Below are 57,671 nucleotides of genomic sequence, written 5' to 3' on the forward strand. Positions count from 1 at the left end.
GAAAGGTTATTTTTGGAATGGGAGTAACAGGGAAGCTCGCTTGAGATGATTAAATCGTGGTTTGGTGTGACCAATAGTAAATCTGCTGGTTTGGTGCGCAATCCCGTTCTTCGATTTCATTAGCATCTCCGACTGCGCCCCAGGTACTTTTTCAAGGCCGAAAAAGTACCCCAAAAGGCCTAGGTTTAAGTTCAGCGCACGTAATCAGGGTCGCTTTTATTCGCTCCTGCCCACGAAAAGCTTAAAATTCGTTCCTGAATTTTACCCTGAGAACATCGATCAATTTGGCTTTTTAAAAAGATTTCACTCTATTCAAATTAACCACCCAACCAAGAAAACCATTCAAGGAAGAATGATTAAGCTTTTCCGGGCAGGACGCCCGTAAAAGCCGGTTCTGGACAACGAACGAACAAGCTAATAAAAAAGAGCTTCTGGTTAATCTTGCATCTTGGCAAGAGTAACTGGCGCACTGGGCACGAATGCCACTGAAACCGCAGAAAGGAATTGTGCGTCATATTTCGGGGCCGGAGGTTGGAATCCAACAACAATGGCTGCTCTCAAGCCCCGAAACATCGACCATGACGAGCAGCGCTACTTCTCCGTCGATATCTTGTTCGTAATCCACTGGTATGTTTCATCTGCACTTAACTGTGTCTCTAAGTTTTTCAGCGTTGCCCGATGGTTGTCATCAAAGGCTGGCAACTGATGATTCATGAAATCAAGCGCTGATTCTCCCGCTGCGGGTTGTTGGCCTGCGCCTTTTAAGATGCTCAGCGCAGCGTTCTGGAGTAAATTTTGCGTGATCCCCATGGTTTTAGATAGCTCAGCCGTGGCAAGGGGCGTGGTGTTTGGCACTGAAGCGAAGGTTGCGATTGATGAGACAATGTTTTGTTTGACCCACTCCAAGGCTTCTTCTGGCTTGTCTGTTTGAGACAAATCCCATGTAACAAAGGGAGAATCCGTACAAATGCCAACACCAATTTTTTCGAACAAGCTGTTTTCTTCTACGACAGAAGGGTTTTGACTATCTGCATCGACAATGCCAAGGTAGCTGGCTCGTAATGTCGGGGGAAAATCGAATGTCATCTCGCCGATATCTTCAGTGAGTTTCAGTTTAAACATCACTTTCAGTGCTTTCACATCGGGAGAGTCGCCTAGAAGCCGTTCCAAATTTTCTATGACGACACGCAATAAATCTTGGTTGAGTGTCTTTCTCCTCAATAAGGTATGGGCAGCAAACAGCCCAACGATAGGATTAGCAAATTTACCACTGAGCGCGATGCGCATCGATTGACCTGACAACCCTTGCGTCCCGGCGATCAACGAAGTTGTCATGATTTCCGTTGAGGCGAGGGTCTGGTCTTGAGGATCGAAACCTAAAGACCTGTCAGCCATCAGCAGCCGGAGACTGTCATAAGCGATCTGCCCCTTTGTGTATAAACTGAATATCTGTGTTTGAAAACGGTCGGTTAACCATATCGGTATCGCCCGCTGTTGTGCCGGTTGTTCTCCAATCTGTTGTTCAATCAACTCTACAATATAGCCGCCTTGACGTAGTGCCAGAGAAAAGCCGAGCCAGCCCTGACTCTCATTTTGAATCGTGGCATGTATCCTTGAATCAAATACTACGTTGTTATCTTCCCCTGAAATTCGAAAGTAGGCGCGGATAGGCTGTGCCTGCGCCTGATTGATCGTTCGAATCATGAATACGAGATTGGGTTGGTTTGTATGATCAGTCGATGTTTCTTTACTTGACGTTTCTTGACTTAATGCCGCTGCCGCTTGCTCATAGTAATGATGCGATGTGATTGTATTTGATAGCGGAACAGCACTATAGACCTCTGGTTGAGGCGCTAGCGTTGAAATATCTTTATTTAACCTGACGGCCATCGATTGGGTTTGCCCGCCTAACTTACCTTCCACCTGATAAATGCCTTTTGGGAGTGTCAGTGTCACGGAATTGCTATAGGAGTCGATGACCTGTATCGATCTGTTTTGGGTCCGTTCCAATTTCGGGTCATCCGCCATCATGGCGACGACCTCACCAAAACCGTCGTAAAGTGTTATTTGTAACTCCGGATGGTTCAGGGTAATGGTTAAATTGTGGTTAGAATTTGACATGTTCGTCTCCTTCTCTTATCGCAATGTTGGAACCATCGACACCGTCACATAACAGATGTATGCCAGCCCCCAGAGGTAAGCTCACCGGTTGCTCTGTCGCGACAATTGTTTTCAAAACACTATCTTCAGGCCCAATGACATCGATGTTTCTGCCAACTTTGGCTGTGCTAAACGCAATGACGACTTTTCTTGAGGGCAGCGCGTCACCAAAAATAGGTTCATTTTCACTGATAAAACTGATATCCACTTCTGGTATCTGAGTCTTCCCGTCGTTTTCTGCCAAAGCTCTGGTTCGATTCTCAACATATTGCTTCAGACGTTTTGCCGGTACACCGCCTTGAGTTTGGGCGGCATTGCCATTGAGTGCTTCCAGAAGGGCTTGGGTGAAGTATCCCCTGACGTCTGAGCTATCGATATCATTTTCCGCTTCATAAGCGGCATTTTGGTACTCTGTGGAATAAGCGATCATGCGTCTTTCATGACCAGAGAGTTGATCGGGTTTGGGACGGCCTAAAGAGGATGCTGCGCCTTTGCTATTACTGAGTCTGACCCGGCAACAGTCAAAAAAGCAGACAATCTCTTCAAAGCGCCCGGTGCCAGCCAAAAGTTCATAGTAAGCCTCCGAATCCAGCGCGGCATTGCGTCTGATATGCGACCAAACAGATAAACACAAGTCTGCGCCCATACTGCTGCTAGCCAGACCGTGTCCGCTGAAATATAAGTAAAAGCGGCGCACTTGATTACTCCCAATACGGTCAAATAACTCGACAAGTGCAACATCAATATCTTCTTGAATCGGCTTATTGGCGTCGGCAGAAGACACAATGAGTCGTCTGTTTTCTTGAGGAAGACCGCCACCATTGTTGGTATCGGTCAGCCAGTTATCGAACTTTTTCGCATCGTTGATAGCGCCACTTAAATTCTTGAATCCAGGATAGTGGTTAATACCAACGACTAAACCATAGTCATCTGGGTACGTTGCCATTGAATCTAGTCCTCTTGCAGTAGTTTATTGATACTACTGATGGTTGCTTCGTCATCGTCAAAGTCTCCGTGTGTTTCTGATGTCGTGATAAGTGGTGCCACTGCCCCCGGGTTTAACTCGCTACTATTGGAAAGAATTAAGCGGTTATCCTCACTCATGAAAGCTCTGACTTTGGCGAAAGCATTTTCTTTGTATTGTTCTGGCTGGCTGATATATCGCGCCATGCCAATGATGGGCATATCATCTTTTCCTTCAAGGACACCGGAGATGAAGTAGAGTAGCGAGCGGGTATAAACGTAGGGAACCAGTATGTCATTACATTCATATTGGTCACTCATGGTGTACATTTTGAAGGATTGGTAGAAGTTCGGTTGGGGGAGAATGTGTTGTATAAATAAATCGTATCTGGCTGCCGGAGCCAGAAAAATTAAGTTGCGGATATCGAGTGATTGTTGGCGTTGTTTCATCGCTTTGAACAGGTGGCAGATGGCTATGGCCCCGGCACTATGGCCAACGATGTCAATTTTAATATGATGCTGTTGTTGTAAGGTGATGAGTTTTTCGAGGAGATATGTGCCTGCATGTTGTTCGACGCCGGTGAGATTGGTATTCTCTTGCCACATTTCTTGGGCTGATAATTTCATGCCTCCCCAGACCCATTCACCGACATCGGCTAGGTAATATTGTTGCAGGATTTCTTCAACGATGGTGGGGTATAAACCGTGATGTGTCCCATTTGTGAAACGTCTGATAACTTGCACAGTCAGCTTGGCTAAGTCTTTAATCAGTTTAACGGAGATCCCTCTCGCTTGCCCTCTTGAGGTTTGCGGTCCGGTTATTTTCTGTGCATTGTAACCGGTGAGCATCCCGCTGATTTGAGGGTCAGTCATATCGATTTCTGTTTCAAGCTCTGCTTCGACTTCATCGATAAGATTATCTAGCTCCATTTCTGTCAGGGAAAAATCAGCGCCTCTCGAGCCTTGAGGAAGTGTCTGCGTTAAATTCTCAAAGGGTCTTTCTTTACTGAGCTCATCGAGTATTTCAGCATCTGTAAGCTCTTTGGACCCCCTTGCTCCTATTTGAAAGTCTTCAGGAAGGTATTTACTTGCTTTTTTGACGACCCAGAACACGAGCTTTTTAAAGAGCTTCGTTTTGTAGACATCGGTTATACGATCTTGGACTGTTTCTAACAGACCTGTTTCCCAGACAATGGTTAATGGGTGCGCACCTTTATAGCTATTGGAAAGCTTTTCGGCGATTTGCATGCCGACGGCTTCTTTATTTAATCCACCATGAAAATGAATCACTAGCTTATCTTGGGTTTTTAAGTGCTCAATGAGAGCATCTACATCTTCTGGGGTTGAATAGTGCTTGCCAGTTTTACGAAATGTGCCGGCATCTCCGACGTTCAAGTAATTCAGTTTAGAAAACATGTGATTATCCTCTGTATTAAACAAAGGCATAACGACGTTTTACGGATAAAACATATGCGATGTTGTGTTATGAAACTTGCATATTCGTTAAATTTAGTTTAGTCCATTCTCAGTTGAGCATCCGTTTTTCTGTGTCGTTTTGAATGGGTGAATTCCCAGAGCTCTATACACTTTTGGTTGAAAATTAAAAAAGAAGCCGATGAAGTTGATTGAGGAACTCTCTAAAGAGCGCTTGGACTATCTTGAAGATGAATTAGGTGATGTTCTGTGGGATATTTAAATGCGGTTTTGTCTCTGCAATTGAAAATGGCATGTCATGGGATGACATCAAACAAAAGCAGAAATTGGCCTAAAAACGAGCAGTCATCGGCATGTACAACAAACGAGTATGGTGTATCTCTGACTCAATCCGCGCCAAATAACCCAGTTGCAGACGGCAGGTTAAGCGGAGTTTTCAAAGGCATTGTCGGGACTGGCTCCGGCATTATGGTTCATGGTGCAAAAACGGTTTAATTTTTCGAAAGTGAGCATGATTGTAAATATTGTGGGCGGTCTTTATCTGCTGTATTTATCGGGTGCATCCGCTCTGGATTTCAGCCATGAACTAAGTGTTTCGGTGTGATGGTCAACGCATGCCATTTTCGTTTCACTCAAGTTTGGTACTTGCTCGTCGCATCTTAACGCTGTTCTATTTTTGGATTTACGTCAGTTGATAAAGGAAATTATGAAAAAAATCATATTATGTTTTTTGTGTTGTTTCAGTCCGGCAAGTTTTGCCGCGATAGGGATCGCTGAAGAGAGTTACCACGATCTTGCAAGGCAGAGGACCATTGCGGTTAAGTTCTTCTATCCGACAGCAATGACGGCACCGGAGAACGTTTTTGCTGAAAATGCGGCTTTCTATGGATTTAAGGCTGCAAAGGACGCAGCCCCAAAGGGTAAGCGTTTACCGCTATACATCCTTGTTCACGGCACGTCAGGGAATTGGAAGAATCTATCATGGCTGGGAAGCCATCTGGCGGAGCAAGGTGCTTTCGTTGTGTCAGCAAATCATCCCGGTTATACCACAGGACAAGCGACCCCTGAGCGCGTGCTGAGAATGTGGGAGCAACCGCGAGATATCTCTTTTCTGATCGAGCAGATACTCTCAGGTGATTACGCTAAATACATAGACAAAGATAATATATCGGTTATCGGCTACTCTCTTGGCGGCTATACAGCACTGGCATTAGCCGGGGCAAGATTCGATATTTCGGGGTATCAGGCATACTGTCATCAACACCATGATGACTCATGCAACTACTACAAAAACACGTTTGATGGTCTTTCTCAACAAGAACACCGCCTAATCTCCGGAGATTACCGAGATAAACGAATCACACACGCAATTGCCGTCGCGCCCGGCTATGTGCCTGCGATATTGCCGCAATCATTAGAGACCTTGTCAGCTCAAACCGTGATCGTCGGTGGTGAACTCGATGAGACGATTCCGCCAAAGTTACAAATTCTCCCTTATATAACGACTCACCAGAACCGACTGACTTACAAAGAAATCAAAGGCGCATCGCACTTTAGTTTTATGCAAAATTGCAAACCTCAAGCCCTTAAAATCTTGGCTGAGGAGGGGGCTGCTTTTGTTTGCCAAGAAGCAGGTAGCGTTGATCGAACATCAATTCATCAAGCGTTACTTGAAGTCATCAATCAATAGAAAACAACATGATAGCGTTCTGATTTAGGTGAGATTTACACTGAGAATGGCCCCCGGCAAAAGAGCGGGCGAGGCCCGCTCAACAGACTCAAACTGAGGTGTCGGATTTTACCTGCCATGCGATCGTTTCACCTGCCCGGATTGGCACCACGGTTTCGCTGCCGAATGGCATCACTTCAGGGACTTGCCAAGGGGTTTTGACCAGCGTGATGGTGTCGGTATTCCGTGGTAAGCCGTAGAAATCCGGCCCATGGTGGCTGGCAAACCCTTCGAGATAGTCCAGTTTACCGGCTTGTTCAAAGACTTCTGCATACAGTTCAATCGCGGCGTGAGCCGTATAAGAGCCCGCACAGCCACACGCATTTTCTTTATTTGCTTTGGTGTGGGGGGCGGAATCGGTGCCGAGGAAGAACTTCGGATTGCCGGATGTGGCCGCTTGAATCAACGCTTGTTGATGCGTATTGCGTTTGAGAATCGGCAAACAGTAATAGTGAGGCTTGATACCACCGACCAACATATGATTGCGGTTATACAACAGATGATGCGCGGTGATTGTCGCAGCCACATTGGGGCCGGTCTGCTCGACAAATCTGACCGCATCCGCGGTGGTAATGTGTTCAACGACGATCTTCAATTCAGGGAAATCGCGCACAATCGGTGCCAGTACATCGCTCAGAAACGTCGCTTCCCGATCAAAAATATCAACCTCATGGCGGGTGACTTCACCGTGGATCAACAGCAACATACCCACGTCTTGCATGGTTTTGAGTACGGGATAAATGGTGTTGACGGCGGTGACGCCCGAATCGGAATTGGTGGTCGCACCGGCCGGATACAGTTTAGCGGCAACGACGCCGGATGATTTGGCCTGCTGAATGATTTCAGGCGTGGTGTTATCGGTTAAATACAGTGACATCAGGGGGGTGAATCCGGGGCGGGGCTGAGCGTCCATAATCCGTTGCCGGTAAGCCTGAGCCATTGCGGGTGTGGTGGTCGGTGGAACCGTGTTGGGCATAATCAGGGCGCGGCCGTTATAGCGACTGATATCTCTGACTGTGTCTGGCAAAACGTCTCCGTCCCGGAGGTGTACGTGCCAGTCATCGGGGCGGGTCAGCGTGAGTATTGTCATGAAAGATTTCCACCTTTATCTCTGATACTGAAATGTCAGCTCACCAGCGTTGATTCGGGGTGGTGAACTGAGTGAATGCGTGTGAATCATAGAAGAAAAAGTAATCCTTTTCATCTATTAAATCCGGGGGCTTTAATAAAATCCGGCGGTTGCGCTTGGATGCTCGATTTATCATGATATGCTTATCCGCTATTACTTCAAAACCAAGGAAAGCAACAGCATGTCAGCAAAAGTCGATCAAATTCATGTTTATCCGGTGAAATCCGTGGGTGGGATTTCGCTATCACAAAGCTGGGCGGATAAAGAAGGACTGGCCTTTGACCGACGTTTTATGCTGGCGTTAGCGGACGGAAACATGGTGACCGCCAGAAAGTTTCCCCGCTTGGTGACTGTGCGCTCGGCACTGATGCCTGACGGAGTCATATTCCGGGCCGAGGGGCAACCGCCGCTGCGCATTCGCTATGCTGATTTTAAAATGCAGGAAATCTCCACCACGGTCTGGCGTGATACTTTCACTGCTTATACTACCACTGATGAAGCCAATGATTGGTTTAGTCGGGTTATTGACCGCCAGGTTGAACTGGTGTTTACCGGCGAGCATTCGCAGCGCTATCGTGAATCGGTCGGTAATGCGGTTGGATTTGCCGATGGCTATCCCTTATTGATTATCAGTCAAGGCTCGTTGGATGAACTGAATCGTCGCAGTCCTGAACAGCATGTCATGCAGCAGTTCAGACCCAATATTGTCGTGGCCGGGACCGAACCATTTGCCGAAGATAGTTGGAAGCGTATTCGGATCGGGACGGCTGAATTTGAACTGGTCAAACCCTGTGAACGTTGTATTTTAACTACCGTTGAGCCGGAACTCGGTCAGTTGAGGGCGTCACAAGAGCCGTTGAAAACATTAATGCAATTCCGGCGTGGCACATCAGGCGGCGTATTCTTTGGTCAGAATATGGTGGTTCGGACTGCGGGAATGGTGCAGGTCGATGATGTGGTTGAAGTGCTGGAATATAAAGACAAAGAACAGTATCCCAATGAGCAGCCGAAGTGGCAAACCATGACTTGTGTCGAGAAAGAAGAGATCGCCCGGGATTTTGTTACATTCTGGCTGGAGCCGCAGCAGGGGCAAACCCTGACTTATCTACCGGGGCAGCATTTACCGATTGCGTTAACTATTAATGGCGAAACGATCCATCGTCACTATACGATTTCTTCCAGCCCGTCCCGGCCGGGACGGTTGGCAATTTCAGTCAAGCGGATGGACGGCGGGCGGGTATCGAACTGGTTGCTCGATCATTTTCAAATCGGAGATGTCCTTCAGGCGCAAGACCCGAATGGTGAGTTCTATTTACAATCGGATTCATCGCATTCGCCGTTGCTGCTTCTGTCTGCCGGCAGTGGAGTGACACCAATGCTGTCTATGCTGCGTTATCTGGCGGATCATCAACAAATCCGGGATGTGGTGTTCTATCATCAATGCAGTTCGGTGGATGATATTCCGTGCCGTGAAGAGTTAGAGCAACTGAACAATCAGCATTCTGGTTTGAAGGTGATCATTTCTCTCACACAGCCGCCACAGGACTGGTTCGGCTTGAAAGGACGGTTTTCTTTATCGCACTTGCGGCAGGTGCAAGATGTAGAGCGGCGTCAGGTGTTTGTCTGCGGGCCGGACGGGTTCATGAAAAAAGCGAAAAACCTGCTGATGAAAGCTGGCTTACCAGCGAACTATTATCATCAGGAAGCATTCGGCGCTCAGAAAATTGCTGAACGTCCACATTTGAACGTGACCCTGACGATTAACGGTCAGCAAGTGGCGGGGAATAATCAACAGACATTGCTCGAACAAGCAGAAGATCAAGGGATCGCGATCAGCAATAGCTGCCGGGCCGGGTTGTGCGGTGCTTGTCGGGTGAAGGTGACCCAAGGGCGGGTGTCTCAGCCGGATGTCCCTGCACTGGAAGATAAAGATCGTCAGGCCGGTATGGTCTTAGCGTGTTGCTGTGTTCCGGATACTGATCTGGAGATCAGTTATTAAGATGTCATTCTATCGAACAGGCGTATCCGTTGAACGATGCGCCTGATTCGTTGCATGACGCTATGATTTGATGTCGCTGTTTAATCCCAGCAAATTCTCGCGTAACTGATGTAGCTGTGCCAGTTGTCCGTCAAACAGTTGATCCGCGACCTGTGCGGCTGCCACACCAGACAGCATCTTTTTCTGTGCTTCGCGTAATAACAGTATGAGATGGACTTCCGGTGATATGTCTTCAACGGGTTGAGGATACTGAGCTTGCCATTGCTTGAGTAAATGAGTGAATTTGTTTTCATGCAGCTCAGGTTGAAAATGTAACACTTCATCAGTGAGCACCCCGAGCAGATGTGAATAAACTGTCATTTGAGGCGTTGTCTCGGAGAGACGTGCCAATACCGCACGACACAAGGTGCCGGGTGCCACAAATCCAGCCTGTAGTGGGAAATTGTGGCGCAGGCGGGCTGAAAATTCGATGCGTGTCAGGCGAGTCTGCGGAAAAATCGTCAATGCATGCAGACACTGACAAGGAATCCACAGTGCTTGTTTTGCGCGTGCCGCATATTCATGCTTGCCGAGTTTCAATAGCACCATGCCTTGCTCGACGAGCAACAGAACGTGTTTCAGCGATTTTTTCCGGGCGGTGAGCTGTAGATAATCGGTCGTGGCTGAATCCACTTGAATGGCGTAGTGCATGGTTAGTCTCTCTTTTTCAAACGCACATGTTTTCAAACGCGCCTAGGTTAACTTGTCCGTCAGCAAAAGCCAAATAAACTAGGCTATACTCAACGAGTTGCTTTTTCTTGAACGCGCCAGTGATAACAAAAGGTTGTTACAGAAGGTGATCAAGTGAAGACCGGAGATCACAGGAAAGGATGTGATCGGCTTCATCACTAAGTCAGCCAAGGATGTTATACTGGTCATACCAGTAGGTTTGTTTTCTAACAATAGCTGCGAACAAGAGGAAGTGTGCGTAGAATGGGCCAGTTTTTTCGAAGAATATAGTATTATAATGACATCAACTACCGATCCTTATGCAGAGATTCGTCCTTATGAAGACGATGAAATTCCTGCAGCTATCAATCGTCTCATTCAAGACGATGAATTTATTCATGCAATTGTTAAGCACCGATTCAAGCACCATGCCGGTTGGATCCAAACCCTGATCAGTCCTTGGGTCAAAGTGTATCTGAAGTTCAAGTGGCGGAAACTGACTTCCGTTGAGGCAATTCAGCTTGAAGTGAAAAAATACCTTGATCAAACATTAGAGACGACCACTGGTGGCGTGACGTATTCCGGTCTGGACAAGCTGGATAAAAATCAGGCTTATCTGTTTGTTTCGAACCATCGTGATATAGCGATGGATCCCGCACTGGTGAACTATGGCCTGCACATTTCCGGGCATCAGACGGTGAGAATTGCGATTGGCGACAATCTGTTACGTAAGCCGTGTGCTACTGAGCTGATGAAATTAAATAAAAGTTTTATTGTGAAGCGTTCTGCCAAAGGGCCACGTGAAATGATGAAAGCGTTGGCAACGCTATCCGGCTATATCAAAAATTCGTTGGAGACGGGGCATTCTATTTGGATTGCCCAGCGTGAAGGGCGGGCAAAGGATGGTAATGACTTTACGGATCCGGCCATTCTGAAGATGTTTCATGTGGAAGGGCGCAGTAAAAAAGTTGATTTTGCAGCTTATGTTAAATCGTTGAAAATTGTGCCGGTTGCGATTGCCTATGAAAATGATCCCTGTGATCTGGCCAAAGCCAAGGAGCTTTATGAAAAAGCGACGCTGGGCGCTTATGAAAAAAGAGAATTTGAAGATATTGAGAGTATCATTCAGGGGATTGTGGGGGAAAAAGGGCGCATTCATGTGGCATTTGGCGATGTGATTGACCGGGATTTTGCCACTCCGGACGCACTGGCAGAGGAGATTGACCGACAGATTCATCAACATTATCAGTTGTTTCCCATCAACCTATTGGCTGCGGGATGCGAAAGCGATGAAGTGACCCAAGCGACACGGGATGTGCTGAACCAAAAGCTGGCATGTCTGCCGAAAGGGGCGCATGAATATCTGCTCGCCAGTTATGCCAACCCGGTGAAAAACAAGCCACAAGCTGAGTGATAGATTAAATTTAGATCATCAACTCAAAGTTCAGGCCGAGTGAACGAGCAACCATAGATTGATGATTTACCGTAGCAAGGTTATCTTGCTACGGATCCGCCCAGCGTGAGATTTTTCGGCCATTTTTGGATACGGTTCCCGCCCAGATAGATGTTGCCTTTCACGGTCATCGTTTCCGGAAATGCGCGGATGCCCGAACCACCGATATATAAATTCCCTTCGACAATCAGGCCGTCAGGCAGCTCGGTCAATGGTGTGCGGATGACACTCAAATCACCTTTGACTCTGAGTCTGGCTGGCAATTTTTCTAAAGGCGTATCGGTAAAATTTAAATAACCACCGACTCGGACACCACGTTGCCAGCGTTTGATTTTGGAGCCGATGAGATTGGCATAACCTTTAATTTTGGTTCCGGAATACACGGTTTCTAACTGACAATTGGTAGCAACCAGTCCGCCCTGAATATCGATGTCTCTGGGCAGTGCACGGATCGGTGTCCGGGAAATATTCAAATCTCGTTTAATCACCATACCTGATGGTAATTCAGTGAATGGTTTGCCACTGAGATCTAAATTGCCGTAATTATCCAGATAATTGAGGATCTGGTAATGATTCAGCCCTTGAGCCGTGGCGAGCTGGGGCAGGCAGAGACTCATTAATCCGATCAATAAAGTCAGGAGTGAACGCACTCCATACCTAAATATAGAAAAGCTGAACATAAAAATGCAAAACCTAAAAACGGTGATAGAAGCAGTATGGCGGATCGATGAATGGCTTGCAATGCTGAAAGAGGCCTTAAAAATTACGAGAAAAGTTGCTTGCCGAGAGACACATTGGGTGAGGAAAATTTAAAAAATTGACCACAGACACAAGGTATTGATGTCTGTGGTGAAAACGCACAGAACCTGATTGATGGTTCTGTGTTTGATATTCATCGGTGTGAGATGATATTGATGACTTATCCGCGGGCAAGAGAGCGGGATTTGAGTTCAAAAATCAGTTTTTCGGCACTGACTTCAAACTGAAAACGGGCATGGAGCTCTTGTGCATCTTCAGTGATTGGTGTGGTTTCATATTTCACATCCGCGCAGACCTGTTTCGCGAGGGCAATGTATTTGTCTAGTTCAGCCTGAAGTGCTGCTGCGCCATTTGCCAGTACGGTAACTTCAGCCACATCGTCACCTTCTTTAATGATGTAGCCGATTTCACCGAATGTTCCGCAGGCTTCGCAGATTTCATTTTCTATATTGTCATTTGTATTCATAAAATTACCCCATTGGTCAGGAACTGAGACTCGAGTGTTCTGCTTGTGTGATTGACACACCATTGCCCGAGTATATACCTGAATCACTGCAAACAAGTTGATTTATCACAATGGATAAGGTCCTGTGCACGACACGATATGATTGGTGAAGCATCGGGCTTTGAATTGCGTTTGCAATAATATTGGTATCGTTGCCTATTTTAGCGCAGACCCGCGCTCAGTCACCAGCAGACGATCATACAGAGGTTCGATGAAATGCAGATTGTTCAGTAACACGTTGATTTTGTGTAACGATGGGGATTTATGGTACTTCAGAAATATTTATATGTGATTAAACTCTCATAATCATCAGGATTCATGCCAAGGGGGTAACAGAATTCAGGCGATATCATTGTTCCACTCAATGAATCTGAGATGATGGACCTTATATTCAGGCGCTGGCATATCTAAGCGCTTGAGTGAACACCATTCTATTCTAATTCGGTGACCTGATCGGAGAGAGTCAGGTGACGATATCAGTGCATAAACTGTAAGTCATATTTTGACTTTGCAGGGTAGGCCAGAATGTAATTTGAGGGCAACTTATGGTGTTCATTCACTTTTGATTGAACGTTGGGAACTCGGACATTGCTGAGATAACAGAGAGAGGCAATTTGACTTCCCGTATTTTTTGAATGGATCATCAGGTGAAGTGCCTCTTACCTTGGCATAACGTGTTTACGGAAAGGTGGGGCTCACCTAATTTTAAGAGAGTCACAGTATGCCTAAACGTAGCAGAGAAGAAACAGAAGTCACGATTCAGACAATTTTAGATGCGGTCGTCTATCAGGTGCTGAACCTTGGTTATGACCGTATGTCATATACGACACTCAGTCAGCAGACAGGAATTTCACGGACGGGGATCAGCCATCACTTTCCTAAAAAAACGGATTTTGCCACGGCATTGAATAGCCAAATTTTCCTACTTTTCACCTCTTATCTGGAGTTGGAAAACGGAATTGCTGCATTCCGTCGGAGCTGGATGCAGGCATTGGAACACAGTCAGTTTGTCGCGATTTTAAGATTTCTTTTCCACCACATCATTTCTGCTGAACGTTCTGTTGATGTTTCTCGTCAAGGGTTAGAACGGATGTACCATCTGATTGAAGAGAAACTGGGTACCGATGCCGATAAAGAGCTGGAATGGCTGTTGGGTAAATCACTTGTGGCGATGAGCAATCATGAAATTCTTGAACCGGAAGCGGTTTAGCCGGAGTCATCCGGTGGATGAATGAAAAGAAGAAAAGGGCTGCCAAGGCAGCCTTTTTAGTTTGCTGGTTTTGAGCCATTTCATCAGGGTAACACAATGCTGTGCATGAGAGATGGTGATTATTTTGGTGTTAATGGAAAAAACCGACCTGATTTTTCAGGTGTTCTGCCAGAGATTGCAATGCTGAGGCACTCTCGGCTGTTTTGGCATTGGTTTGTTGGCCTTGCTGGTTCAACTGACTGATTTCTGAAGCACTCTGGGCGACATCAGCGGAAACTTGCGCCTGTTGCTCGGCCGTTGTTGCAATTGTTTGGGCTTGAGAAGCAATTGAATGAATCTGTTCCGCGATGGTTTCGAGTGATGTTCCGGCATCTTGAGACTTATTCAGCATATTATCCGCATGATGTTGACTATGTTGCATCAACTGAACGGCATTCTTGGTTGAATGTCTGAGCTTGTCGATAATGGTGACCACACTCTGAACCGACGTCTGTGTCCTTTGGGCTAACGTTCTGACTTCATCGGCTACCACAGCAAAACCACGACCCTGATCACCGGCTCGTGCTGCTTCGATTGCCGCATTGAGTGCCAGTAGGTTGGTTTGTTCAGCAATTGCATCGATCATTTCCGTCACGGTTTGAATACTTTCACTATCGGTTCTGAGCTGATCGATTGCCTGAGAAGATTGTGCCAACTGGTCATTCAATTGGGCCACATCGATACAAACATCTTCAACTAAATTCAGACCAGATTGCGTATTCTCGTTAGCTTGCCGGACATTATCAGCAATCGCTTCGACCTGCATTGCCACATCTTTGGCTGAGGTCGCCATTTCTTCAATGGCAGTGACGACTTGTTCAACCTGTTCATGTTGACGTTCAGACTGGGTTAATCCGACATTGGCATCACTGAGAACACTCGCTGACTGACCCTGAACCTGATCACTGGTAGAACGGATATTACCGACTAAGTGATTGAGTTGAGTCATCATGGTTGCCGCACTATTGTATAGCCGAAGGATTTCATTCTTGGTTTCTTTAGCACCCGTTTTGATGCTCAGACTGATTTCCCCTTGTCCTAACCGTTCCATAATATGACTTAAATTGATCAACGGTTTGATGGTATGGCTGAGGAATAACGCAATGATGACGAATGTCGCACCGCCGACCAGCGATGAAATCAGGACGATCAACTTCAGGAGTTCCTGACTGCCCTCGGTGATCTCATCAATATAGGTGCCACCGAGTAGTTTCCATTCCCAGCCGGGGACATCGGTATAGACAAGATAGTGTTCCTGAATATCACCATGAGTGGATTGACGGTAGCGAATTAAACCTTCATCATTTTTGAAAATATCGTGAAAGATGGTATTCCCGTCTGCATCTTTTTCGGCAAGAATTGATTCCGCTTGTGTATTGTCACTGCTGAGCAGATATTTTCCTTGCGAATTTTCACGCGCATCCACAACCATGGTGCTACCGGTTCTACCCCACTTGACATGGTTGAGGTTACGCAAGAGCTTGGTTGTCGCTTCTTCTACGGGAACCCCGATAAATGAAATGGCGATAATTTGCTGCTGATGGTTTTTGACCGGATTGTAGTAAGTGAGATAGTGAGTCCCGAACAGATTCACCTGTGCATAGTAGGGCTCACCACGGCTGAGTTTTTCATACCCCGGATGAGATTGCCCCAACAGCGTTCCGACGGCTCTCGCGCCTTGTTTATTTTTCAATGAGGTAGAAACACGCACCCAGTCCTGACCCGTAGGCAGAAATAAAGTAGCAATGGCATCGGTGTCTCGTGTGAATTGGTCCACAATATCTGTTGTGCCAATGACGCTTTTCCCGTTGAGAGTCACATCCGTAACCGGATATCCGCGAAAATCGACCACCTGATCCTGCCATGTTAATCCTTTCAGATAGCTGTTCTGAAATGTCGATTCTAGCGTTTTGGTTGTATCGAGATAAGTAAAAAATTGCTGCGATATGGCTTGGGGGATCCCCTCGACTTTGGATTGGTGATCGGTGAGAGTTGAGTTCAAGAGAATACTCGCAGCACTGCGGTATACGAGTAATGCAATGGTTGAAAAAGAGATGATTAAGCAAAAGAGCATGATTACTCGTAATTGAGTGTTAATACTCTTGTTTTCGTAGTAACGAATCATAGGCGTCCTATAGTAAAAATGAATGGGCTAACGTCTATAGAGTTTCATTTTTGAGTCAATTAACTTACTAAAGGGTCAATATTGCGTGATTCGATTAAGTAGCACATTGATTTGGATTAACAATTAAGATTGTTTGTATGAAAATAAATATGGTTGACATGATCGCGTCATATCGATGCTTTTTTGTACACGATGGTTCTTGTTTTATGCTGGTTTTTTGAACAAATATCACGTTGTTGAGACGGATTCAGCGCTGAACGCTGAATCCGTTATAAAGGGAATGGATTTTCAATCCGACTTTTTCGTTGTTAGTTATGGCCGGATTTGTCCGTTATTACTTGTTTAAGACTTCAGATGTTGACTGAGTTCAGTAATATGCGCCGCCCCGATGCCACAGCAGCCACCAATCAGTGAGGCACCCTGACGGCACCATTTTTCTGCCCATGCGACATAAGCCGGTGGCGTCATATCCGCTCTGATTTCATCAATCTCTTCATTGGCTGCTGCATCTTTTTTCTGCGGGGCAAATGCATTGGCATAGGCACCAAGCTGAATGTCACTCTTGCCGAGCTCTGCGAGGGTATTACGGGCCACATCGATGGCATCACCAATGGTTTCCGGTTGACAACAGTTGAACAGAATCGCCTGAACATGCTGCTCTGCCATTGCTTGTACAGCTTGTACTACAGTTTCGCCGGAACGGAGAGTTGGCTGCTCGACTGGCTCTGAATCTTCCAGCGTAAATGAGACCCAAACCGGTTTTGACTGGCTGCTAAAGCGGTCAATCGATGCTTTGATCGCAGTTGCTTCAGCGATCAGGCTTTGTGTTTCGATCAGCCAGAAATCAACAAAATCATCGAGCCCTTGAATCAACGGTGCAGCAATTTCATCCACCCGATCCGCTTGATATAAATCCGGACGATAAGAGCCGAATAACGGTGGCAGTGAGCCGGCAACTCGAGCGTGAGTCTGAGTGTCTTCAACAGCCTGACGAGCCATTTGTCCCGCTTTTTGTGCCAGCGTCAGCGCTTCATGTTTAAAACGGGTGTCACCGATATGGAAAGGAACTAAGGCGTAGCTGTTGGTGGTAATCACCTCTGAGCCACTGCGAATAAAGACTTCATGTGCCTGTCGGACAATTTCCGGTGTTTCAATCAAAGCAAGGGCAGACCATTCGGGTTGGCGAAAGGGCGCTCCGAGACGTTCCAGTTCTCGGCTCATTCCGCCGTCGAGGATGGTGACTTGATGTTCTGACATGAGATACCTCTGTATTGATTGATGTCCAAGAAAAATTTAAATGCACGTCTAGCAGTGTAGATGTCCGCGAGCAGTTTATCGTAATCGAATAGGGATGCAATAGATTCTGTGATTTTCCGACTGCGGAGTAAAGAGAATGAATTATAGAAAGTTGATATGTATCAAGGTATAAACTTTGCCATATTTTAGCCATAGCATATAGTTTCTTAAGGGATCGTTCATTATCTAAGGAGAGGTATGGCTACAGCAGAACAGCAAGTGTCATTTGACCAGAGTGAACTGATTATTACCAAAACAGATTTGCAAGGGAAAATCACCTATGCAAACCGGACATTTATGCGTGTGGCAAACTATGCAGAAGCTGATCTGCTTGGTCAGGATCATAATCTGATCCGTCATCCTTCCATGCCGCGAGGTGTCTTCTATGGTCTATGGCACGCCTTAAAATCGGGAGAAGAGTTTTTTGGTTTTGTGAAAAACTATACCTCAGATAAGAATTACTATTGGGTTTTTGCCAATATAACGCCCGATCGAATTGGCGGTGATGTCATTGGATTTTACTCAGTGCGTCGGGTTGCCCCCAAAGGTGCGGTACAAACGATCGAGAGAATTTATCAGAAAATGCGCGAATTGGAGCTGACAACCGAAAGAAAACAAGCTCCGGAAGTCTCGTGGAAGTGGATGGTTGATTTAGTCCGTCAGCAACATCAGATGGCATATGAAGAATACATTATCGACCTTTACCAGAAACATCGTTCAGATTAAAAGGAGTGAATGATGCGTAGTACGAGTCAGGTCAGTAGCAATATTTTATTTCAGCGCCAGAAGTTTTTGATTATCTGTTCAGTGTTCACCATCGTCATTATTGGGTTATCGATTGCCAATATTTATGATCACGGCTTCAACTATTTCAATGTCCTCTTACCATTATTTACCATTGCTTTTTCGGCTTATGCCTATTGGGATCAACTGCAACCATTAATGGTGCTGAAACGGATCTGTGATGCTTTGAATGAGGCCAGAAGAGGCAATGTTCATGTTCGTATCACCGATACCAAAGGGCTGGGAGAAGTCGGCCATGTGGCATGGGCATTGAATGATTTTCTGGATATTGTTGAGACAAATTTTAAAGAATTGTCAAACATTTTTCAGCGCACAAGTAAAGGCGTGTTCTACCGTCGTGGATTGGTGGACGGACTGCCCGGTGAGTTTTTCGAAACGATGCAGAGTATTAATGAGGCAATCGAATCCATGCATCAAGCATATATTTTCTCCCGGAAAAATCGCTTGAAAAGTGAATTGCATCATCTCAATACAACCAACTTGATCGTCAACTTAAAGAATAATCAGGAAGAGTTGGTGACGTTGTCGAATCAGATGGATGATGTGCTGACCATTGCGACAGAAAGCCGGGATGGCGCGGCACAAAGTCGTGAAGTCGTGGGAGAAATCCGCCATGCGCTTGATGATGTGAATGTCCGGATGGTGAGCATGGAACAAACCGCACAGACGTTGGGCAAGGAGAGTATCCGGATTGCCGATACGATCAAGGTGATTACCGGTATTGCCGAACAGACCAATTTGCTGGCTTTGAATGCTGCCATTGAAGCGGCTCGTGCGGGGGACGTCGGACGCGGCTTTGCCGTGGTTGCCGATGAGGTGAGATCGCTGGCTGATCGCACCAGAAGCTCAACCGCGGATATTAGTGAGATTATTAATTCACTGATCGGCCCGATTGAAGAAATGGTATCTCAGACACTGGCCGTCGGACAACAGATGAAAAGTGTCGGGGATGAAGTGATCAATTTTCATAGCAACTTTGACAAAGTTGCCAATGCATCACAGCAAACCATCTCGTTAATGAATCAGGCCAAAGACTGCTCTTTTGCATCGTTGATTAAATTGGATCATGTCATTTATAAACAAAATGGTTATATTGCTCTGGAGTCAAACGGAGAAGGTGCCGAAGCGAGAGCCGTTCAGGTTGATCATTTCAATTGCCGGATGGGTAAATGGTATTACGAAGGTGAAGGTTATGAGGCCTTCAGTCAGACAACTGCCTACCGCCGTTTAGAAGAGCATCATCAAGCTGTGCATCAAAATATGCAAGAAGCGCTGAAATTGGTGCGTGAAGATTGGCTGGCGAATGATGACGTATTGAACCGTTTGGTTACCGTGGTTGATAAAGCCGAACATGCCAGTAATCGGGTGATCGACTATGTTTCTGAAATGGTCAGGGAAAAGCATCATCACCAATAAGGAGTGCAGAGCAAGGGAACCGTGTCGGTGTTGCACAGCGATATATGACACCATTGATATCGTTGTTGTCTGATAAACAAAAAAGACCCGATTGGGCCTTTTTTGTGGCATGTCCCTGTATGTTTATCCCACTCTGGCTATTGCGTGTAAGCAGAAACTGCCAATATGGCATGAGAACATCATCAATGGACTTTATTTAAATCAACCAGTGGTTTTTTCACCTGTTTAACGGGGTGTTTGCCCTGAATGTCTGCCACGGTAGCTAAAGCCTGTTTTACTTCTCCGGTGTTGCGTAATACCGTGTATGTCACATCAAAATGCTTGGATGCACCGGCCTCAATTTTAGGAACTAACCCGAGTGGACGTTGATACTTGGTGTTATAAGCATAGCTAGTGCCCGGTTCGATTCCGGTGACATAGCCTTGTTGCAATGTATCGGTATTCTTCCAGATGGTCAGGACTGGCAACTGTTTGATGTTATAACCAACTGAGACTCCCAGATTTCCGGCCTGATTATGCAGCACGGCCAGTGTGTTACCCTGTTTATCTCCGATTGGTTTCAAATTATAAACCATTTCATCATAGCCTTTGGTTGGGCCAAGGTAGGTTTGCCAGTCTTTCAGGCCTTTCTTCGCGTAATCGTTAAAAGGTGAAATCTCACTGGCAGCCGCGGTAATTTTGGCACCTTTTTCGAGGATCGGACGACCGAAGTTAGAGTGGTAGATGATCTGATATTCATCTTGATAATCGGCTTTATTGGTCAGAGTGTCATGAACGGCAAACTGATTGCTGCCGGGAGTGACCGAGAATGAAGTAAGCGTCACGAGCTCTGCTTTTTTGAACGTTCTTTCAGAGACTTCCCCTTCGACCGTGATAGTATAAGGCGGCTGTTCGTCAATGGTAACTTTGACCGTTGAAGCCGGGGTATTTTGGATGCGGCCATGCAAGCTAAGTAACTGGCCGTTATCATCGACGCCCGGGTGACCGGTCCATTCGTAACCACAGCGCACCATCATCTCATTGAATCCATCTAACCAGCCCAGACCGTTGCGGCTTTCCAGATCAATAAATGCAGGATTGACGATCTCTTTGACCGGTGAGTCCCAGCCGAGAATGCGTTTGCCATCTTTCTTGACGTTGAATATTCCCATGCCACGGGTTGGCACTAAGGTGATTTCCAGTTCTCCGTTGTTAATCACTAAGGTCTCGACTCCCATCTGTTTACCGCCATGTAACTGGCGTTTTTCGATGGAGAAGGGTTGTTGAATGCCTAAGTCTTTATTGGTGACTTTCCAGGCACCGACATCAATGTTCGTGGTGGCATCGGTTAAGACAAACTCCGCAGCATTAACAAGACCGGGAGCAGCGATGAGTAGGGCAGCGACGAGTGGTTTGATCTTCATGACGTTTGATTCCTTGATAGTGAGTTTGATTTGTTGTTCTACTGAATCGATTCAGCTAATAACATACAAACTCACCATTCAGGATCAAATGCAAATCGGTGAAGGTGTGAGCTAATTCTTATGTTTGACAGTGCACGAACTGATTTCTGATTGATGAATCACGTTCAGCAATTGGGGGATTATTGAGCAACTTTTCATGTTCATCATAAGATGAGTGAGAATGAATGATAGATGCGATGACCTCTTGTTATACCGCTTGCTTGAGACTAGAATGACCAATATAAAGACCATTTAAGAGACCTGTTTATGACCTCTAAAATTTTGGCTGATGTTGCTGCCAGTATTACTGAGTTAAAAGCCAACCCGATGAAAGTTGCAACAAGTGCTTACGGTGAACCGGTCGCTGTACTAAACCGAAATGAGCCTGTATTTTATTGCGTACCCGCTGAAGCGTACGAAATGATGATGGATAAACTCGAAGATCTTGAGCTACTTGCTATTGCGAAAGAGCGTGAATCTGAAGAGAGCATTTCGGTTCATATTGATGACCTATAAACTTGAATTCAAAAAGAGTGCACTCAAAGAGTGGGAAAAGCTTGGTTCAACGCTGCAACAGCAATTTAAGAAAAAGCTGATTGAGCGATTAGAGAACCCGCATGTGCCAGCCTCAAAACTTTCTGGCGCTGACAATATGTACAAAATAAAATTGCGCCAATCGGGTTACCGCTTAGTCTACAAAGTCGAAGACGATATCATTATTGTCACCGTCTTAGCCGTCGGCAAGCGCGAGCGTAGTGATGTTTACCGTAAGGCGATGAAACGGCGCTAGTGTTCAAAATAGTAACTGGCGCACAGGCATCAATTCCCCCTGAAATCGAAAAATACAATAGTGCGTCAAGTTTTGGGGACCTAAGGCTGGGAATTACGAAAGTTAAACAATGGTGGTTTCGTGTCCTCAAGCCCCGTTAATCCGCGCTAAACAAACCCGTTCTGCCAGTGTTCTTAATTGTTGCACTCTCCCTTCGAGATAAGCCAGCTCTTCTGCGGTGATTTCATAATGTTCTGAATAACGGGCTTCGATATAGGCGCGTTGCAGGCGACGGAAGCTGCGACGGTGGAATTTATTGTCGAGCGGGAAAATCGTCTTAAACTCTGGCTCGATTTGCGCACACAGTTTACTCAGCTTCTCGATATTGTGGGATTTGGGTAAATAGTTGGTGCATGTGAGTAATACACAGGCCAAAAAACGTTCCGTCGATTGATGTAATTCAAAAGCAGCGATAGATAACTCTTTTTGATTTAAATAGTGATGATAACCGGAGATAAAGGCATTCGCGCTTTTAAACCACTGTGCATAATGTTTACGGGCAATTTCCCGTTTCTCGGCCTCGGTTAAATCACCCGGCTCCATCAGTGGTTTCGGTGTCGCGGCAAACAGTTCAATCCCTTCTTCACGGATATCCCGAAAAAAGTAGTGCCCCTGCTGCAATCGTTCATTCACTTCCTGTAAATCGTGAACAATCAAACCAAGCGGTGCGGATTTTACTTTGCGATCAATTTGCTCTTCGGCACGCTGCCAGACGACATAATCTTCCACCAAGGCAGCTTTGTTGACCATCACTAGAATATCGTAATCGCTGATGTAACCATTGATCGGGTCGCTGACCCAATTGCCTTTGGCGTGGCTGCCGAACAGGATGATTTTCAGGATACGAAACTCACTTTTACTCCCGGTTTTGCCTTCAAGATAGTTTTCCAGCGTATCGCGCAGAATGGTCGAGATCGTGGCAAGCTCTTGCTGTTTGAATTCAGGCAGATGATCGAGGGAGGTTTTCATAAAGCAACATTTGGTCAGTGATGAATGGCTTTAGCATAAAAGAAGGTGTAGGCAAAGAATACCATCACACCCTGATTTATGCGTATTACTGAGAAAAATGCGATTCAATTCAAAGCTATAGTGTTTGTTATGCGTTTACTCAAAGATCTCATAGTGACGTTCTACGTTGACGGTCACTTTACCCCAATGAGATGCTTTGACTCTTTTCTGATGTTGTTCAAAAGACGCTTTATCCGTAAACTCTTCGTAAACGTCGAAACGCAGAGGGTTTTCCGAATTTTGGATGACGCTAAACGTGATGCAACCCGCCTCTTCGAGGGTAAGACGTTTATGGTTTACCAGCTCATTTTTTACTAATTCAAGCTCCGACTCAGGAACTAAAATAAAGCCTTTCAATGTTACTTTTGACATAAATTTCCTTGTGATGCATAACGCTCCGCTAAACGGTGAGCGTTAGCAAGTCCGGTGTAGACCACGCTTTTTGTGACCGGAACGCCCAAAGCAGCGTCGCGCGTTAGCGCGTCCAGCCCGCAGGGCGAGGCTGCCTTTGTTTGTTATGTGTTGCTTATTACTCTTCATCACGAAGCCTATCTCTGCATGCAGCAATAAAGTCCATATATTTAAGATCAGAATCTTGATGTAGAGCCTTTTCAAAGACACAGCATAAATTCCAACAGAACCCACGCGTCATCCTCAGTGAGTGTAATTTGCACTTCTTTGCTCATGGTCTCTCTTTACTCATAACTCCGCCAACACAGGCAGCCGAAGCGTAGGCTGTCCAGTGTAATGCGCTTTTTTTTTTGCATTGCACGATTGTACTTGGCCTTGTTAGCGCTAATTTTAGAACGGAATATCATCATCAAAAGACTCGGGGACTGGTGTACTCCCCCTTTCATTGGCTTTATGTAGAAGTTCTTCATTTTCCAACAAGTAATCGATTCCATCGGCCGTTATGGAAAAGGCGTAATACTCACTGTTATTGTACTCGTGATCTATTGCGATGTTCTTATCTAGAAAGCCGACTCGCTCCAGCTTAATTGCTGCGAGGCTAAGTATTCCTTGCTCTACACCTTTAAGATCGTTGAATGTACTCCACACAGATACGCCATCAGGAGAGCTTGCATAGCTTTCTAGGACTTTAGCCAATAATCGATGCTCAACATCACCAAGCTTGTAGTTGTATCCGACTTTCCTGCGGGCTGATACCTGCATCTAACGCTTTATATACGAGGTCATAGGCAGTATTTTCAGGCACTACGCCAAATTCAGACCAGTTGCGTTCTGGTGCACCAAGAAAATTCCCTTTTTCTCCAAAAGTCATGGCTCCAAAACATAATTCCGATACGGATAGTCCTGTTGAGCCTAGGTAACGATATTTCATATTTACTCTCTTAGCTTTTTTAAAATTTACAGTTTTATACAAGCAATCACTAATCCAATGAACGTTAATAACGCACCAGCGAACGGAATATGAGAAAGAGAAACTCCGTATGTGATTAGCAGCCCGCCGAACCAGGCACCTACAGCATTACCAAGGTTGAATGCTGCTATGTTGCAGGACGAAACCATGCTCTTTGATATTTCGCTGCTATCCAGTGCCTGTACTTGTAATGGCGGAATTGTTGAGAACATAGCCATCCCCAGTAAGAAAATAGCAATACAGGCTGTCGATTCAGTTAAGACTGCAACTGGGAATAAGCTCAAAACGATGATTAGAAATAATAGAGTTATGATAAGAGCTCTACGAGTCCCTTTATCCGTTAATTTCCCACCAATATGATTACCTGCCACCATACCAATGCCAAATAGAACCAAAACAGGCGGTATAAGATTTTCATTCATACCTGTAACGTTTTTAAGTATTGGCGAAATATAAGTAAAGGCAGAAAAAACACCTGAAAATCCGAATGCCGTAATTAGTAAACTTCTAAGAACAGTTGGGTTGATTATTACTTTTAAATCATCTTTTATTTTGACAATGTTTTTATTTTCATTTTTCTTATGATGCACCGCGATTATTATCGCGAGAGCAGATAAAACACCGATGACTGTTACCATGAAAAAAGTATAACGCCAGCCAACGAGTTGACCCACCCATGCACCAAGAGGAACCCCCATAATATTTGCTAAAGTAGCACCAAGGAAAACAGCAGAGACAGCCGATGCTCGTCTGTCCGGTGGTGCTAATTCAGAAGCATAAACAGAGCTGATTCCGAAAAATGAAGCATGAGAAAATGCGGTTATTATTCTGGCTATAATTAAACTCGTAATACTTCCGGAGAGACCACACCATAGGTTGCCAATGGTAAATACAATCATGAGAAAAATAAGTACTGGCTTTTTATTATATTTACTAAGTAATGGAGTGAGTAACGGTGCGCCAAGTACAACACCAAATGCATACGCTGTAATAGAATATGCAGCTAAAGTTATGGATATATCAAAATCACGAGATATGTTAAGTAATAAGCCCATAATTACAAACTCTGTCGTTCCTATACCAAAAGAACCGACAGATAAAGCATATACGGCAGTGGGCATACCCGACGTACGAGATACAGCGATGTTGTTCATAAAAGCCTTATCTCCCGCCAGAACGACGGGATATTTACTGGAAGAAATTTATTATTACTACAACGACAGGGTTTTTATTTATCGATTAACTCAAAGTCACCTTCATTGTACCTTAATCCATGAACGTTATTTGGCGTGAAAATATTATCGATATCATTTATATCATTGTCGGAAATGTTTAATGCTACAGCACCAGTATTATCTATTAAATGTTCTATTTTCCTCGCGCCAGGAATAGGTACAATATTATTTCCTTTACTTAATACCCAACCAAGTGCTAGTTGGGCGAGTGTACAACTATATTTGGATGCAATATCTTGCAATTGTTCGAGTAGTTTCTGGTTTTTTAACATTGCTTCTTTTTGGAAACGAGGAAGATTTCGACGAAAATCATCATCCGCAAAACCGGATTGATCGGTGATCTTTCCTGTCAAAAATCCACGTCCTAAAGGGCTATATGGAACAAATCCCACTCCTAGTTCACGACAAGCTTTGAGAATTCCTTCTTCCGGTTCACGCGTCCACAGTGAATATTCTGTCTGAACAGCAGTGATAGAATGAACCTTGGATGCTCTACGTAAAGTATCACCGGATACTTCTGACAAACCAATATGGCGAACTTTTCCTTCCTTGATAAGATCGGCCATCGTACCGACTACATCTTCAATAGGAACATTAGGATCGACGCGATGTTGATAGAGAATATCAATCGTATCGATGTTCAGCCTTTTGAGTGAGCCCTCAACAGCTTCGCGAATGTGTTGTGGCCGGCTATCAACCCCTGCCATTCGTTCGAGCCCCTGACCTGTAGGAAGGATTCGAAAGCCAAATTTAGTTGCAATCTGAACTTTATCTCGAATACCTTTTATGGCTTTTCCAACTAATTCTTCATTCTCAAAAGGGCCGTAAACTTCAGCCGTATCAATAAAGGTAACTCCCATATCAACAGCGGTATGAATTGTATTAATAGCTTGAGATTCTTCTGCACCTCCGTACGCAAAACTCATTCCCATACAACCAAGTCCCAGTGCTGAAACTTCGAATTTTTCTTTTCCGAGAAAACGTGTCTTCACTTATTTATCCTCACCTTCTTAATGTTTTTATAGATATACTTTTATTTTAAACTCAAAACAATTAATATATAGCTAATACACTGTTAGAAAATTATTAATAATGAAAAATATTCCAGATTTACAGCATATAGAAATATTTATTCTTATCGTTAGACACGGAAGTTTTCGTAAGGCCGCAAAAGAATTGAATCTTTCTCCTCCGTCATTAACTAGCGCCATAAATAATCTTGAAGATAAGTTAGGTGTCAGGCTTTTGAATCGATCAACTAGAAGTCTTTCTCTAACCGAGGTTGGTGAAGAATTTCTAAATAATGTCATACCTATTTTAAATGATTATAGACGTATTATTGATAACCTGAATCATCATAAAAAGAAACCTGAAGGTATTGTAAGAATTAATTTACCAAGAATAGTTCTGGACCTTTTCTTTCAAAAATATTTTTTAAAGTTCAAACATGAGTTTCCCGATATTGTCTTAGAACTGTTTACAACTGACAGAATGATAAATATAATCGACTCTGGATTTGATGCGGGAATACGCTATAGATCAGATGTTCCTAAAGATATGATTGCAATTCCAATAGGCGAAAAACCAGCTTTAATACCTGTAGCAAGTCCGGCGTTTATTGATGAGTTTGGCGTTCCTTCATCACCAATGGATCTGGTTAATTTTAGATGTATTAATCGTTGTTTTCCTAGTGGACAAATATATCGGTGGGAGTTTATTGATTTGCATGGAAAACTAGTTGAAGTATCCATTGATGGGGATCTGGTACTTGACTCGGATACATCAATGATCCAGGCGGCTGAATCGAGCTTAGGGATTGCTTTTGTTTACGAAAATTTAGTGTTGAATAATATTTCAGAAGGTAGTTTAATCAGATTATTACCTAATTATAAATATCCTGTCGATAATTTTTGCATTTATTACCCGAGCAGAAAATATATTCCTGTACCTTTAAGAACGTTAATTACGTGGATATCATCTCAGAATAGTATTTCATGATGATTATTATGTATGCGTTAAATTAAATTTATTACACTAGATATAAATATTTAATATACAAATCCATATAATAGCTATGAGTGTTAGTGTGGCTAAAGGTCATAAAAGGAATAGATGAAATAACGGTATATATTTCAGTATGCTGTTAACCGAACATAGATAGTGTTTTGATGTCGTGATAAAAAAGAGACTCAAAGTAGGGAATATTAAACCGAATGATTGTGTGGGTCATCATCTCAAGCGAATGCCAGCTTAACTGCAATGACAGGGGACGAGTGTCCCCTGATTGTATCCCCTGATTGAAGAAGGAGTTGATTAGGCGTAGCGTCGGATTGCCAGTAGCCCGAATAAAGATACCAAAAGCACGCCGTTGACTGAGCCGCCCATTTTCAGCTCCAGCACCGCAGGATCATGGTCTGATGCGCGGTATTGGTCGCGGTATTTAGGCAGGTCGCCCTTATATTTGTTACTGTAGTCAAACAGAGAAGACTCAGCCGCATTGATATGCCAGTCGGTGGCATCAATGACATGCATTTTCAGACTCGGGCTAATCAGAATGTGGTCTAAAGAACCCACTTCATCATTGTATGAGTAACTCCAGTTGTCAGGATGAATCATACTTACCGCACTGATGTAACCATAACCCTGCGTGATGTCAGCACCTTGATCGCCAAACTGCGGTTTGCCGTTGATGAAGGTATTTCTGGCGGCATGAATGGTTTTGCCATATTTCGCCGGGGTGTAATCGGTCAGAACCAGTAATGGATCTTCCTTACCGTACGCGTTGAGGTCTCCGAGAATCACCTGATGACCCGGGATCTTTTTCAGTGCTTCGCCAAGAGCTACGGCTGCGGCAACGCGGAAGTTCTCACATGAGCCTTGGAAATCCGGATCTTGCCGGCCTTGTCCGCCATTCTCAACCGATGCGGCATCTTCCCAACAGGTTGAGCCTTTGGATTTAAAGTGGTTCACGGCGATGGTCAGTGCTTGCTCGCCACCTTGATTGCTACGAACTGTAAAGGTCGGTGCGAGAGAATCACGCTGGTAGTTCTTACCATCTTCGATCAGATTGCCGTCTTTATCATACACAGCCGGTGCTTGTTGCGAAGGCATGTGGATAATCCGTGGGGTGGTCAGTGTGACACGCTGGTTACGATAGATGAGACCGGTGGTAATCGCATCGGTGCCGATGGAATCCTGTGAATCGATGATGCCGTCCTGATTGGTATCGATGGCCACATATTGATAGCGATTTTCCGGTTTGCTGATCTGTTGATTGAGCTGCTCGACCAACTGATGAATCGCGCCACCATCGCCGAAGCCATTATTTTCGATTTCCATCAGACCGACGATATCCGCATCGAGCTGCAAGATAGCGTGGACGATCTTCTCTTGCTGGATTTCAAATTCAGCGGCAGTTTTTGCCCCGCGGTTGCTACCATGGGTGTTTGCATCGCCACCAAACGGAGAGTTGAAATAATTCAGCACATTGAAAGTCGCAATCCGTAAATCACCGCCTTCTTTTAGTTGTGGAGCTGACCGGCGCGGAGAATTGTGAACGAAGTTACCTTGCGTCAGGGTATTGGCCATGATCAGGCGATATTCACCGTAACTGTAAGTGATCACACCTTGAGCACCGCTGAGGGTGTCATTGACACGGATATAGTCTTCGGTAGATCCGTCCTGATCAATATCGCTGCGACCAAATTGAGGGTAGTAAGGGATTTGCCCATTATCAGCAACCTGATCCGATTCAACAAACAGACGGTGCTGTGCATTCTCTCTGCTTTGCTGTTTGGCTTGCTCTGAGCCGGCTGCAAAGTTTTGGTTAGGCTGAACATTCAACCGTCCCTGAGCGAGTACCATATTGTTGCGTCTGGCATCATAGTCGTAACTGAATGTGCGAGTCACACGCATGTCGAGTTTGGCTGGAAGATTGACTAACATGCCTTCATAGCGTTCCAGCGTCTGGGCAAAATTATCATCGCCCTCGGTCAGGGTAATATCGGTCGCTTGTGGTGGTTGCTGTTCTCCCAGTTTGATCCATTGACGGTTGTCCGCTGAGAGTTCAGTCAGATCATAATATTCTTTGACTTTCCCTTTGGCACAAACCACATCACCGGGTTTGAGCGCTGATGCTGACTGACCGGTGTAAATAAACAGCCCTTCAGAGGTATTGCTATTGTAGTCATCTTGCAGTGCTTGCAGATAGAACCCTTTGGTGAGCCCAGTGGTAACGGCACTGACGACGCCTTTCACGGTATATTCCTGATCGGTGGTGTTATCTGAGCCACTAAGCAGCGGTGAGCGGGCGCCTTCTCCCTGAATTTCTTGAATCGATATAAAGGATTCACCCTCACAGGTAAAGGTTGAGGCCGGGCTGTCTATGGCCCCGAGCCCGTCGATATTGTCTTTTGCGGCAGAAGTCCATTGCGATTCAACATAGGATGACGAAGGGGTTAACGCATTGGATTGACGTACCAATGTGGTGTCTTTGGCAAAATAGCTGCCCCCCATGGTGCCGATCATATCGTGCACTGAACCGTTGCGCAGTAGGGCAATCGGATCATTGCCGTTAAAATTCAGGACCGTTGTATTGGTCTCTTGACTGACCGCCAGAATGTCACTGTTGGCCTGACTATTGGCAATGACGAGTACGCCATGGGCCGGAATTGTCCGCCCGTCGAGAGGGAGTTTAGTTCCCCATTCACCATTACCGTTGGTTGACTTCGCCAGCGTATAGCCGTCCAGAGAGAGGGATTCATCTCCGGTGTTGGCAATTTCGATAGCTTTGTTTAATCCGGATCCTTCCACATACTGTGAAAGGAGAATATCAGCGTGAGCCGATAGAGAAAGAATGCTTCCGATTGCGATCGAAAGGCATGATAGTGAGGTTTTGACTTTCATTTCTGATCCACTTGACGTTGTTTTCCATGATTATGTGAGATTTAGTTCGTGAATAATCAACTCATCAAAATTGATGACTCACTACTAAAATTACTAACTATTTCACGGTTTAGTTTTGCTTTTTAATATGAAACTAAAAATACATTTCAATGAACTTGAGATATGAGTCGCATAAATAGCATCAATAAATCGAGATGAATCACATTTTCATATGCAACAAAATTTGTGTCAGCGGATGGAAGCAGCCACCGCGGGGCACGGTGGCGAGGTCAGGGGGCTAAAAACAATGGTATGGCAATACTTGGGCTCAGAAGCCGCGCATTTGAATCCGGCGCAGGAACTCAGTCATAATCCGGTCATAGAGCAGATCCCCTAAGAAAGCATCTTCCACATGATGATCGATACTCGGATTATCATTGACTTCAATGACATAGACCTGACCGTTAATCTCTTTCAAATCAACGCCATATAAACCATTGCCGATTAAGTTGGCGGCTTTTAATGCGGTGTCGATGACATTTTTGGGCACTTGCTTGAGATCCAGTGTTTCAAAACTACCGGAGGTGGTCCTGCCATTGTTATGGTGATGGTAAATCTGCCAGTGGCCGCGGCTCATCATGTATTTACACGAGAAGATTGCCTGTCGGTTGAGAATGCCGATCCGCCAGTCAAAGTCTGTCGGCATAAATGCCTGAGCCAGAATCAGTGCACTTTTCTCAAACAATAACGCTGCTTCTTGATTGAGTGAGTCAATATCAGTCACTTTAATCACCCCGCGCGAAAAGGCACCATCAGGAATTTTGAGCACCATCGGGAATGACAGCTCAGAGAGTAGTTTATCCTGCCAGTCTGGGTCAAAGCTTTGCACAATCACGCTTTTAGGGGCGGGAATATGATTACGTTGCAGTAACTCGGTCAGAAAGACTTTATTGGTACATTTCATAATGGATTCGGAATCATCCATCACCACCAGCCCCATTTTCTCGGCCATTTTCGCAAAGCGGTAGGTTTCGTTACTGATATTGGTGGTGGCACGGATAAAGAGTCCGTCAAACTCGCCCAAACGGGAGAGATGCTCAGCCGTAATGGTTTCCATATTCATACCTAAGCGTTGCGCTGCTTTCTGGAAGCGCTTGAGGGCTGCTTTATCTGACGGGGGCATTTTTTCATCCGGATCGACCAACATCGCAAGATCATAGCGGGATGCTTTATTCTGCTTCGGGTTTTTCCAGACTTTCTGGGAAAACTTTTCCAGCGATTCAATAAAAAAGTCCTGTTCAGGGTCGGTTAGATCCTGAAACGGGAATGGCCGAATTGATTTGATATGCCACTGTTGGTTATGTCTTGACAGCTCAAGATGAATGACCGGAATCATGAATTGTTCAAATAGATGACGTGCCAGCTTCTCCAATCCTTTTTGCGGGGTGCGGCCAAAGTAAATTTTGCACTGCAGTTCATGTTCAGACGGGTAGAGTTTATTCAGCTTGAGTAGATTCGAAGAGTGCAGAAACGGCTGATGAATATCATTAATCGCCATGACTCGGGGAATCACGCGATGTCCTCTTGCTTCTGCCATCAGTGAGCAATAGTAACCACTACTCATGTAGTCGTAACTGCGGCATAAATTGACGATTTGAATCGACTTATGAGTCGGTTTCCAGTTAGTGTTCAGGTAGTTTTGAACGCTGATGACTTGATCGGAAGGGAAATATTGGTGCCAGTCATCGGTATGATCGGTCACAATGAAAAGATTTGCCATGTCTTATAATTCCGGTTGCATGATACGCAGTCTTTGTGGAGATAAGTCTCTTGTGGAGATTGACGTATCGACATAATATTGCATCGCAATCTTCTAACCTTTTGAGGCATCGTATGGACATTCGTCATGCGAACCACACTGATCTTTCTGCGCTAAATGCACTAGAGCAACAGCTTTTCACCGAAGACAAAATCTCACCACGTCAGATGCGGCGGTTTCTGAAATCGGCACATGCGGCCATTTTTGTTGCCGAATCCGGCACTCAACTGGCTGGCTATGCTTTACTTCTGTTTCACCAAGGTACACAGCTATCAAGGTTGTATTCGATTGCCGTAAACCCTGACTTCAGAGGACGAGGTATTGCCCAACAACTGATGGAGCAATGTGAGCGTGCCGCTCTTGATCAAGGTGCTTGTACATTACGGCTAGAAGTTAGGGATGACAATAGGGCAGCGTTAAAATTATATGAAAAAATGGGCTATAAACGGCTCAGAATATTGATGCACTATTACGATGATCAATGTGACGGGATTCGGATGCAAAAACGCCTCGATCCGCATGAACCTCGTTTGGAAGTACCCGTGCCACTTTATGTCCAAACCACCCCGTTTACCTGCGGGGCTGCGTGTCTGTTGATGAGTTTTGCACGCTTTGAACCGCAAACCGAGCTGACCCGTACCCATGAGCTGCAACTATGGCGGGAAGCCACCACGATCTACATGACGTCGGGACATGGCGGCTGTAGCGGACACGGTCTGGCGCTGGCCGCGGCACGGCGCGGATTTGATGTTGAGTTGTGGAGCCGTTCTTCAACGGTGCCATTTATTGATGGGGTGCGGGATCCGAATAAAAAGTCAGTGATTGAATTAGTCCATCAGGATTTTTGTCAGCAGCTGGCAATGTATGAGAATGTCACGGTGACGGATATGCCGCCCACGCAGGCTCAGTTTGAGCACTGGCTGGAACAGGGTGTGAGTGTGTTATTGCTGATCAGCACTTATCGATTTACGGGTAACAAAGAACCGCACTGGATTTTGCTCAGTGGCATGAGTGAACACTTTTTCTTTATTCATGATCCACATGTTGATGATCAGTCTGATGTGGTTGCCGCTGCTTATATTCCGGTCGGGAAAGCGGTTCTGACGCAAATTATTGGCTATGGCAAACAGAAGCAGACATCTTGTGTGGTGATACGCAAGGGGAAATCGCTCGAACTCTCGAACTAATTCATTGAATAGATTCACTGAACTGAATAACGCCTAACACGAGCATCCGTAACGTGTTAGGTCAGTGAGAATGTGTCTGATACATGTGGAGGAATATGTACTCAGGCGCATTTTTTATAGTCAGTCATGGCGGATTCTTGCATACCAAGTTCCTGAGCCTGACGCACCAGTTCTTCTCTTTCTGTTGCTGTGGTTTCTGCTTTTTCTGGTGAGCGAAACGTTTCGATTTCGAGTTCCGCAGGTACAAAGACATAATGTTTGCTAAACATTTTTCCACTCTCTATGGTTATGATCTATGGTTACGATGGGTAAAAAAGATGCTGCTTAATATTAAGCAGCATCGAAAGAAAGGTCAAATTATAATCACAAATCTGTTAATAATCGAACGATTTGTTTGTTAATTTGTGAGCCTTAAACATCGTAGGTTGTTGACGCTGTATCGCCGCCTGTGCCTGTCCAGTTGGTGTGGAAGAACTCACCACGCGGACGGTCAACACGCTCATAGGTATGCGCACCAAAGTAATCGCGCTGGGCCTGAAGCAGGTTTGCAGGGAGACGAGCTGTTGTATAGCCGTCAAGGAATGTCAGAGCCGATGTGGTACAAGGCATTGGGATACCGGCTTCCAGAGATTTGGCGGCAACTTTACGCCATGCAGCAAGACACTGATCCAGAATGCCTTTAAAGTAAGGATCTGACCCTAAGAAAGCAAGTTCAGAGTTGGCATCATACGCATCGCGGATATTACCAAGGAACGCTGAACGGATGATACAGCCACCGCGCCACATCAGTGCCACGTTACCGTAGTTCAGTTCCCAGCCATTCTCATCGGATGCTTCACGCATCAGCATAAAGCCTTGTGCGTAAGAGATGATTTTTGAAGCCAGCAGTGCCTGACGCAGTGCATCCAGCCATTCTTGCTTATCACCGCTTACTTTCTCGATAGCCTTGCCAAATTGTGCTTCAGCCGCAACGCGTTGCTCTTTGAGTGCTGACAGGCAACGTGCAAATACAGATTCACTGATTAAAGTCAGTGGGATGCCAAGATCCAAAGCATTGATACCAGTCCATTTACCGGTGCCTTTCTGACCTGCCGTATCGAGAATCTTTTCAACCAATGGGCTACCGTCTTCATCTTTATAACCAAGAATATCGGCGGTGATTTCGATGAGGTAACTATTCAGCTCGGTTTTATTCCAGTCGCTGAAGGTTTGTTGCATCTCTTCATGGCTCAGACCAAGGCCATCTTTCATGAATTGGTAAGCTTCAGTGATTAGCTGCATGTCACCATATTCAATGCCGTTGTGTACCATCTTAACGAAATGACCGGCACCGTCGTTACCGACCCAGTCACAGCAAGGCTCGCCCGTATCGGTTTTGGCTGAAATGGCCTGAAAGATGGGTTTGACTGCCGGCCATGCTTGTGGTGAACCGCCCGGCATAATCGATGGTCCGAAGCGTGCACCTTCTTCACCACCGGATACACCTGTTCCGATGAAGTGAATGCCTTTTTCTTTCAGAGCAGCAACGCGACGGTTGGTATCCGGATAGTTGGTATTACCACCGTCGATGATAATATCACCCTCGTCGAGTAGTGGTGCTAACTGATCGATAAACGCATCAACGACTGAACCGGCGCGGACCATCAGCATGACTTTGCGTGGTTTCTCTAATTTTTCAACCAACTCTTCCAAAGAATAAGCACCGATAATATTGGTGTCTTTGGCGGGGCCGGCTAAGAATTCATCGACTTTGGATGTGGTCCGGTTGTGTGCAACGACTGTGAAGCCATGGTCGTTCATGTTAAGAATTAGGTTTTGTCCCATCACCGCAAGACCAATAACACCTATATCGCCTTTCATTGAATTTATCTCCTCACGCAATCTTTGCTGCTGCATCTTTATCTAAATACCACTCAGTCTCTCCTTGAGACGACTGAACTTTAGCCGCAGGATAAGGTAATGCTTCTGCAGCGGTGGTGTGAATTTCATGAATAATGTCTGCTTTCCCGGCGCCCAGAACCAAATAGCTAATTCGTTTGGCGGCCTGAAGGACTCTGGCACTTTTGGAAACACGTAACTGGCCTGACTCAGGGTGAGAAGCCACGAGTGCCAGTGCAGAATCTTGATAATTGGTTGCTCCGGGGAAGAGTGAAGCCGTATGGCCATCAGCACCGACACCCAACAGAATCCAGTCAAAGACTGGCGTTCCATCCTGAGTCGGGACTTGATCCAACATTTCTTGGGCGAAGCGTTCAACTTCCGGTGCCGGATCGTTTTCCCCTAAAATCCGGTGGATATTCTCTGCCGGAATCTGAATCTGACTAAACAACAGTGCGTTTGCTTCACCGTAGTTGCTTTCCGCATCGTCTGGGGCGACACAGCGCTCATCACCCCACCAAAAATGAAGGTTGTGCCATTGGATTGACGTCGCATAGGGGGCAGAGGCCAGCAGCTTGAACAACATTTTGGGCGTGCTACCACCGGATAACGAGACGTGAACAGGGTGTCCCTGTTCACTATACGCTTTTAAGTCGTCAGCAAGTGAATGTACGACTTCGTCGGCAGTTTGAAAAATTTTGTGGTTGATCATAATTCGCAATAATCCGTATTGGTTAAATTTTTACAGGGGAATCGCCACTCTCTGCCATCTCGTTGCAGCAGTTCGTTCGATTCTTTAGGGCCCCATGTCCCACAGGCGTATCCATATAAAGAGGTCGGGTCTTGTTTGTAGTCCAGAATAGGCTGAACAAATTTCCAACAAGCCTCAACCGCATCTGTGCGGGCAAATAGTGTCGCGTCGCCGTTTAAGGCATCGAGCAATAAACGCTCATAAGCAGTGAGCATTTTGGTTTCTTCCAGAGAGGTATAATGAAAGTCCATTGATGCTTCTTTGGCGCGGAAACCGGCTCCCGGCTCTTTCAGACCGAAACACATCAAAATGCCTTCGTCTGGCTGGATTCGGATCACAAGTTTATTTTCCGGCGCATTCTGCGCAAATACCGGGTGCGGGGTGCGTTTGAAATGAATCACGACTTCGGTCACGCGGGTCGGTAGTCTTTTACCACTGCGGACATAGAACGGCACCCCATTCCAACGCCAGTTGTTGATAAACATTTTCAGCGCGACATAGGTTTCGGTGCGTGAATCTTCAGCGACCCCATGCTCATCCCGATAGCCCGGCAGGAATTTACCCCGAACTTCAGACTCAGTGTATTGCCCGAGCACCAGATTCTGGTGGATGTCTTGTTCACTGAGCGGTTGTAGACTTTGCAGGACTTTGTTGACTTCATTGCGGATTGAGTCGGCATTAATCGCGGCCGGTGGCTCCATCGTGACCATTGCCAGTACTTGCAGCAAGTGATTCTGGAACATATCTCGCACTGCACCGGAGTTGTCGTAATACCCGCCACGTTCTTCTACACCCAGAAACTCAGCACCGGTGATTTCGACATAATCGATGAAGTTGCGGTTCCAAAGTGGTTCAAACATACCGTTTGCAAACCGGAAAACCAGTAGGTTTTGCACGGTTTCTTTACCTAAATAATGGTCAATGCGGTAAATTTGATGCTCTTTGAAGTGACGGTGGATTTCGATATCCAGTTCTTGCGCTGATTTGAGATCATAGCCAAATGGCTTTTCAATAATCAGACGTTTCCAGCCTTGGTTCTCATCGTTTAGCCCATGCGCGGCAAGGCAGCCGGGGATCACGCCATACAGGCTAGGCGGTGTTGCCAGATAGAATAAGGTGTTGCGTTGTTCAAAGTGATATTGCTCGGCCAGCGTATCCAGCCGTTCAGACAATTTTTGATAGTCATCGACATTTGCGGTATCAATCGCTTGATAATGGAGGTGCTGACAAAAAGCTTCCAGCGTTTCAGGAACTGTTTTTTCCAGTTCTTGCAGGGTTGTCTTCAATCTTTCCCGGTAGGAATCATCACTATATTCCGTTCGACTTACACCTAAAATTGCAAATGATTTGGGCAGTTGATTGTTTGCATATAGATGATATAAGGCAGGAATAAGTTTGCGGTAAGTGAGATCGCCGGAAGCACCAAAAATTACAATGCTGCTGTTTTCAGGTATTACCATCATCTTTCCCTTAAAAACGAGGTATTTAGCGTGTGCCAACGGTAACAGCACAATACCAAAATAGAAAATTGGCTCTTTCTATAACAATAATAGGTGCTATCAATATCCATGACACCCGTCATAAAAGAGCAAAAAACCGGGCCCTATTCTCTCTGACAAATTGATTTACATCAACCAAAAGTGTCGATTTGATCAACTTATTTCATGTAAGGGTGCCCGGCTGATTTCGCTTTCCGATTTGGTGATCATATCTGATGAGTCATTGTCTTCAGGTATTGTTTAACGCGTTTGATGTAGATGTTCGGGTCAATCTGCGTCATCGTTTCTTCTTCCATAAAAGTATCGGCATAACGCTGATACAGCTTGTTTTCCAAAAACAGTAAATAGAGACGGGGATCCAAGTGGCCGTTGACGGCCATGTCAGTCATCCGTTCAATGACTTCTGGCAGCATGTTGACTTTTTGATCCGGTCGCTCACGGAAAGTGAGTGATTCAAAGACGTCAGCCACAGCGATCATTCTGGCTTGAAGCGACAGTTCTTCGCCTTTTAATCCTCTGGGGAATCCATGGCCGTCCATGCGTTCATGGTGACACGCTGCAATTTTCGGAATATTTTTCAAATGTTCCGGATAGGGCAACCGTTCCAGTAGCATCAGAGTCTGCACGGTATGCGAATTGAGGATAAATTGTTCTTCTTCAGTTAACGTGCCATGACGAACGGATAAATTATGCAGTTCTCCCCGATTGTATAGCAGCTCTCCCGGTTTGAGTGAGAAGCGATCCTGCCATGTTTCTTGCGGCGTCTCTTGCGGATAGTTACCTGACTCCCATGTCACACAGTGGCTTGGCTTATCATCGAGTAATTTTTCCATGACGGGCAGAGACCTCGATTTGCCGGCGCGTTGTTGCTCAATCGAGGAGACGCCTAACTGATCATTCAATGTACGCTTCCAGTTACGTTGGGCAATTCGATGTAATTTCTCGATTTTTTCATTGGTCATCGGTTCATCGCTGACATTACATTCGGCAACGAAGACAAACTCTTCATCCAGGGTCCGGTGGGTCGCTTCAAGATCAGCGAGCAAGATTGTTTGGTCTTTCCCTTCCGCCAGTCCCTTCCAGTAATCCGCTTCAGCCTGAAGTTTGAGTAGTTCAAAACGCATCCGGACTTCATGAATCCGGTTATAAATGGTTTCAAGCTTGGTGGCTTTATTGAAGATATATTCCGGTGTGGTGATTTTTCCGCAGTCATGCAGCCAAGACGCAACATTTAACTCTTCCCACTGTGAAGCATCCATTTTGAAATAAGGATAATAATGTGTATCGGTGACGGTTGCTTCCGCCAACCACTGCACCAATGCCGGAACGCGTTGGGAATGTCCGCGTGTCTGGGGTGACTTGGTATCAACTGCGGAAGCGATCATCTCGATAAATGCGTAGAACACCTCTTTTTGTTGTTGCAGTGTGTCAATATTATCTTTGGCGATTTGAGCAAAGCTCATCAGCTCGCGTAGGAAGGCATGTTTATCGGATTGTTCCTGAGTCAGCGGGCGTTCATAGCCGAGATTGAGAATACCGATCAGCTGATGACGCCGGTTCAGTAGAGGGAACAGATAAATATCCGTATTGAATAACTGATCGCGGTATTTTTTGATGACGTTATCTTGTTTACTGAGGTGAACTATTTCACCTTTTTGTAGTTGTGATTTGAGCCAAGGCGTTTCATTCAGTAAGTCATTGATGTCTATTTTGAATGGGATGATGGCATGATTTGTTAGTGTGGTGAATGACTCTGTTTCACTGGAGAATATGTACAGAATAATCGTTTCTGCCCGGGTGATCTGATAGCTTTGTTGGGTGAGTGTCTTTGCCAGCGTATTGAAATCATGATTACTGGCCGTATTGCGGAGTAACTTGAGTAAATCATGCAGGGTGTGTTCCATTAACTGCAACGACTGAGATAAGTTAGCGACTTCTTTAATGATCGATTTGGGATAACGAGTTTTCTTAAATTCAAACCGAGTAATATTGTCGGAAAGCTGAACAAGATTTTTTAACGGTCTTGCCAGCCTCGATGCAATCATCGCAACAGTCAAAAAGCAGATGACAAGTAGAATAATGACCACCTTTAGCTGTTGATTCCGCATCGATAATAAATTGGATAATAGGGCATCATGGGGGGTTGCTTCTGCTAACATTAAAGTGACATAAGGATTCAATATCACTGGTGTCAACGTTAAAGACCAATCTTTGTCTCCGTCATTGACTGTTTCATAGATGACTTGACTACTCATCCGATGGAGAATAGGCGTAAATAATGACTTTTCCAGCTTGTTGCGATTCTCTGCCGGGGGGTTGGTTACCGATACCCCGGCATCATGTTGGGCTAAGACATTATACTTTTGATCAAACAGAATGAGCTTTGTATTTTCAGTGAAACCGATGGCATCGATTTGTTTGGACAAAGAATCCAGTGTGAAGTCGGCACCGACAACTTTGTGGCCGTCGGGTGATCTTCGTGACAGCGTTACCCCGTGGGTTTTCAGAAAATAGAAGAAATAGGGCTCCGTCAGTCGAATTTTTCCGTCGCGCTGAGCGGACAGAAACCAAGGACGTTCACGGGGGTCAAACTGATTATCAAAGGTCTGGCGATGGCTAATTTGCTGAAATTGTTCATCAAGAAAGAAGATATCATTCTGCCCGTCGGCTTGTGTTTGTTGTGCATACAATGCAGCATTTTTAGGGGCAGCGAAGCGTCTTATATCCTGCTCATCCAAGAGTGGCCGCATGATGGTGAAATCACCATTGTCGTCGGCAAAGTAGATAGCAACCAAATTGGGATTTTTTTGGAACACCAGTGCCATCGATGCCAGCCAGCGCTTATCGTCAATGGGTGAGTGCTCCTTTTCGACAAACGTGCTGAACGCAAGGAAATCCAGTGTGGTGAGGATCGGGCCAATACTCTGTTTATATTCGGTTTCGATTTTACGGCTGTTTTCATAGCTGAGCTGTTTTGCGGTTTCGCTGAGTAATGCTTGGGCATGGTTGTAGCTGATCAGGATTAAAACGCCACCAACGATTGAAGTTAAAATCAGGAATAAACTGCCAATATGAAGACTAAGAGAATAGCGACGTAATTTCATAAATTTGTCCGTAAATCGAGCCCCTAGGGTATAAGTATTGTCGAATGTGGTCAGGTTGCAAAAAAACCGGTGAAATTGGGGATAGCCAGTCACAAAGTGCATTGATATAGTTTTGTGTGGGAGAGAAAAGGGAGGCTTTATGGATATTGTTGTTGATACACATACGCATACTTATGCAAGTGGTCATGCTTATAGTACATTGCTTGAAAATGTCAGTGTTGCGAAAGCGAATGGACTAAAAATTTTATGTACTACCGATCATGCTGAACGGATGCCGGGAGCCCCTCATCCTTGGTTTTTTGCCAATCAGAGAGTGATTCCAAGATTTTTAAATGAGATCGCAATTATGCGTGGCGTGGAAGCCAATATCTTAAATACCCAAGGCGAAATTGATCTACAGCCGCCAGTGCTGGAACAACTTGACTGGGTGATCGGCAGTTTTCATGAGCCGGTGTTTGCACCTGCTAATAAAAAGACACATACCCAAGCGTTGCTGAGTGTAATCGAACGTGGTGAAGTGGACGCTTTGGGGCATTTGGGCAACCCCAGATATGATTTTGACTTTGATACCGTAATTCAGTGTGCAGCAGAGCACCATGTTGCGATTGAGATTAATAACAGTACCTTGCTGGGCCATAGCCGCGTCGGTAGTGTTGAACGATGCTACGAGATAGGGCGTCTTGCTAAGCTGTACGGTGCACCGATTACCACCGGAAGTGATGCTCATTTTTGTCACGCGGTCGGTGAGTTGAGCCTCGTCCGAGAACTGATTACAAAACTTGAGATCCCCACAGAGCAGGTCATTACACACAGTGCCCGCCAGTTTTTGCAGTTTCTGGCATTGCGCGGGCGTGAGGCGATTACTGATTTCTATGCAATACAATAAAAAGTGATGGAATAAAAAGCATTCGTGAGTATACCTCAAACCGTCGTCAGATATGCTTTGTTAAAAAGTGAGTTTATCTTAAGATAGCAAAGAAATATCAGTAAATCAGAAACATACGTAAGGAAGTAATGCAATGTTAAAAAAAATAACAATATTATTATTGGTGATGTGTTTTTCTCCAGCTTGGGCTCATGATGACGTTCAGTCATCCATGAGACAGATTAAAAAAGCCTTTGTAGATGCAGCTCACTCCTCTAGTGTAGAAGAAATGAAAGGGGCAATGGGGCGACTTGATGAAATAGTAAGTCACCTCAAACAAGAGGAATATCAGGGTGACAGAGGCAAAACAATGAAGGAAGGTTTTCAAAAACTTGCTGTTGCAATTGATCAGGTTAAATCTGAACTTAATCAGGGCAACTTACAAAGTGCAAAAGATAAGCTAAAAGCAATTGATGAATTGAGATCAGAATATCATCGCAAGGTGAGATAATACTCTCTGATCACACATGAGTTTCGTTGTGAAAAGCCGTTCTGATTTAGCAGCGAAACTCATGCTTCACGCCAGAGCCTTGTTGTAATCAGATCTTGTTGTAAAGCAGATAAAGCAGATAAGGCAGGCAAGCCCTCACTCGACTACAGATAAATTCTCCGACAGCTCCCAAAAGCTCAGCCTGACAGGTAAAAATATTAACGCTTATCATTTGGTTCTTGTATTTGATAGAGTGTCTTTTCTTGATTCTCACAAACATCTTTGCAGTCACATGCGCGTTCCACCCCGATAGAAGACAAACCGCCACAGCTCCCCTGAATGGAGCGACGATGAAATAGCACACCGATCGCCATACCGAGTATTAAGATGATAAATACAACAAATGTCAGTAGGTAAGTCACGGATACCTCCTTTGGCGTTTGTTCAGAAATGAATTTGGTACGAACAACGCTTCTTGATAAAAGTGTAGTTGATAAAAAGGTGTCGAAGCAACAACCGAACCCGATGAAGGACCAATGCCTGTATTATCGGGTGGTTGCTGATCGTGTCTATGGTTCGGCAACATAAACTATTCGCAAATCATAAACCTAATTTGTAGCATATGCCACAAATTAATGCGTTGCCGCTCTTACCCACTTACCTTGATGGTTTGCCCGCTTTCACTGCTTTTTATCGCGAGTTCTATCAGGCGAATGGTGTTTAAGGCCTCTTTCGCGGTCACTGGTGGCGGTGTTCCGTGACGAATTGAAGCGGCTAACTGAACAAAATAGTTCTCATAGCCGCCTTGTTCCGTCGGTATCAATTCAACATATTCTTCAGTGTAGAGGCTCCCTTCGGCGATGACGATTACTTCTTGCCGTCGTGCTGTAATCTTGCCACCTGTTTTGAGCCGTTCCTCCTGAGGATCAAGCCCTATTTTGATATATTTTGCTTTGGTTCCCAGAATCTTATAGCGCAGATTGTCGCCGGGACTATATGGGTTGGCATGGAGTTGCACCAGAAAATCCGAATAGTCTAATAACACGTTGAAGAAATCTGTCGCCCCACCCACTTGCCGCATTGAGCGGCATTGCGCGGTGATCGCCTCTGGCATACCGAAAAGTTCCAGAGCCTGATCGATAAGGTGAGGGGCGAGATCATAGAGAATACCGGAGCCTTCGACATCCGCAGACTCGCGCCAGCGATCTCTGGCTTCTGGCCGGTAGCGGTCAAAATGGGACTCAAACCATTTGACCTCTCCCAGTTTGCCGTCTGCGAGCAGTTTTTTCACGGTCAGAAAATCGTGATCCCAGCGGCGGTTGTGGTAAACACTGAGTGTGAGCTGCTTTTCTTGTGCGATACGAATCAAGGTTTCTCCGTCAGAGGCTTGAGTGACGAAAGGTTTTTCGACAACTACATGTTTACCGTGTTCCAGCGCCATTTTTGCCAAAGAGAAATGGACATCATTGGGGGCGGTAATAATCACCAGCTCTGCATCTGACTGTTCAATCAACTGGTCTGCACTTTCATAGCAGGTGACAGCCGGATATTGTGCTGCAATCACATCTTGCTGACGACTGCTAATGGCGCAAAACTGAAACTGGGGTAAAGATTCAAGAAACGGGATATGAAACGTTTTGGCTGAATAACCGTAGCCTATCACGGCCGTTTTAATGGGTTGGGACATTATCTTCACCTATTCACTATCGTTAGAGTTTAATACCTATAGCCATTCAACATCATGACGGAGTCAGTCATCTTGATCAATCAATGTCCATTCAAGATCGTTGTATCGTGAGGACGACCCGCCCGAGAATACGGACTTTATTGGTATCGATGATCACCGCCCCGTCCGGAAACACAATGCGTATCTGCTGTTCCGGTAATCGTTGCACGATATGAAGCACTATTCTGCCGTCTATATCCATCAGATAACGACCGGAAACAATATCCTGAATCTTTTGATCAATCAGATAGATAGTATCAGTGGTCTCGACCTCGATCGTTGAGGCGGCTTTTAGTTGAAGTTCATGCATTCTTTGTGTGGCATAGGGTGATTCTCCGGTGCTGATTAACGCCCCATGTCTGAGATTGAATCGTTGAAGAATAACAGTAGCGTGCTGATAAATCTGGCGAGTTTCTGACTGAGATTGGTAAAAGTTAGCCTGATCCTGTATTTGAGGCATGAATTCATGACTTTCCCACAGTGAAGGATGTAAATCTTTGAGTGGATAATCTCTCGGTAAAGCGAGCTGTTTGACGGGAATCCCCAAGGAAAGATGTAACCGGACAATCAGTTCATGAGAAGTTCGATTATGCGCATTCCAAGTACTAAAAGTTGATTTTGGAATATTCAGTAAATTGGATAATTCTATATAATCTTTGCTCTGAGTCTGGTGTTTTAAATTGTTAGTAAATGCCGTTCCTTTAAGGTAAGAAAACGTCTTAATATTGTCATTTGACATCCTGAAGCCCTATTTTAGTATGGTTTTAGTATGAGATTGCCCGTGTAAGCTTTATCTGTTTTAAGGAGAGATTTAAGATTCTGACATCAGATTCAAACTGGTTATATCTCCCCTCCGGACAAGTGGAAAAATAATATCACTACCTGTACGGGAGAACAGCCAAATGGTCGTGTAGTCCGTCGCAAAAGACGTGATTGATTGGATGTTGGTGACCTGTTTGCTTCTGTAGTGCTTATTTTTGTCAGATCCGCTTGTCATGAAGGCGGCATAACTTATGGAGTTAATGAAGCATATGCTATTAGAAGATCAGGATTTTTTTGTTGAATCAGTTGAGTTCGTCCTTGATGCAGTTGCGCAAGATCAAGCCGGGAATAGTCGAGCTGATATCGGTATTTATTTGATTAGCCTATTAATCGCTGATCAGAAACTCAGGTCGGGAATCTGTATAGAGTAGTAATCTGATGATATATATATCAATATAATATGTAAAAAAAGGGAGGGACATATAATATATTCAAGATAATAATATATCTTGTTTGCAGATGAATATATTCTATTGCATATGTTGTGTTAATGAATATATAAGATGACATGAGGTAATCCATATTTATCGATTGCCTCATTTTAATAGGGTTAATATATTTTATGATTGAAATTCAATGATAATGTATTATGCTTTTACGTCCTTATAAATTATATTTTTATTGCGCTGATCGACCTTTATCAGTATGTGTCATTAGCAAGTATTCATCACGAAACGGGAGATGAACATGAAAACAGTTGGCTACGCAGCATACAATCAGGGTGCAACTTTGGAACCGTATGCATTTGAACGCCGGGAGCTGAGAGAGAATGACGTTGCAATCGAGATTCTCTACTGCGGTGTTTGCCATTCGGATCTGCATTCGGTTCGTAATGATTGGGGCGGCTCAACTTACCCACTTGTCCCGGGACACGAAATCATCGGACGGGTGACTGCCGTCGGGTCAGATGTATCGCGTTATAAGGTTGGCGACACTGTCGGTGTCGGCTGTATGGTCGATTCCTGTCAGCACTGTGATCAGTGTGAAGCCGGAGAAGAGCAGTTCTGCCGTGAAGGGATGACCGCAACCTATTGTGGCCAGGATCGTCACACGCACGAACCGACACAAGGCGGTTATTCACGTCACGTTGTCGTCCGTGAAGAATTCGTATTGTCCATTCCGCAATCGTTGGATCTTTCCCGTGTGGCGCCACTGTTGTGTGCCGGTATCACCACTTACTCGCCACTCAAAGCTTGGGATGTGAAACCCGGAACAAGAGTTGCTGTGCTGGGATTGGGCGGTCTTGGTCATATGGCCGTGAAACTTGCAGTCGCAATGGGTGCTGTAGTGACAGTTGTCGGTCGTACCGATGCAAAGATTGAAGATGCGAAAGCATTGGGCGCGCAGCATTATTTAATCTCTTCAGATGAAGCGGCCATGGCGCAAGCGCAGTCTAGTTTTGATCTGATCATTGATACGATTCCGGTCAAGCATGATGTCACCGGTTATATTCCGTTGATGGATGTCAATGGCACGCTGGTCATCGTCGGTCAGGTAGGTCCGCTGGAAGAACCATCAACATTGCCGATGATTTTTGGTCGTCGTCGAATCGCAGGTTCTCTGATCGGGGGAATCTCGGAAACACAAGAAATGCTAGATTTCTGTGGTGAACATAATGTATTACCTGAGTGTGAAATGATTCGCATGGATGAAATCAATGAAGCGTACGAGCGGATGGAGCGTTCCGACGTCCGTTATCGTTTTGTGATTGATATGGCAACCATGCCTGAGAGCGCATAACCCGGATATGATTTGCCGTCATTCATCTCTGCATGAGTGATGATGAAAAAAATGCACCTTCGGGTGCATTTTTGTGTGTGTTCGTGATGCTGTGATATCACTGCGATGAAACTGAATCAACGGACCGATGAGCTGTGAACACTTGTATGTGTGGGTAATTGCATTGCCGTGTCTATCTCAGTATTCAGAATAAGTGAAACCGATTTTACTTCAACGGTTTGTCCCCAAAAGTCAGTAATTAGGAAGTCATAAGGGCCAACACCAAATCCATTATTTTTGACGAAATAGTTGTAGGGTTTACGCTCAAGCTGAGTGTAGTCATTGCCTGAACCGGAAACACGGTATGACATAGCAGCGATCGGATATTTGTGATCACGAACCTGAATGGCCGTCCACCACTGGCTGGAACCTTCCTTAAAATACAGCTTCATATTTCCGGCCTGTTCGTTCGCAACATACTTCCAGGAAATCGGAATGCGACCTGCCTCAAGCGGTGAAATTTCAGCAAAAGCATCTTGATCCAGATCGACATCTCCCTTCTTACATTCCGGACATTGGTCATCGATACGAACGGTGACGGTTTGGTTGGTATTCATATTTGTTACTTCAATCACTGCACCACAAGCCGCTGAACCCGCATAGTCCGTTGCGTTCATTGCTGCGGTATAGATCGTGTCATCCGGCAATGGAAAACTACAGTTGCCGCCACCGCCATAACCATAAAATGTTCCTTCTCCAGTATGCACTGAATTATCCGCAAAACTTTGTCCGCAGAATAATATGCTAAATATAAACAATAAATTAGATGTATTTTTCATAAAAGCCTCGCTGTACGTTAAATAGACACAATTGAACCTCTGTAACAAGGAATCAAGTAAGCAGTTTAATGCATATATGACAAGTGAATGTGTCGTAGCGGTCAATTATTCTGAAAAAGGATGAACTTCCATAAACGAATCGCTGTGCTACACATTTCCGGGGTTGAACGCGACGATGTAGCACGGTGTGATGGTGTAAAATTGTAAAATCAGGTCAGATTTCCATAATCTTTTTCCTGTCATGTCCCTTAATCTAAGATTCTTAGACTAGTCTGCCCTGAAATAATGTTACACAAGGATTCCGTGTTGATGATTATTTTCCGTCCCGCTCAATTGAGTGATATCCAACAAATCGAACGTCTGGCCCATGAAAGCGGGCCGATGGTTTATACCTTACCTGCACAGCGTTCTCATCTGATTAAGAAAGTGGAACGATCGATGGATTCGTTTCGGCAAGCGGTATTTTCTCCGGGGGAGGAGAGTTATTTCTTCGTGCTGGAAGAAACCCTGACCGGACAAATTCTCGGCACCGGGGCCATCAACGCTCTGGCCGGATATCAGGAACCTTTCTATGCGCTGCGTAACGATATTTTGATTCATTCTTCCCGGGAGCTGAAGGTCCATAGCCGTATTCATGCCCTGACCATGACCCATGATCTGAGTGATCACTCTCAGCTGTGTTCTTTTTATGTGATTCCGGCGCTGAAAAATAGCCTCTATCCTGCGTTGATTACCTTAGGTCGGTTGCTGTTTATGTCGATCCATCCGGAGCGTTTTACCACCGACTGGCTGGCAGTGATTCCGGGGGTGGCCGATAAAAATGGCCGCGCTCCGTTTTGGGAACATGTCGGCAGAAAGTTTTTCCGGATTGATTACAACCAAGTGGAATATTACAACGGCACCCGGGATAAAACCTTTATTGCCGAACTGATGCCGCATCATCCGCTGTATGTACCTTTGATTCATGAAGAGGCGCAAGCGGTGATGGGACAGGTTCATCCGGATGCCGAATTACAGTGTGGGCTGTTGAGTGATCAGGGTTTTGAGCCGGATAAATACGTTGAAATTTTTGATGCCGGCCCGATTCTGACCGCAAACCGTAATACGCTCGATATCTGGCAACATCACAAATTGTGCCGCGTAAAAGTTGTCGAGAGTCTTCCTCAGCATCAAAAATATTTGATTGGCGTCAGCCATGAGACGGACTTCCGTGCGGTGATGGGAGAAGGATGGCTGGAAGGTTCGACGCTGCTGCTGATGCCTCAAACGTTACAGACGTTGGCAATCAATCCTCACGATAAAATTGAGACCGGAAGACAGATCTGGTGTTTTCCCGTCAGTGACAATACTTAAACTTGTCTATAGTGAACATAATCTATCTGTGGTTCTGAACGATTAGTGAACCTAAACCATTCAGGGATAATGAAAAATGATGGTAATCCGTCCGGTTGCAAGGAGCGACCGCAGTGCAATAACAGAACTGGCGATTCAAACTGGTGTCGGTTTTACCTCGTTGCAAAATAACGAGAGTCAGTTAAATGATCGGATTGAGCGGATGCGACGGACTTGGGAGCAACAAGCCCCGCTTTCGGAGCAAGGGTATCTGTTCGTGCTGGAAGACAGCAGCAGCGGTAAAGTGGTGGGCATTAGTGGTATCGAAGCGGCTATCGGGCTTAATGAGCCTTGGTATAACTATCGGGTCGGTACATTGGTGCATGCGTCTAAAGCTTTGGATGTTTACACCCAGATGCCGACCCTGTTTCTCAGCAATGACCATACCGGTTATAGCGAGCTATGTACTTTGTTTCTCGACCCGGAATACCGCCACGGTAAAAACGGTCATCTGTTGTCGAAAAGCCGGCTATTGTTTATTGCGACATTTCGGGACCGTTTTGCCGCGAAATTGATTGCCGAAATGCGCGGTGTTTCCGATCAACACGGCCATTCTCCGTTCTGGGAAAGCCTCGGTCGCCATTTCTTTGCGATTGACTTTGCTCATGCGGATTATCTCACCGGGATCGGACAAAAATCGTTCATTGCGGAACTGATGCCCAAACATCCGCTATATGTTGATTTCCTCAGTGATGAAGCCAGAGCGGTGATAGCGCAGGTTCACCCCAGTACCATTCCGGCACGGAAAATTCTGGAAAGTGAAGGGATGCGCTACGAAGGGTATGTTGATATTTTCGACGCCGGCCCGACACTGGAAGCCTACATTGATGATTTACGTGTGGTACGTAAATCTCAGACCCGGATAGTGAAAGTCACGAAGACAGAGGTATCCGGGCCGATTCACTGTTTGATCGGTAACGAAAGCTTTACCGACTATCGGGCCATTACCGGCACACCAGAAGTCACTGAATCTCACGTCCTACTGACCTGTATGCAGGTACAAGCACTATGCGTAACCGAGGGTGACACGGTGCGTCTGGCCCCACTTTTTGCACAGGAGAATTTCTCATGAGTCAGCCAAGTCTTTATATCAATGGTGTCTGGACCGTCGGACACGGTGATGGGTTTGAAAAATGTAATCCGGCCACGAACTCGGTGATCTGGTCAGCCAATGCAGCGGCACCGGACGATGTTGAGCAGGCCGTTGCGGCCGCTCGTCAGGCATTTCCTGTCTGGTCTCGGACACCGTTGGCAGAGCGTCTCGCATTACTGAAACAGTTCGTCCAGCGATTAAGTGCGCGCAAAGAGGAACTGGCCGAAGTGATTGCTCAAGAAACGGGAAAAGTGCGTTGGGAAGCGCTGACCGAAGTACAGGGGATGATGAACAAAATTCAGGTGTCGATACAGGCTTACCAAGAGCGAACCGGGGAGAAAGTCACCGAGATTGCCGGTGGAAAGGCTGTGCTGCGCCACCGTCCGCATGGTGTACTGGCGGTGTTCGGGCCATATAATTTCCCCGGTCACTTACCGAACGGGCATATTGTTCCTGCACTGATTGCCGGGAACTGTGTGGTGTTTAAACCAAGTGAATTGACCCCATGGACTGCGCAACTGACACTGGAGATCTGGCACAGTGCCGGTTTACCCGCCGGGGTGATTAACCTCGTTCAAGGGGGTAAAGAAACGGGGATTACACTCTCTTCACATCCGCAAATCGATGGGCTGCTGTTCACCGGCAGCGCCAATACCGGTTATCATCTGCATCGTCAGATGGGCGGTCAGCCGGAGAAAATTCTGGCCCTTGAAATGGGGGGCAACAATCCGATGGTGATCGAGTCTTACGATCATATGGATGCTGCGATTAATTTGGTGATTCAGTCTGCGTTTATCTCGTCGGGGCAGCGTTGCACTTGTGCTCGACGGCTGTTAGTCAGACAGGGAGCCGATGGTGACCGCTTGATTGAGCGGCTGGTGGCGGTTACGCGTCAGATTCGTGTTGATCGCTGGGATGCCCAGCCGGAACCGTTTATGGGGGCGGTGGTGTCGAACCAAGCCGCAGATGCCTTGCTGGAGACGCAACAGTATCTGTGTGATTTGGGGGCGAAACCGTTACTTGCCATGACCCGGCCCGACCCGAATACCGCGTTAGTCACGCCCGGGATACTCGATGTGTCAGAAGTTCGCGAATTGCCGGATGAAGAATATTTCGGGCCACTGCTCAGTGTGAGGCGTTATCAGACACTCGCAGAGGCCATTGATATCGCCAATCAGACCCGCTTTGGGTTATCTGCCGGCATTATTTCGACCCAGCGTGCCGATTATGAGCAATTTGCCGCGACCATTCGCGCCGGTATTGTCAACTGGAATCGCCCGTTGACAGGGGCTGCGCCAACTGCACCGTTCGGTGGCATCGGTGCCTCGGGTAACCATCGTCCGAGTGCATTTTACAGTGCCGATTTCTGTGCATGGCCAATGGCTTCGGTCGAAGCCGAACAGCTCACCATGCCGGAATCGGTTTCTCCGGGGCTGGATTTTTCCGCCCCGGCGGATACGTCAGCGTAATCCGTTGTTGAAGGAGGATGAAAATGACACAAGACAAGCAATCACCCATGTCTGCCGCTGAAGTCAATTTTGACGGTTTAGTCGGGTTGACGCACAACTATGCCGGACTGTCATTCGGGAATGTCGCTTCGACCAGCAACAAAAGTCAGGCAGCCAATCCGAAGCTGGCTGCACTGCAAGGGCTGAAAAAAATGAAGGCGCTGGCGGATAGCGGATTCAAACAGGGGATACTGCCTCCACAGGAACGCCCCTGTATTCGGACGTTACGTCGGTTGGGATTTTCCGGAACCGATGCTCAGGTGCTGACTCAAGCCGCGCAGCAAGCCCCGGAAATTCTGACCGCTGTAAGCTCCGCTTCTTCGATGTGGGTTGCCAATGCGGCTACGGTTTCTCCGTCGGCAGATACACAAGACCGACGGGTACATTTCACGGTGGCAAATTTGAATAATAAATTTCACCGGGCCATTGAAGAAGAGACCACCGGCAATGCGCTGCGCAGTATCTTTTCCGACCCCGATCATTTTGTCCATCATGCGGCACTGCCACAGCAAGCTGTGATGGGAGACGAAGGGGCGGCCAACCATAATCGTTTATGTCGGCATTATGGGGCTGCAGGTGTGGAAGTGTTCGTCTATGGCCGTCAGGTTTATGGCGGACGGGTCGAACCGAAGCGCTATCCCGCACGTCAGACCCGCGAGGCCAGCCAAGCCATTGCCCGTCTCCATCAGTTGGATCCGGGCAAGACGGTTTTTGTCCAGCAGAGTCCCGAAGTGATTGACCAAGGAGTGTTTCATAACGATGTGATTGCCGTCAGTAACGGTCCGGTACTGTTCCATCATCAGGAAGCATTTCTCAATCCGTCAGCGGCATTTGCTGAGATTCGGGCCAAGCTTGCTGCTGTTGAGTGTGAATTTACCCCGATTGAAGTCCCGAGCGCACAGGTATCAGTTGCTGACGCAGTTAACACTTATCTATTTAATAGCCAGCTTTTAACCAAACCCGATGGTAAAATGCTGATTGTCGTCCCGCAGGAAGCCCGGGAACATGAAAGGGTGTGGCGCTATCTTTCCGAACTGATACAACGTGGCGGTCCGATTGATGAAGTGCAGATCTTCAATTTACGGGAAAGTATGCGTAATGGCGGCGGTCCGGCTTGTTTGCGTTTACGTGTTGTGTTGAATGACGCTGAAATTCAGGCTACCAATCCGCATGTTCTCATGAATGATGACGTTTACCGGACGCTTACGAACTGGGTCGAGACACATTATCGCGATCGCCTGTCGGAACATGATCTGGCTGATCCTCAGTTGTTGCTCGAAAACCAGACCGCGCTGGATGAGTTGACCCGGATTCTGCATTTAGGATCCATCTATCCGTTCCAGCGTTAATCGGTAGGAAAGGAGAAAAAGATGAAGGATTTTCTTCATACGATGTTACAAGGGCCAATGTTACAGGGAGAACCACCGGCAGTGACATCCGGTGAGAATGATCATTTAACGTGGCAATGGTTGGCGGATGGTGTGTTGCTGCTGGAACCGAAAGTTGCAGTAACTGAAGTCAAACATGTTTTGATGTCGGCTGGTGTGCATGGCAATGAGACCGCACCGATTGAGATTTTGTCACGCCATGTCAACCGCTTGTTAAACGGGGAAATGCCCTTAGCGGTTCGCTTATTGGTGGTGCTCGGCAATCCCGATGCGATTCGGGCCGGAGTGCGTTATCAAACGGTGGATTTGAACCGATTATTTCACGGTTATCATCGCAATTACCCAGTGTGCTCGGAGACTCAGCGCGCGATTGAGCTGGAAAACATTGTCGAAACGTTTTTTGCCGATACCGGTACAGAACGATTTCATTTTGATCTGCACACTGCGATTCGCGAATCATTTCATCTCCGCTTCGGCGTATTACCGCAAAAGACACTGGCTTCTGATGATTTTCTTCATGGTTTGATCGGCATGGGGCTGGAAGCGTTGGTAATTAACCCGCTCCCCGGTGGTACGTTCAGTTATTACACCCATGCAGCATTGCAAGTGCAGAGTTGTACGCTTGAGTTAGGCAAAGCCCGCCCCTTCGGTGAAAATGATTTGAGCCAGTTTGCCGCAGCTGATAAGGCATTGGCATGTTTTATTTGTGGTGAAGCATTTTCTGCCGATATGTTGGCACCGATTAAGGTGTATCAGGTTGCGCGCGAACTGAAAAAACTATCGGATGATTTTCATTTTATTGATGTGAGTGATGATGCCAAAAACTTTACCAGTTTTGCACAGGGAACGTTGATTGCACAAGACGGGGACGTGATGTACCGGGTCGAGCGCGCCAACGAATGGCTGATTTTCCCCAATGCCGGGGTGAAGACCGGTCTGCGGGCCGGTTTGATGCTGGCAGAAGCCGATCTCGATGCGTTAATGTAAGTCGGAGGCGACTATCGCCAATACATATCCTGCGAGGTTATGGGGAGATTCTCATCTTGCGGCTCGACGCGGTTTCTTCCCAGTTGTTTGGCTTGGTACAGTCGTTTATCCGCGAGCCGGTAAAGTGTTTCGAATGTTTCAGCATTCATCCGGGTCGCAATGCCAAAACTGGCCGTAATATGAATGTCTTGCTCCTCGTGACGGAATGGTGTTTCTGCAATTGTGACTCGTAAATGTTCTGTATAGGCGAGCGCCTGTTCTGTATTTGTATAGGGGAGTAATATCACCATTTCTTCACCGCCCCAGCGCGCAATAATATCATGCTCTCGCGTATGGCGTTTGAGCAGTCCCGCAATGTGTATCAGTGCAAGATCACCAATGTGATGCCCGTATGTATCATTAATCTGCTTAAAGTGATCGATATCCATCATGACGAAACTGAGCGGTTTTTTTGCACGGTTCGACTGCTGAATGCACTGATGACCTACTGTCATGAATGAGCGTCTGTTGAATAGGTTCGTTAATGGATCATATGACGATAGGTATTCTGCTGTGATTCTTTGTTGTTCAACATCTTTCAATCGATAAGCCACGATAACGGCCAGAATAATGGCCTCAAAAACCACACCAAATACGGCTCCGTTATAGCTGTAATAGTTATAAGGAATGAATCCCCATACTGAAAGCGCAGTAATGAGCAGACCCAACATGCTGCATATAACCGCAATCAGAAAATACCGAGTGTCTTTAGTTTCATTCAGGTTTAAAGCACCAAGTAAGATCATGAGCATTGTGGTCAGCGAGAGAAATTTAAACGCAAATTTGGTTGCCCAAAGGTGCATGTTTAAGCTGATCAGTACCACCATTGCCAAGATACCCAAGCCACTATAGATCAGTAGTGCCAGATTCAATTTAGGGGTGTGATGGATACGAAGAAAGTTAGACACAAAGACTAATCCTGAGACACCATGAAAAATCATCATGATTAGGGTGAGATTATTTTCAATAATCAGTGAATTGGGATACAACCAAGCGAAGCCATAGCCATTGTAAGAAATATTGACGATGATAAAACAGCTGATATAGAGCGAGTAGAACAGTGCATCTAACTGTTTTATAGAAAAGTACAAGACAAGGTTCATACCGACCAAAGCCAACAATACGCCATACAAAATACCGGACGTGACATGGATTTGTGCATCGAAGGATCTGGATTGATAGGCATCAAGTAAAGCAATGGGGAGTGTCAATGGGTCGTGCGACTGACCGCGGATGAAAATCTGGCTTTTCCCGGGAGGAAGAGCCATATCAAACACAAACCCAACACCGGGTAACAGATGTGAGTCTGCAACCTGATAATCACCTGAATACCATGCTTGGATTAAACCCCGGTCATTGACTAAATAAATTGCCAGATAATCCACCCATGCCTGCGCTGCATTGAGACGCTGATATTGTTCAACCTGCGTGCTATTTTGCACATCTAACTTAATCCACGTGGCGCGTTTGTGGATGCCGAACGACATAAAGTCTTGAGGCGGATGTCGTATTTCTCCGGTTCGAAAGCGTTGTTCGGCTTGTGCAAGCGATAAGGGGGTCGTGGTATCCTCGTGAAAATACACTATATCTGTCAGTAATGTCGGAATGCTATTGTGATGACCTGTCGCTGCCAAAGCATTTTGACAATAAATGGCCAGCAAAAAAATAATCAATACAAAACGCACCATCATGTTTGCTTATTCTATTTTATCTTTTGAATGAGAATTGGGGTGGAAACGTCACATCATCTGGAATTATTTTAATGGGATGACGTGTCATACTAGCATTTTTAGATATGATGCCATGGTTTAAAACGGCATTAACTTGATATCGGGAATGTTATTGTTGATTATCTCAATAGCGATACAATTTACATGATTTATCTTGTACTTGTGCAAAAGATGCGGTTTGAGTTGGTCTTGTCTGCGCATCATTGAATCAGCCGCAGCTGATCTGGTCGGTGTGAAAAAATGGTTATTCAAGCGCGTTTTATTGGCAGATGGATAGTGAATGTACTGCCTTTTCCCAGAGTGGAATCGACCTCAATACGTCCTCCGTGTTTTTCGATAATGCCATAAGTGACCGAGAGCCCCAGCCCTGTGCCTTTACCGATCGGTTTGGTTGTGAAAAATGGATCAAAAATATGGGGAATAATTTTTTCATCGATACCGACACCGTTATCACAAATCGTGATGACAGCCTGATCCCGCTCCACGGTGGTTTGGATGATAATGGTACCCCATTCGGTAATGGCCTGAACTGCGTTTACCAGTAGATTGAGGAACACCTGATTGAGTTGAGAGGGCAGACATTCAATCGGAGGAAGTGTGCCGTATTTGCGTATCACCTCTGCTTTGAATTTGATTTCATTCCAGACTACATTGAGCGTACTGTCGATGCAGGTGTGAATATCGGTGGTTTGCCATTCACAATTACCGGGACGTGAAAAATCGCGCAAGTCTTGCACAATTCTCCGAACACGTGCCACACCATCGATGGATTCGTTCACCAATGTAACAATGTCAGTCCGCAGATAATCGATGTCAATGTTGCGTTTATAGTCATCGAGCTGGGCTTGAGTCCCTGGCGATAACTCTGCTTCGTATTGAGCATATTGATCATGCAACGCCAACAATTGTTCGACATAACCTTTGAGCATATCAAGGTTAGAATTGACAAAACCGATCGGATTGTTCACTTCATGGGCAACGCCTGCGGCCAATTGACCAATTGATGCCAGCTTCTCTGATTGCAATAGTTGATTGTGGGCATCCTCCAGCTTTTTGATCAATTTACGCTGCTCTTCACGTTCCTGAGTCAAGTCGCGGTTGATGCGCTCATTTTCATGCAATGCTGATTCGAGTTCAGCCGTGCGACGGCGGACTTGATTTTCCAGCATCACCGCATCCTGAAATAGGCCGTAGTTGCCGGACAGTTTGTTTGCCTCACGCTCTGCCCGGTCCATCAGTGAGGTAACGACTTTATTGAGGCGGCGAATCTCCTGACGCAGAAATGCTTCGTCTTTTTCTGGTTCAGTCATTGGCGTCTTCCTCGTTGCCGAACTCCATCTCGTTGCCGAATACAATACCTGTCAGCGTTTGATTGATATGGACACCACCAAATTGTTCGCCATAGGTACTGAATCCTACTGCGTTGTATTGGCGGAGCAATTCACTGACAGAGGCTTTGCTGCCGTTCCGGGTGGCTTCCAGATTTCGTAATATACAGTCACACACTAACATGCCCTGAATATGCCCTAAGTGTTTTTCTAGCTTTTTCAACATTGCGGTTAACTTATCGAGCATATTTTCACCGTGTGCCACTCTTAGCACGACACCTTCATCGATTGCACAATAGAAGGTCAGGCTACCATCCGGGTTGGCATGTTGGATCGAGCGAACAAAATCAGTTCCATCAATCATGACTACGACCGGCCAAGCGGCAAAATGGGTAGAGGTTAGCTGTTCCGGGTCAACGTTGACGAGGCGGGCATATTCTGCAGCTGCTGGCAATCCATTGATTTCTTTGATAATTCTATTTTTAGCGTCTACTTCGGTTACCACCATTCGCTCATGACCGGAGACGAAGTGTTGTGTCTTAAACAGGTGAAACGCAAGGGCGGTGTTGATCAAGACCAGAGCTGCACTATCGGTATGAAATTGCCCGTCGGCAAAGACCCACGTTTGTTCAAACTTCAATTCGTCGCCGGCAGAACCGCCAAACATCCGAACACTGCCGAGGCCGTCTTGTAAAGCATGAGTAACCGGTTCTTCTCGCACGGAAAGTCCATCGATCAGCAAGAATCCAAAATTTCGGTTCGTCTCGATATAAGAGGCGGAACTTTCCAACTGACGCAGGAGATCTTGTGCAAATGAGCGGCCATAAGAAATATCAAAGGATTGGAGTTGATCGAGATGACCAACGACAGCCGTACAGCATGTCGCAGAAAAACTGATCCCCGTAAGACTGTGGTTCAGATAACCCGCAGGACCGATTTCACCGGCAGTGGTACACCCCACAACCAACACATCAGGAAAGTGCTGATTAATTGCCGTTG

The 57,671-nt window shown here is 45.8% G+C and carries 49 protein-coding genes and 1 pseudogene (1 of these 50 only partly in view); 20 read left to right on the plus strand and 30 right to left on the minus strand.

From position 1 onward, the window contains the following. Positions 1 to 591: 591 nt before the first annotated feature. The 3 genes from VRK_RS16030 to VRK_RS16040 are packed head-to-tail and all read right to left on the minus strand — an operon-like array spanning position 592 to position 4,539. A complete protein-coding gene (locus tag VRK_RS16030; RefSeq protein WP_059122297.1) occupies positions 592 to 2,121 on the minus strand; it encodes a hypothetical protein in 1,530 nt (509 codons plus the stop codon). Then, positions 2,108 to 3,106: a caspase family protein gene (locus VRK_RS16035; RefSeq protein WP_059122298.1), complete on the minus strand. Its 999-nt coding sequence runs from the start codon at positions 3,104 to 3,106 to the stop codon at positions 2,108 to 2,110. The genes VRK_RS16030 and VRK_RS16035 overlap by 14 nt, the downstream gene beginning before the upstream one ends. Positions 3,107 to 3,111: 5 nt before the next feature. After that, positions 3,112 to 4,539 carry an alpha/beta hydrolase gene (locus tag VRK_RS16040; protein ID WP_059122299.1) on the minus strand — a complete coding sequence of 476 codons (1,428 nt, stop codon included), beginning with the start codon at positions 4,537 to 4,539 and terminating at the stop codon, positions 3,112 to 3,114. 180 nt (positions 4,540 to 4,719) lie between these two features. On the opposite strand from VRK_RS16040, the pseudogene VRK_RS21710 reads away from it, so the two are divergent. The 3 genes and pseudogenes from VRK_RS21710 to VRK_RS16045 all read left to right on the plus strand — a co-directional run. Then, positions 4,720 to 4,813, plus strand: a pseudogene (locus tag VRK_RS21710) (MazG nucleotide pyrophosphohydrolase domain-containing protein); the annotation flags it as partial. Next, positions 4,807 to 5,052, plus strand: coding sequence for a hypothetical protein (locus tag VRK_RS21715; RefSeq protein WP_231735793.1), 246 nt, complete (start codon positions 4,807 to 4,809; stop codon positions 5,050 to 5,052). The pseudogene VRK_RS21710 and the gene VRK_RS21715, both read left to right, overlap by 7 nt. Positions 5,053 to 5,263: 211 nt before the next feature. Then, positions 5,264 to 6,247: an alpha/beta hydrolase family protein gene (locus VRK_RS16045; RefSeq protein WP_059122300.1), complete on the plus strand. Its 984-nt coding sequence runs from the start codon at positions 5,264 to 5,266 to the stop codon at positions 6,245 to 6,247. An 88-nt stretch (positions 6,248 to 6,335) separates the two neighbouring features. Here VRK_RS16045 and pyrC read toward each other — a convergent pair whose 3' ends face one another. After that, complete coding sequence (gene pyrC, locus VRK_RS16050) at positions 6,336 to 7,376, minus strand: dihydroorotase (RefSeq protein WP_059122301.1); 1,041 nt, start codon at positions 7,374 to 7,376, stop codon at positions 6,336 to 6,338. A 220-nt stretch (positions 7,377 to 7,596) separates the two neighbouring features. Here pyrC and VRK_RS16055 point away from each other — a divergent pair, with 220 nt between their 5' ends. Continuing rightward, positions 7,597 to 9,414, plus strand: coding sequence for a hybrid-cluster NAD(P)-dependent oxidoreductase (locus VRK_RS16055; RefSeq protein ID WP_059122302.1), 1,818 nt, complete (start codon positions 7,597 to 7,599; stop codon positions 9,412 to 9,414). 60 nt (positions 9,415 to 9,474) lie between these two features. Here the strand turns inward: VRK_RS16055 and VRK_RS16060 are convergent, their stop codons facing one another. Then, positions 9,475 to 10,104 (minus strand): hypothetical protein, encoded by a 630-nt coding sequence (locus VRK_RS16060; protein WP_059122303.1) that lies wholly within the window; start codon positions 10,102 to 10,104, stop codon positions 9,475 to 9,477. Between the two features lie 316 nt (positions 10,105 to 10,420). Here VRK_RS16060 and VRK_RS16065 point away from each other — a divergent pair, with 316 nt between their 5' ends. Further along, a complete protein-coding gene (locus VRK_RS16065) occupies positions 10,421 to 11,536 on the plus strand; it encodes a 1-acyl-sn-glycerol-3-phosphate acyltransferase (RefSeq protein ID WP_059122304.1) in 1,116 nt (371 codons plus the stop codon). Between the two features lie 80 nt (positions 11,537 to 11,616). Here the strand turns inward: VRK_RS16065 and VRK_RS16070 are convergent, their stop codons facing one another. Together VRK_RS16070 and VRK_RS16075 are read right to left on the minus strand one after the other, a co-directional pair. After that, on the minus strand, positions 11,617 to 12,192 hold the full coding sequence (locus tag VRK_RS16070; RefSeq protein ID WP_059122305.1) for a leucine-rich repeat domain-containing protein: 576 nt from the start codon (positions 12,190 to 12,192) through the stop codon (positions 11,617 to 11,619). 302 nt (positions 12,193 to 12,494) lie between these two features. Further along, entirely contained in the window at positions 12,495 to 12,800 is a 306-nt protein-coding gene (locus VRK_RS16075) for a YfcZ/YiiS family protein (protein ID WP_059122306.1), read from the minus strand. A 760-nt stretch (positions 12,801 to 13,560) separates the two neighbouring features. Between VRK_RS16075 and VRK_RS16080 the strand changes: the two genes are divergently transcribed. Further along, the gene (locus VRK_RS16080; RefSeq protein ID WP_059122307.1) at positions 13,561 to 14,049 is read left to right on the plus strand and encodes a TetR/AcrR family transcriptional regulator; all 489 of its coding nucleotides are present in this window, start codon (positions 13,561 to 13,563) and stop codon (positions 14,047 to 14,049) included. 130 nt (positions 14,050 to 14,179) lie between these two features. On the opposite strand, the gene VRK_RS16085 is transcribed toward VRK_RS16080, so the two are convergent. After that, positions 14,180 to 16,213 carry a methyl-accepting chemotaxis protein gene (locus VRK_RS16085; protein WP_059122308.1) on the minus strand — a complete coding sequence of 678 codons (2,034 nt, stop codon included), beginning with the start codon at positions 16,211 to 16,213 and terminating at the stop codon, positions 14,180 to 14,182. A 342-nt stretch (positions 16,214 to 16,555) separates the two neighbouring features. Next, the gene (locus VRK_RS16090; protein ID WP_197413129.1) at positions 16,556 to 17,470 is read right to left on the minus strand and encodes a homocysteine S-methyltransferase family protein; all 915 of its coding nucleotides are present in this window, start codon (positions 17,468 to 17,470) and stop codon (positions 16,556 to 16,558) included. A 237-nt stretch (positions 17,471 to 17,707) separates the two neighbouring features. Here VRK_RS16090 and VRK_RS16095 point away from each other — a divergent pair, with 237 nt between their 5' ends. After that, positions 17,708 to 18,235 (plus strand): PAS domain-containing protein, encoded by a 528-nt coding sequence (locus tag VRK_RS16095; RefSeq protein ID WP_059122309.1) that lies wholly within the window; start codon positions 17,708 to 17,710, stop codon positions 18,233 to 18,235. A 9-nt stretch (positions 18,236 to 18,244) separates the two neighbouring features. Further along, positions 18,245 to 19,729, plus strand: a complete 1,485-nt coding sequence (locus VRK_RS16100; protein WP_059122310.1) for a methyl-accepting chemotaxis protein — start codon at positions 18,245 to 18,247, stop codon at positions 19,727 to 19,729. A 182-nt stretch (positions 19,730 to 19,911) separates the two neighbouring features. Here VRK_RS16100 and VRK_RS16105 read toward each other — a convergent pair whose 3' ends face one another. Continuing rightward, entirely contained in the window at positions 19,912 to 21,132 is a 1,221-nt protein-coding gene (locus VRK_RS16105; protein ID WP_059122311.1) for an aldose 1-epimerase family protein, read from the minus strand. 306 nt (positions 21,133 to 21,438) lie between these two features. Between VRK_RS16105 and VRK_RS16110 the strand changes: the two genes are divergently transcribed. Both VRK_RS16110 and VRK_RS16115 read left to right on the plus strand, forming a co-directional pair. Next, positions 21,439 to 21,687: a type II toxin-antitoxin system Phd/YefM family antitoxin gene (locus VRK_RS16110; RefSeq protein ID WP_038184259.1), complete on the plus strand. Its 249-nt coding sequence runs from the start codon at positions 21,439 to 21,441 to the stop codon at positions 21,685 to 21,687. Next, positions 21,677 to 21,961: a type II toxin-antitoxin system RelE family toxin gene (locus tag VRK_RS16115; protein ID WP_059122312.1), complete on the plus strand. Its 285-nt coding sequence runs from the start codon at positions 21,677 to 21,679 to the stop codon at positions 21,959 to 21,961. The genes VRK_RS16110 and VRK_RS16115 overlap by 11 nt, the downstream gene beginning before the upstream one ends. A 126-nt stretch (positions 21,962 to 22,087) precedes the next feature. Here VRK_RS16115 and VRK_RS16120 read toward each other — a convergent pair whose 3' ends face one another. The 6 genes from VRK_RS16120 to VRK_RS16140 form a co-directional block, all read right to left on the minus strand. Then, the gene (locus VRK_RS16120) at positions 22,088 to 22,969 is read right to left on the minus strand and encodes a HEPN domain-containing protein (RefSeq protein ID WP_059122313.1); all 882 of its coding nucleotides are present in this window, start codon (positions 22,967 to 22,969) and stop codon (positions 22,088 to 22,090) included. A 135-nt stretch (positions 22,970 to 23,104) separates the two neighbouring features. Then, positions 23,105 to 23,380, minus strand: a complete 276-nt coding sequence (locus VRK_RS16125) for a putative quinol monooxygenase (protein WP_059122314.1) — start codon at positions 23,378 to 23,380, stop codon at positions 23,105 to 23,107. Positions 23,381 to 23,809: 429 nt separating this feature from the next. Next, positions 23,810 to 24,181: a hypothetical protein gene (locus VRK_RS21075; RefSeq protein ID WP_059122315.1), complete on the minus strand. Its 372-nt coding sequence runs from the start codon at positions 24,179 to 24,181 to the stop codon at positions 23,810 to 23,812. Continuing rightward, positions 24,132 to 24,350: a hypothetical protein gene (locus tag VRK_RS20725; protein WP_197413130.1), complete on the minus strand. Its 219-nt coding sequence runs from the start codon at positions 24,348 to 24,350 to the stop codon at positions 24,132 to 24,134. Before VRK_RS20725 ends, VRK_RS21075 begins: the two co-directional genes overlap by 50 nt. Positions 24,351 to 24,376: 26 nt before the next feature. Then, positions 24,377 to 25,543 carry an MFS transporter gene (locus tag VRK_RS16135; RefSeq protein ID WP_059122316.1) on the minus strand — a complete coding sequence of 389 codons (1,167 nt, stop codon included), beginning with the start codon at positions 25,541 to 25,543 and terminating at the stop codon, positions 24,377 to 24,379. 74 nt (positions 25,544 to 25,617) lie between these two features. Continuing rightward, positions 25,618 to 26,616 carry an aldo/keto reductase gene (locus VRK_RS16140; RefSeq protein ID WP_059122317.1) on the minus strand — a complete coding sequence of 333 codons (999 nt, stop codon included), beginning with the start codon at positions 26,614 to 26,616 and terminating at the stop codon, positions 25,618 to 25,620. A 100-nt stretch (positions 26,617 to 26,716) separates the two neighbouring features. Between VRK_RS16140 and VRK_RS16145 the strand changes: the two genes are divergently transcribed. Continuing rightward, complete coding sequence (locus tag VRK_RS16145) at positions 26,717 to 27,622, plus strand: LysR family transcriptional regulator (RefSeq protein WP_059122318.1); 906 nt, start codon at positions 26,717 to 26,719, stop codon at positions 27,620 to 27,622. 315 nt (positions 27,623 to 27,937) lie between these two features. Here the strand turns inward: VRK_RS16145 and VRK_RS16150 are convergent, their stop codons facing one another. Further along, positions 27,938 to 30,529 carry an ExeM/NucH family extracellular endonuclease gene (locus VRK_RS16150; RefSeq protein ID WP_059122319.1) on the minus strand — a complete coding sequence of 864 codons (2,592 nt, stop codon included), beginning with the start codon at positions 30,527 to 30,529 and terminating at the stop codon, positions 27,938 to 27,940. Between the two features lie 307 nt (positions 30,530 to 30,836). Then, positions 30,837 to 32,288: a RimK family protein gene (locus VRK_RS16155; protein ID WP_059122320.1), complete on the minus strand. Its 1,452-nt coding sequence runs from the start codon at positions 32,286 to 32,288 to the stop codon at positions 30,837 to 30,839. A gap of 113 nt (positions 32,289 to 32,401) precedes the next feature. Between VRK_RS16155 and rimI the strand changes: the two genes are divergently transcribed. Next, complete coding sequence (rimI, locus tag VRK_RS16160) at positions 32,402 to 33,514, plus strand: ribosomal protein S18-alanine N-acetyltransferase (protein WP_059122321.1); 1,113 nt, start codon at positions 32,402 to 32,404, stop codon at positions 33,512 to 33,514. 101 nt (positions 33,515 to 33,615) lie between these two features. On the opposite strand, the gene VRK_RS21080 is transcribed toward rimI, so the two are convergent. From VRK_RS21080 to VRK_RS16180, 5 genes are all read right to left on the minus strand, one after another. Continuing rightward, positions 33,616 to 33,783, minus strand: a complete 168-nt coding sequence (locus tag VRK_RS21080; RefSeq protein ID WP_157371937.1) for a hypothetical protein — start codon at positions 33,781 to 33,783, stop codon at positions 33,616 to 33,618. Positions 33,784 to 33,925: 142 nt separating this feature from the next. Next, positions 33,926 to 35,374 carry a decarboxylating NADP(+)-dependent phosphogluconate dehydrogenase gene (gene gnd, locus VRK_RS16165; protein WP_059122810.1) on the minus strand — a complete coding sequence of 483 codons (1,449 nt, stop codon included), beginning with the start codon at positions 35,372 to 35,374 and terminating at the stop codon, positions 33,926 to 33,928. A gap of 13 nt (positions 35,375 to 35,387) precedes the next feature. After that, positions 35,388 to 36,104, minus strand: coding sequence for a 6-phosphogluconolactonase (pgl, locus tag VRK_RS16170; RefSeq protein ID WP_059122322.1), 717 nt, complete (start codon positions 36,102 to 36,104; stop codon positions 35,388 to 35,390). Continuing rightward, positions 36,101 to 37,603 carry a glucose-6-phosphate dehydrogenase gene (gene zwf, locus VRK_RS16175; protein ID WP_059122323.1) on the minus strand — a complete coding sequence of 501 codons (1,503 nt, stop codon included), beginning with the start codon at positions 37,601 to 37,603 and terminating at the stop codon, positions 36,101 to 36,103. The genes pgl and zwf overlap by 4 nt, the downstream gene beginning before the upstream one ends. 245 nt (positions 37,604 to 37,848) lie before the next feature. After that, positions 37,849 to 40,746: an HD domain-containing phosphohydrolase gene (locus VRK_RS16180; protein WP_059122324.1), complete on the minus strand. Its 2,898-nt coding sequence runs from the start codon at positions 40,744 to 40,746 to the stop codon at positions 37,849 to 37,851. Positions 40,747 to 40,885: 139 nt separating this feature from the next. Here VRK_RS16180 and VRK_RS16185 point away from each other — a divergent pair, with 139 nt between their 5' ends. Together VRK_RS16185 and VRK_RS16190 are read left to right on the plus strand one after the other, a co-directional pair. Continuing rightward, positions 40,886 to 41,632, plus strand: coding sequence for a phosphatase (locus tag VRK_RS16185; RefSeq protein ID WP_059122325.1), 747 nt, complete (start codon positions 40,886 to 40,888; stop codon positions 41,630 to 41,632). 133 nt (positions 41,633 to 41,765) lie between these two features. After that, a complete protein-coding gene (locus tag VRK_RS16190) occupies positions 41,766 to 42,122 on the plus strand; it encodes a cytochrome b562 (RefSeq protein ID WP_059122326.1) in 357 nt (118 codons plus the stop codon). Positions 42,123 to 42,319: 197 nt separating this feature from the next. Here VRK_RS16190 and nqrM read toward each other — a convergent pair whose 3' ends face one another. The 3 genes from nqrM to VRK_RS16205 all read right to left on the minus strand — a co-directional run bounded on the left by nqrM (position 42,320) and on the right by VRK_RS16205 (position 44,566). Next, positions 42,320 to 42,523 carry a (Na+)-NQR maturation NqrM gene (nqrM, locus tag VRK_RS16195; protein ID WP_059122327.1) on the minus strand — a complete coding sequence of 68 codons (204 nt, stop codon included), beginning with the start codon at positions 42,521 to 42,523 and terminating at the stop codon, positions 42,320 to 42,322. Positions 42,524 to 42,750: 227 nt separating this feature from the next. After that, positions 42,751 to 43,788 (minus strand): oxidoreductase, encoded by a 1,038-nt coding sequence (locus VRK_RS16200; protein WP_059122328.1) that lies wholly within the window; start codon positions 43,786 to 43,788, stop codon positions 42,751 to 42,753. Between the two features lie 91 nt (positions 43,789 to 43,879). Next, complete coding sequence (locus tag VRK_RS16205) at positions 43,880 to 44,566, minus strand: helix-turn-helix domain-containing protein (RefSeq protein ID WP_059122329.1); 687 nt, start codon at positions 44,564 to 44,566, stop codon at positions 43,880 to 43,882. Positions 44,567 to 45,336: 770 nt separating this feature from the next. On the opposite strand from VRK_RS16205, the gene VRK_RS16210 reads away from it, so the two are divergent. Then, positions 45,337 to 46,389, plus strand: coding sequence for an NAD(P)-dependent alcohol dehydrogenase (locus VRK_RS16210; protein WP_059122330.1), 1,053 nt, complete (start codon positions 45,337 to 45,339; stop codon positions 46,387 to 46,389). Between the two features lie 116 nt (positions 46,390 to 46,505). Here the strand turns inward: VRK_RS16210 and VRK_RS16215 are convergent, their stop codons facing one another. Beyond that, positions 46,506 to 47,135: an expansin EXLX1 family cellulose-binding protein gene (locus VRK_RS16215; protein ID WP_059122331.1), complete on the minus strand. Its 630-nt coding sequence runs from the start codon at positions 47,133 to 47,135 to the stop codon at positions 46,506 to 46,508. A 381-nt stretch (positions 47,136 to 47,516) separates the two neighbouring features. On the opposite strand from VRK_RS16215, the gene VRK_RS16220 reads away from it, so the two are divergent. From VRK_RS16220 to astE, 5 genes are all read left to right on the plus strand, one after another. After that, positions 47,517 to 48,560, plus strand: coding sequence for an arginine N-succinyltransferase (locus tag VRK_RS16220; RefSeq protein WP_059122332.1), 1,044 nt, complete (start codon positions 47,517 to 47,519; stop codon positions 48,558 to 48,560). A 76-nt stretch (positions 48,561 to 48,636) separates the two neighbouring features. Then, entirely contained in the window at positions 48,637 to 49,671 is a 1,035-nt protein-coding gene (gene astA, locus VRK_RS16225) for an arginine N-succinyltransferase (RefSeq protein ID WP_059122333.1), read from the plus strand. Next, entirely contained in the window at positions 49,668 to 51,161 is a 1,494-nt protein-coding gene (gene astD, locus VRK_RS16230) for a succinylglutamate-semialdehyde dehydrogenase (RefSeq protein WP_059122334.1), read from the plus strand. The genes astA and astD overlap by 4 nt, the downstream gene beginning before the upstream one ends. A 47-nt stretch (positions 51,162 to 51,208) precedes the next feature. After that, positions 51,209 to 52,549 (plus strand): N-succinylarginine dihydrolase, encoded by a 1,341-nt coding sequence (gene astB, locus VRK_RS16235; protein ID WP_059122811.1) that lies wholly within the window; start codon positions 51,209 to 51,211, stop codon positions 52,547 to 52,549. 21 nt (positions 52,550 to 52,570) lie between these two features. Continuing rightward, positions 52,571 to 53,575: a succinylglutamate desuccinylase gene (gene astE, locus VRK_RS16240; RefSeq protein ID WP_082671419.1), complete on the plus strand. Its 1,005-nt coding sequence runs from the start codon at positions 52,571 to 52,573 to the stop codon at positions 53,573 to 53,575. An 11-nt stretch (positions 53,576 to 53,586) separates the two neighbouring features. On the opposite strand, the gene VRK_RS16245 is transcribed toward astE, so the two are convergent. From VRK_RS16245 to VRK_RS16255, 3 genes are all read right to left on the minus strand, one after another. After that, complete coding sequence (locus VRK_RS16245) at positions 53,587 to 55,305, minus strand: sensor domain-containing diguanylate cyclase (RefSeq protein WP_059122335.1); 1,719 nt, start codon at positions 55,303 to 55,305, stop codon at positions 53,587 to 53,589. 287 nt (positions 55,306 to 55,592) lie between these two features. Beyond that, complete coding sequence (locus VRK_RS16250) at positions 55,593 to 56,654, minus strand: ATP-binding protein (RefSeq protein WP_059122336.1); 1,062 nt, start codon at positions 56,652 to 56,654, stop codon at positions 55,593 to 55,595. Beyond that, positions 56,647 to 57,671 carry the 3' portion of an FIST N-terminal domain-containing protein gene (locus VRK_RS16255; RefSeq protein WP_059122337.1) on the minus strand. The gene runs 148 nt beyond the window's last position, so only the last 1,025 of its 1,173 coding nucleotides appear in the window; its start codon lies off the right edge, out of view; its stop codon occupies positions 56,647 to 56,649. The genes VRK_RS16250 and VRK_RS16255 overlap by 8 nt, the downstream gene beginning before the upstream one ends.

The sequence above is a fragment of the Vibrio sp. MEBiC08052 genome, assembly GCF_001506075.1.
Taxonomy (GTDB): domain Bacteria; phylum Pseudomonadota; class Gammaproteobacteria; order Enterobacterales; family Vibrionaceae; genus Vibrio.

Bases quoted from the DNA above. Each gene is read 5' to 3' on its own strand.
- VRK_RS16030 (WP_059122297.1), bottom strand. From the start codon at position 2,121: ATGTCAAATTCTAACCACAATTTAACCATTACCCTGAACCATCCGGAG.
- VRK_RS16035 (WP_059122298.1), bottom strand. From the start codon at position 3,106: ATGGCAACGTACCCAGATGACTATGGTTTAGTCGTTGGTATTAACCAC.
- VRK_RS16040 (WP_059122299.1), bottom strand. From the start codon at position 4,539: ATGTTTTCTAAACTGAATTACTTGAACGTCGGAGATGCCGGCACATTT.
- VRK_RS16045 (WP_059122300.1), top strand. From the start codon at position 5,264: ATGAAAAAAATCATATTATGTTTTTTGTGTTGTTTCAGTCCGGCAAGT.
- pyrC (WP_059122301.1), bottom strand. From the start codon at position 7,376: ATGACAATACTCACGCTGACCCGCCCCGATGACTGGCACGTACACCTC.
- VRK_RS16055 (WP_059122302.1), top strand. From the start codon at position 7,597: ATGTCAGCAAAAGTCGATCAAATTCATGTTTATCCGGTGAAATCCGTG.
- VRK_RS16060 (WP_059122303.1), bottom strand. From the start codon at position 10,104: ATGCACTACGCCATTCAAGTGGATTCAGCCACGACCGATTATCTACAG.
- VRK_RS16065 (WP_059122304.1), top strand. From the start codon at position 10,421: ATGACATCAACTACCGATCCTTATGCAGAGATTCGTCCTTATGAAGAC.
- VRK_RS16070 (WP_059122305.1), bottom strand. From the start codon at position 12,192: ATGAGTCTCTGCCTGCCCCAGCTCGCCACGGCTCAAGGGCTGAATCAT.
- VRK_RS16075 (WP_059122306.1), bottom strand. From the start codon at position 12,800: ATGAATACAAATGACAATATAGAAAATGAAATCTGCGAAGCCTGCGGA.
- VRK_RS16080 (WP_059122307.1), top strand. From the start codon at position 13,561: ATGCCTAAACGTAGCAGAGAAGAAACAGAAGTCACGATTCAGACAATT.
- VRK_RS16085 (WP_059122308.1), bottom strand. From the start codon at position 16,213: ATGATTCGTTACTACGAAAACAAGAGTATTAACACTCAATTACGAGTA.
- VRK_RS16090 (WP_197413129.1), bottom strand. From the start codon at position 17,470: ATGTCAGAACATCAAGTCACCATCCTCGACGGCGGAATGAGCCGAGAA.
- VRK_RS16095 (WP_059122309.1), top strand. From the start codon at position 17,708: ATGGCTACAGCAGAACAGCAAGTGTCATTTGACCAGAGTGAACTGATT.
- VRK_RS16100 (WP_059122310.1), top strand. From the start codon at position 18,245: ATGATGCGTAGTACGAGTCAGGTCAGTAGCAATATTTTATTTCAGCGC.
- VRK_RS16105 (WP_059122311.1), bottom strand. From the start codon at position 21,132: ATGAAGATCAAACCACTCGTCGCTGCCCTACTCATCGCTGCTCCCGGT.
- VRK_RS16110 (WP_038184259.1), top strand. From the start codon at position 21,439: ATGACCTCTAAAATTTTGGCTGATGTTGCTGCCAGTATTACTGAGTTA.
- VRK_RS16115 (WP_059122312.1), top strand. From the start codon at position 21,677: ATGACCTATAAACTTGAATTCAAAAAGAGTGCACTCAAAGAGTGGGAA.
- VRK_RS16120 (WP_059122313.1), bottom strand. From the start codon at position 22,969: ATGAAAACCTCCCTCGATCATCTGCCTGAATTCAAACAGCAAGAGCTT.
- VRK_RS16125 (WP_059122314.1), bottom strand. From the start codon at position 23,380: ATGTCAAAAGTAACATTGAAAGGCTTTATTTTAGTTCCTGAGTCGGAG.
- VRK_RS21075 (WP_059122315.1), bottom strand. From the start codon at position 24,181: ATGCAGGTATCAGCCCGCAGGAAAGTCGGATACAACTACAAGCTTGGT.
- VRK_RS20725 (WP_197413130.1), bottom strand. From the start codon at position 24,350: ATGAAATATCGTTACCTAGGCTCAACAGGACTATCCGTATCGGAATTA.
- VRK_RS16135 (WP_059122316.1), bottom strand. From the start codon at position 25,543: ATGAACAACATCGCTGTATCTCGTACGTCGGGTATGCCCACTGCCGTA.
- VRK_RS16145 (WP_059122318.1), top strand. From the start codon at position 26,717: ATGAAAAATATTCCAGATTTACAGCATATAGAAATATTTATTCTTATC.
- VRK_RS16150 (WP_059122319.1), bottom strand. From the start codon at position 30,529: ATGAAAGTCAAAACCTCACTATCATGCCTTTCGATCGCAATCGGAAGC.
- VRK_RS16155 (WP_059122320.1), bottom strand. From the start codon at position 32,288: ATGGCAAATCTTTTCATTGTGACCGATCATACCGATGACTGGCACCAA.
- rimI (WP_059122321.1), top strand. From the start codon at position 32,402: ATGGACATTCGTCATGCGAACCACACTGATCTTTCTGCGCTAAATGCA.
- VRK_RS21080 (WP_157371937.1), bottom strand. From the start codon at position 33,783: ATGTTTAGCAAACATTATGTCTTTGTACCTGCGGAACTCGAAATCGAA.
- gnd (WP_059122810.1), bottom strand. From the start codon at position 35,374: ATGAAAGGCGATATAGGTGTTATTGGTCTTGCGGTGATGGGACAAAAC.
- pgl (WP_059122322.1), bottom strand. From the start codon at position 36,104: ATGATCAACCACAAAATTTTTCAAACTGCCGACGAAGTCGTACATTCA.
- zwf (WP_059122323.1), bottom strand. From the start codon at position 37,603: ATGGTAATACCTGAAAACAGCAGCATTGTAATTTTTGGTGCTTCCGGC.
- VRK_RS16180 (WP_059122324.1), bottom strand. From the start codon at position 40,746: ATGAAATTACGTCGCTATTCTCTTAGTCTTCATATTGGCAGTTTATTC.
- VRK_RS16185 (WP_059122325.1), top strand. From the start codon at position 40,886: ATGGATATTGTTGTTGATACACATACGCATACTTATGCAAGTGGTCAT.
- VRK_RS16190 (WP_059122326.1), top strand. From the start codon at position 41,766: ATGTTAAAAAAAATAACAATATTATTATTGGTGATGTGTTTTTCTCCA.
- VRK_RS16200 (WP_059122328.1), bottom strand. From the start codon at position 43,788: ATGTCCCAACCCATTAAAACGGCCGTGATAGGCTACGGTTATTCAGCC.
- VRK_RS16205 (WP_059122329.1), bottom strand. From the start codon at position 44,566: ATGTCAAATGACAATATTAAGACGTTTTCTTACCTTAAAGGAACGGCA.
- VRK_RS16210 (WP_059122330.1), top strand. From the start codon at position 45,337: ATGAAAACAGTTGGCTACGCAGCATACAATCAGGGTGCAACTTTGGAA.
- VRK_RS16220 (WP_059122332.1), top strand. From the start codon at position 47,517: ATGATTATTTTCCGTCCCGCTCAATTGAGTGATATCCAACAAATCGAA.
- astA (WP_059122333.1), top strand. From the start codon at position 48,637: ATGATGGTAATCCGTCCGGTTGCAAGGAGCGACCGCAGTGCAATAACA.
- astD (WP_059122334.1), top strand. From the start codon at position 49,668: ATGAGTCAGCCAAGTCTTTATATCAATGGTGTCTGGACCGTCGGACAC.
- astB (WP_059122811.1), top strand. From the start codon at position 51,209: ATGTCTGCCGCTGAAGTCAATTTTGACGGTTTAGTCGGGTTGACGCAC.
- astE (WP_082671419.1), top strand. From the start codon at position 52,571: ATGAAGGATTTTCTTCATACGATGTTACAAGGGCCAATGTTACAGGGA.
- VRK_RS16245 (WP_059122335.1), bottom strand. From the start codon at position 55,305: ATGATGGTGCGTTTTGTATTGATTATTTTTTTGCTGGCCATTTATTGT.
- VRK_RS16250 (WP_059122336.1), bottom strand. From the start codon at position 56,654: ATGACTGAACCAGAAAAAGACGAAGCATTTCTGCGTCAGGAGATTCGC.